The organism is Microbacterium sp. JC 701 (assembly GCF_021026215.1).
GTDB classification, from domain to species: Bacteria; Actinomycetota; Actinomycetes; order Actinomycetales; family Microbacteriaceae; genus Microbacterium; species Microbacterium algihabitans.
Genome location: NZ_JAJNCV010000004.1, coordinates 129,927 through 187,311, shown reverse-complemented (window position 1 = coordinate 187,311; position 57,385 = coordinate 129,927). Strand labels below are relative to the sequence as shown.

Here is a 57,385-nt window from a genome sequence, read left to right as displayed (position 1 = left end):
GGGGTTCTCGATGATGGGGCTGCCGTACTACATCCAAGACTTCGGCAAGGGAGTCGTGCTGCTGGTCGCCCTGCTGTTCAGCTTCACGTTCCGCCGTCGCAAGACCACCATCGTCGCCGGGAGCACCACCGCATCATGACCCTCGTCACCGATCAGCTGACCAGCGGCACCGTCGCCGCCTACCTCGCCGCCCGCCCGCACCTCGCGGGGCCGGTCGATCCGGCATCCATCGTCTCGGTCGACGAGGTCGGCGACGGCAACCTGAACCTCGTCTTCATCGTGAAGGATGCCGCCGGCAACGGCGTGGTCGTCAAGCAGTCGCTACCGCACGTGCGCGTCGACCCGACCTGGCCGCTCACCCGCGAGCGCGCGGCCCGCGAAGCCGTCGTGCTCGGCGCGCACGAGCGCATCGACCCCGCGCACGTGCCCGGGTTCTACGGCTTCGACGCCGAGAACCTCGCCCTCTCGATCGAAGACCTCAGCGACCACTCCGTGTGGCGCGGAGAGCTCAATGCCGGTCGCCTGCACCCCTATGCCGCGGCGCACCTCGGCGAGTACGTGGGCGCCGTCGGCTTCGCCACCAGCGTCTTCGGCACGCCGGGGCCCGAGCGACGTCGTCGCATCGCCGAGGCGACCAACCCCGAGCTCAGCGAGATCACCGAAGACCTCGTCTTCACCGAGCCCTACGTCGACCACGAGCACAACGGCTGGCTCGACGCGAACGCCGACGACGTGCGCGCGCTGCGCGCCGATCGCGCGTTCGTGCGCGAGATGGGCCTGGCCAAGCAGCGCTTCCAGGAGAGCACGCAGAGCCTCATGCACGGCGACCTGCATACCGGGTCGGTGTTCGTGCGGGCCGAGGGAGAGTCGGTGCGCGCGTTCGACTCCGAGTTCGGCACCTACGGCCCGACCGGCTTCGACCTCGGCGCGGTGTGGGCGAACCTCGTGATCGCCGCCGCCCGCGCGCACGTGCTCGGCCGCACCGCCGACGCCGAGACCCTGCTGCGTCTGCCCGTGCCGCTGATCGAGGCGTTCGAGGCGGAGTTCCGCCGCCGCTGGCCCGACCGGGTTGACCCGCGCGTGTACGGCGACGAGGTGCTCGAGCACACGCTCGCGCAGGTGCGGTCGGATGCCGCGGTGTACGGCGCCGCGAAGGCCGTGCGCCGCATCGTGGGATTCTCGAAGGTCGCCGACATCCTCACCCTGCCCGCGCCCGAGCAGGCGGAGGCCGCCCGCCTCGTGCTGCGCGCCGCGCGCCGACTCGGCACCGCGCGGTTGGACGACAGCGACCCGCGCACCCTCACCGCGCTGACGGTCGAGCTGCTGGGCTGAGGCGGGCTCAGCGCGTGGCGACGGCGAAGCGCAGCAGCCACTCCGCGATCTCGAGGTGGCGGCGGGCCGCGGCGACATCGACGCCCCAGGCGTACATGCCGTGGCTCGCGACGATGAGCGCGGGCACCTCGGGCACCTCGGCCGTCGCGGGCACGTAGACCTCGTCGAAGCGGGCGGCCTCGACCCGCATGTCCTGGTCGTTCGCGATCACCGGGACCGTGACGGCCTCGTCGTGCGCGAGGTGGCCGATGCCCTTGAGCATCTCCATGTCGCGGATCTCGACGCCCTCGGGCCAGCGGTGACCGGCGACCACGGCGTCGAACGCGTGCACGTGGAAGACCGCGCCCGCACCCGTGCGCGCGGCGATGTGGGCGTGCAGGCCCGCTTCGGCCGACGGCGGCCGGGTGTCGTCCGGGTCGAGCGCGTCGCCGGCCTCGTCGATGAGCACGACGTCGCGATCGGTGAGCTCCGACTTGTCGAGGCCCGAGGCGGTGACGGCGAGCACGAGCGGGTCGCGCTCGACGACGACCGAGAGGTTGCCCGAGGTGCCGCGCATCCAGCCGTACCCCGAGAAGCGCGAGGCCTCGGCCGCGAGGGCGGCTCCGGCCGCGCGCACCCGGTCGGGGTGGGGGAGCGTCATCGCGCGACCTCGAGCTCGTCGAACGAGGCGACCGTCTCGGTGCCGAAGGCGGATCCGGCCCAGGGCTCGCCGGCGCGGTCGAGGGCGACGACCTGCCACCCGGCGGCGCGCGCGGCGGTGACCTCGTCGGGGTGGTCGGTGAGGAAGATCGCCCGCTCGGGGGCGACGCCCAGGGCAGCGGAGATGCGCTCGTACGAGGCCGCTTCTTTCTTGGGTCCGGCGCTGACAGTGTCGAAGAAGTCCTCGACCAGCACCGTCAGATCGCCCTGGGGCGCGTGGCGGAACCACGGCACCTGCGAGGCGATCGAGCCCGACGAGTACACGGCCAGGCGCACACCTTCTTCGTGCCAGGCGCGCAGGCGCGGGGGCACGTCGTCGAAGAACTGCGAGTGGATCTCGCCGGCGGCGAAGCCCTCGGCCCAGATGATGCCCTGCAGCGTCTTGAGCGGGGTGGATTTGACGTCGGATGCCATGAGTCCGCGCAGCGCTTCTGCGATCTCGGCGTCGGTGGCGTCGGCATCCAGCCCCGTCTCGACGATCGCGTCGGCCCGCGCCGCGCGCACGGTGTCGTCGTCGCGGCCCAGCACCTCGTCGAGGCGGGGGCGCGCGTAGTCGTAGAGGTCGCCGAGGATGAAGCCGGCAGCACTGGTGGTGCCCTCGATGTCGAGCACGACGACGTCGGCGGAGATGCGGGTCATTCGGGGGCCTCTTCGGTGGGGGTGATCGGAACGGGGTGGAAGGCGATCGTGTCGGGCTGCACGGTCGCGGCGACGGGTGCGGGCTCGTCGAGGGCGCGGCGGCGCACGACCGCCGGAGTCGGCGCGGGCGCGTCGGCGTCGACGGTGAAGTGGTCGCCGACGCGAGCCGGTTCGAAGGTGCCGCGGCTGGTGGCGATGCGGGTGACAAGGCGCGGGGGAGTGACGTCGAACGCGGGGTACCAGGCGTCGATCACGAGAGGGCTCGCCGTGCGCTGACCGAGCACCTCGAGCACCTCGCGCGGATCGCGGTCTTCGATGACGATGTCGGCGCCGGTCGGAGCACCGGGATCGGGTGCCTCGACCATCGCGAAGTAGGGGACGCCGAACGCTGCCGCCGCGGCGGCGTGGGCGAGGGTGCCGACCTTGTTGACCACCGAGCCGTCGAGGGCGACGCGGTCGGCGGCGGTGACGACCGCGTCGATCGGACCCGAGCCGACACCCCGCGGAGAGGCGAGGGCGGCCGCGGCCATGCCGTCGGTGATGAGCGTCACCTTCTGGTCCAGCTCGCGCAGCGAGTGCGCCGTCAATCGGGCGCCCTGGAGATAGGGACGGGTCTCGGTGGCGATCCACTCGATCTCGCGTCCCGCCTCACGGGCGGCGGCGACGAGTCCGAACAGGTAGGCGTCGGCCCAGCAATGGGTGAGGATGCGCGGCGACTCCGGCAGCAGCGACAGCGTCGCGCGGCCCAGGCGCAGGCTCGCCTCGCGGTAGTCGCGGTCGACGGCGGCGGCGGTGTCGACGGTGGCGGCGACCAGGGCGGCGGTGTCGTCGGCATCGCGCCCCGCGGCGAGGATGCGGGCCACGGCGTCGCGCGGGTGGGCGTTGGTCGGTCGCGCCGTCGCGAGCGCCCGACCCGCGCGGCCGAGGGCGGTGCGGGCCTCGCCCACCGGCAGCTCGCGCGCCTGCAGGGCGGCCAGGGCCATGCCCGCGGTCGCGGCGTACAGCGGACCCGAGCTCTGGGTCACCATGTCGCGGATCGCGGTGGCGACCTCGTCGGGCGTCGCGGCATTGACCCACTCCACCCGGGAGGGGAAGACGCGCCGATCGAGGATGCGGACGACCCCCGCGGCCTCGTCGAGGACGACGGAATGTTCGAGGGTGGCAGACATCGCCGCCATCCTCCCACGGGGCGGTGCGGCGCATGCGGTGCATGACGCCGTGCGACGGCCGCCGGGCCGAGCCGCCGCGTCGCTCGCGCCCCTCCGCGCGCGCGTGCGAGAATGACACCGGCGTGCTCGGACCGACCTTTCCCCGCACGGCGCCTCATGAAGCTGGTGAGCGCCGCCGGGTTCGAAGGGCCACCGAGCCCCAGGACAGCGTCCGCCGCACCTTTCCTCCGAGGAGCAGAGATGTCCGCTACCCCCACCGCCACGCCCACATCGAACGTGGCCTCCGCGACGGCGACCGAGCGGGTGCAGCAGCACCGCCGGTACCTCATGTGCCGCCCCTCGCACTTCACGGTGAGCTACAGCATCAACCCGTGGATGGAGCCCTCGCGGCCCACCGACACCGACCTCGCGGTGAAGCAGTGGCAGGCGCTCTACGACACCTACGTCGCGCTCGGCCACGAGATCGAGCTCATCGACCCGCTCGAGGGCCTGCCCGACATGGTCTACACGGCCAACGGCGGCTTCGTGATCGACGGCATCGCGTACGGCCCGAAGTTCCGCTTCCGCGAGCGCGCCGCCGAGGCGCCCGCGTTCATCGACTGGTTCGCGGCGAACGGCTTCGAGGTCGCCGAGCCCGTCGAGGTCAACGAGGGCGAGGGCGACTTCCTGCTCGTGGGCGACACGATCCTCGCCGGCACGGGCTTCCGCTCGACCGGTGACAGCCACCGCGAGGTCGGCGAGGTGTTCTCGCGCGAGGTCGTGTCGCTGACGCTGACCGACCCGCGGTTCTACCACCTCGACACCGCGATCTCGGTGCTCGACCCCGTCGAAGGCCCCGGTGGAGTGGAGAAGGCCAACATCGCGTACCTCCCCACCGCGTTCGACGAGAAGAGCCAGGCGATCCTGCGCGAGCGCTACCCCGATGCCATCCGGGTGTCGGATGCCGATGGCGCGGTCTTCGGCCTCAACTCGGCCAGCGACGGCAAGAACGTCATCATCTCGCCGCGCGCCGTCGGCTTCGAGGCGCAGCTGCGCGAGCGCGGCTACACCCCCGTCATGGTCGACCTCTCCGAGCTGCTGCTCGGCGGCGGCGGCATCAAGTGCTGCACGCTCGAACTGCGAGGCGGATCGCGATGAGCACCACCGTCGACGACCTCGGCGCACGTCTCATCGCCGAAGAGGGCGCGCACCTCGCCCACAACTACCACCCGCTGCCGGTCGTCGTCTCGCGCGCCGAGGGCGTGTGGGTCACCGACGTCGAGGGCAAGCGCTACCTCGACCTGCTCTCGGCCTACTCCGCGCTGAACTTCGGACACGGTCACCCCGCGATCCTGGCCGCCGCGCGCGAGCAGCTCGAACGCCTCACGCTCACCAGCCGCGCGTACCACAACGACCGTCTCGGTCCCTTCGCCACGGCGCTCGCGCAGCTCTGCGGCAAAGACACCGTGCTGCCGATGAACACCGGTGCCGAGGCCGTCGAGACCGGCATCAAGGTCGCGCGCGCCTGGGGCTACCGCACCAAGGGCATCACCCCCGATGCCGCGACGATCATCGTCGCGAACGGCAACTTCCACGGCCGCACCACCACGATCGTCGGCTTCAGCGACGACCCCACGGCGCACGACGACTTCGGTCCGTACGCGCCGGGCTTCGTGCACGTGCCATACGGAGACGCGGATGCCATCGCCGCGGCGATCGACGAGAACACCGCCGCGGTGCTGATCGAGCCCATCCAGGGCGAAGCGGGCGTCGTGATCCCGCCCGAGGGGTTCCTGCAGCGCGTGCGTGAGATCTGCACCGAGAACAACGTGCTGTTCATCGCCGACGAGATCCAGTCGGGTCTCGGACGCGTGGGCGAGACCTTCGCGTGCGACCGCGAGGGCGTCGTGCCCGACGTGTACCTGCTCGGCAAGGCGCTCGGCGGCGGCATCCTGCCCGTGTCGGCCGTCGTCGCGAACGACGACGTGCTCGGCGTCATCCACGCGGGCGAGCACGGCTCGACCTTCGGCGGAAACCCGCTGGCCGCGGCCGTGGGTCTGCGGGTCGTCGAGATGCTGGCATCCGGAGAGTTCCAGACCCGCGCGAAGGCGCTGGGCGCCCACCTCGAGGCGTCTCTGCAGACGCTCATCGGCCACGGTGTCACCGCTGTGCGCATCGCAGGCCTGTGGGCCGGGGTCGACATCGACCCGTCGTACGGCACCGGGCGCGAGGTCGCCGAGAAGCTGCTGGCCCGCGGCGTGCTCGTGAAGGACACGCACGGTCAGACGATCCGCATCGCTCCGCCGCTGACGATCCGTGCGACCGAGCTCGACTGGGCTGTCGAGCAGATCCGGCACGTGCTCGCGGCCTGAGCGCGCTTTCCCCGCGTGAGGGGTCGTTTCCTGTCGCCTCCGGACGCCGCACGCGACCGAAGATGACCCCTCACGCGACCGGGGGCCGGGTCAGGCCACCGACACCGTGCGCTGGTCCCAGCCGGTCGCGCCGTCGGGAGCGGGCGCGGCCGTGTCGGAGGTCTGGGTTTCGCCGGTGGCCGACACCGCGCGGCACCGGATGACGTGCGAGCCGCTCGCGGCGTTCCACGGCAGGCTCCACTGCACCCACGTGTCGGCCGAGATCGCGGTCGCCAGCGTCGCCTTCTGCCAGGGGCCGTCGTCGACCTGCACCTCGACGCCCGAGACGCCGACGTGGGTCTGCCAGGCGACACCGGCGATGACGGTCTCGCCCGCCGCGACCTGCGCGCCCGAGCGCGGCACGTCGATGCGCGACTGCAGCTTCACGGGTCCCCGCTCCGACCAGCCGCGCGAGGTCCAATACCCCTCGGCGCGGTCGAAGCGGGTGACCTCGAGCTCGCTCACCCATTTCGTCGCCGACACGTAGCCGTACAGGCCCGGCACCACGAGGCGCACCGGGAAGCCGTGCTCGATCGGCAGCGGTTCGCCGTTCATGCCGATCGCGAGCAACGCGTCGCGGTCGTCGGTGAGGGCTTCGAGAGGGCTGGATGCCGTGAACCCGTCGACCGATCGCGAGAGCACCATGTCGGCCTCGGCCGTCGGCTTCGCTCGCGCGAGGATGTCGCGGATCGGAACGCCGAGCCAGCGCGCGGTGCCGATGAGCGACCCGCCCACCTCGTTGGAGACGCACACGAGGGTCGCGACGGTCTCCTTCTGCGGGAGGGCGATCAGGTCGTCCCACCGCAGCACGACCTCCTGTTCGACGAGGCCGTGCACGCGCAGGGCCCAGGTGGCGGGGTCGACCTGGGGCACGATCAGCGCGGTGTCGATGCGGTAGAAGTCGGCTGAGGGCGTGACGACGGGTGCGAGCCCGTCGATCCCGAGGTCGGCCGCGGCGGGGACGGTCGTCGTCGTGGCGGGCGACGGCAGGCGCAGCGCGGCCCGCACCGCGCTGACGGCCCGGGCGCCCCCGCTCAACGCGAACGACCCGGCGGTGGCCATCACTCCGGCCAGCACCGCTACGCCGGAGAGGGCGAGAACGCCGCGGCGGGTGACGCCGTCGTCGTCACCGGATGCCGCAGACGCGCGCCCGCGACGCAGCCGGGCGATCAGCACACCGGCCACCAGGGCGGCGGCCGCCCCGGCGATCAGCGACGGCACGGGGGAGAGGGTGCCGGCATCCGCCCGCGTGAACGACACGATCGCCCCGACGACGCCGACGGCGACGAGCGCGACCCGACCCCACGGGGCCTTGCGCCGCTCGAGGACGCCCGCGGCGCCGGCGACGACGAGCAGCAGCACCGCGATGCCCACCAGCAGGGCGGCCTTGTCGCCCGTGCCGAAGAGGTCGATGGCCAGGTCTTTCGCCCACGCGGGGGCGAGGTCGATCATGCCGCCGCCGATGACGGCGAACGGGCTCGCGGTGGGCGCGACGATCGCCGCGGCGAGCTCTCCGAGGCCGGCGCCGAGCACGGTGGCCGCGATCGACGCGACGATCGCGGGCAGGTCGCGGCGGCGGGAAGATGCGGGGGTCACGCACGGAGCCTATGGAGCGCCGGACGCGATGGCTCCGGGCGCGCGGGATTCACAGCCAACCGGAATCACCCCGGGTGAGGGGGCTGGGTCTCGCGGGTGAATAGGCCTGCCGTTCGTTGACTCGCCCCACAGCGGGTTCTTACCGTTTTGGGAGCGCTCTCACGGGCGCCCCGCGAGCCCGACTCGCGGACCGCCACCCCCGATCGATGAGGACGAGGATGACCGTTACACCCAGACCCCTATGGAGCCGCGGATTCGCCGTGGCCGCCCTGACGGGCTTCGTCGCGACAGGGCTCGCGCCCACCGCGGCGCAGGCCGACGACGACACCGTCGACACGCTGTACTCCTTCGAGGACGGCACCTCCGACCACGTCCAGTGGGGCGCCGCCGGTGCGGGAGTGGAGCGCCTGGCCGACTCCGGCCTCGCCTCGTTCTCGAGCGCACCGAACGCCGCTGTGCTGTCGTACGGCTTCGATCTCGGGCTCGACCCGCACTACGGCGGGATCGGCTTCGAGTACACCGGCTCCCGCCCCGCGCAGGACTGGAGCGCCTCCGACGGCGTGCAGTTCTGGTTGCACAGCGACGGCAGCGGCTCGTCGATCCAGGTCGAGATCGTCGACGCGACCTCGGCGACAGCCACCGTCGGCGACCGTTGGGACACCGTCGTCCCGCTCGGCAGCGCGGGATGGCACCTGGTGCGCATCCCGTTCTCGCAGTTCTCGTATGCGACCGACCACCAGGACGCCGGAGCGCCGAACGACGGCACCCTCGACCTCTCGTTCGTGCGCGGTCTGCTGTTCCCCGCGAACAGCGGAGCGGCCACGGTCAAGCTCGACGAGATCGGTCTCTACACCGGCGCTTCCGACCCGACCGACCCGACCGACCCGACCGACCCCGACGAGGGCGGCACCGCGCCGACCGGACGGGTGATCGAGGACTTCGAGTCCGACCTGCGCCGCGGCGACCCCTCGGCCGTGCCCGCCCTCGGATGGTTCACGGCGCAGGGTGCGGGCAACGTCCCCACCTTCGACCGGGTGGCGGACGCCGAGCGCCCCTCCGCCGCCGCCGACAACGACGTGCTCGACGTGGGCTTCGACACCCGGTCGTGGGCGGTTCTCGTCGACGCCTTCACCCCCGACGGACAGACGTGGGTGCCGCAGGACTGGAGCGCCTTCACCGGCGTCGGGTTCTGGATGAAAGGCACCGGTTCGGGGGCGCCCCTGTTCTTCGACCTGATCGACAACCGCAACCCCGACTCGACCGTCGACGACGCCGAGCGTTTCTCGACCCGGTTCGTCGACGACGTGGCGGGCTGGCGGTTCATCGAACTGCCGTTCGCTGACTTCACCCGCAAGAACATCGGCAACGGCGCCCCCGACGACGGGCTCACCCTGACCGACGTGCACGGCTTCGGCATCGGCGTCGAGCAGTCGTCGCCGGTCGTCGCCCCCGACCTCCGTTTCGACGACGTCACTCTCTTCGGCACGGCCGACCCGAACCGACCGATCGCGGTGAACCCGGCGCGCGCCGTCTTCACGGTCGAGGAGGGCGCCGACGCGCAGGTCGGCGTGCGACTCTCGCGCACGAGCGACACCGATGTGACGGTGAGCTGGCGCACCGAGGCCGCGACCGAGCGCACCTCGACCGAGGACCTGCCCGCCGCCCCCGACCGCGACTACGTGTCGGGGTCGGGCAACGTGACCATCCCCGCGGGCTCGCGGGAGGCGACGATCACGGTCCCCACGATCGACGACGGCAAGGACGAGGTCGACGAGACCTTCCTCGTGCGCTTCTCGGATGCCGTGAACGCGCAGCTCGGCACGGTTCCGGTGGCCCGCGTCAGCATCACCGACAACGACGCCCCCGTCGACGGGTTGATCGACGACTTCGAGAACGGCACCACCGGCCTGGACGGTCTCGGCGAAGCGGGACTCGCGACGCGCGAGATCGCGGCATCCGCCCCCGACGCCTACCCGGGTCAGGACTCCTTCGAGAACGTCCTCGACGTGACCGGCGCGGGCGGCTACGCCCACCGGTTCGCCCAGCCCCAGGACTGGAGCGCGAAGAACGGACTGGGCTTCTGGTACGACGGTCGCGGTGACGGCAGCCGGGTGACGGTGGGCCTCGACGACGGTGCCGGAGCGGGCGCCGCCGCGCAGGGCTCCCCCGAGGACTGGGTGCTGCAGTGGTCGGACGAGTTCGACGGCGCGGCCGGGACTCCCGCCGACCCCCGTTACTGGACCTATGAGACCGGCGGATGGGGCTGGGGCAACGACGAGCTGCAGTACTACACCGACTCGACCGAGAACGCCGCCCACGACGGGAACGGCAACATGGTCATCACGACCAGGGCCGTCGACGACGCGGCCGCATCGGGCCTGTCGTGCTGGTACGGACCGTGCAAGTACACGTCGGCGCGACTGATCACCGAGGACAAGTACACCTTCCAGCACGGCCGCGTCGAGGTCCGCGCCAAGATGCCCGACGGCGAGGCGGGGATCTGGCCCGCGATCTGGTCTCTCGGCGACGACTTCCGCGAGGTCGGATGGCCCCAGACGGGCGAGATCGACATCATGGAGTACGTCGGCAAGCTTCCCACCGAGATCTTCGGCACCATCCACGGCCCGGGCTACTCCGGTGGTCAGTCGTTCGGCGGTACCCACGACTTCGGCACCGACCTCAGCAACCAGTGGCTGACGTTCTCGGTCGAGTGGGAACAAGGGCAGATCCGCTGGTACGTGCAGCGCGACGGCGGCGAGCGGATCCTCTTCCACACCGCGACGCCCCAGGACGTCGCCCCGAACGAGTGGGTGTACGAGCACCCGTTCTTCCTCCTCATGAACATGGCGGTCGGGGGCAACTTCGGCGGGGCACTGTCGAGCGACCTCACCTTCCCGCAGGAGCTCGCGGTGGACTACATCCGCGTGTACCAGGCTCCCGATGCCGCTGAGCGTTTCGAGACGACGTTCGTCGACGACCAGGCGGGGTGGCGCTGGGTCGAGCTGCCCTTCGCCGGCTTCTCCCGTGCGGGCGAGCAACCCGAGGGGGCGGCCGACGACGGTCTTGGTCTGACGGCGGTGACGGGGTACCAGGTCGAGGTCGCGGGCACGGCATCCACCGGTCCCGTGTCGATCGACCGCGTGCGTCTGTTGAACGCCATCTCGGCGACGGGCGGCTCGGGCACGACGACGGCCGCCGAAACGACCACGCCGACCGCCGTCCGGGCGAGCACCGTCACGACCTCCGCGGCAGCGGTGGGGACGGCAGCGCCCGCGGCCCTTGCTTCGACGGGGGCGGAGAGCCCGCTCGGTGGCCTGGCCGTCGCTGCGGCCCTGCTCGGGGTCGGGGTCTTCGCCGGGCACCGCGTCAGACGGCGCCGCCTCGGCTGAGGGTCACCGTCAGAGCCGACTCCGGAGCGCCGCGGCATCCGGAGTCGGCTCTTGCGCGCGCGTCAGGTCCAGGCGTCGGCGACGCCCGCGAGGGGGAGGGAGGCGTCCCAGACGCGATCGGCCTCGGCGAGATCGCGCAGCGGCCGGTACAGGGGGTGGGTCCCCGGGGCGCCGCCCAGGTTGCCGAGGCCGGTGGGGCCATAGAGCACGTCGCTGCGCGGTGAGGCGGTCGTCGCCGCGGCCAGGGCGGGGAGCGCGGCGGTCTCGACCGTGCCGAGCAGCAGTCCACGCGCCGAGAGCCAGCGCACCACGCGCACCCCGACGGTGTCTTCGTCGCGTCCGAGCTCGGGGCGGGCGGCGAGCAGGTTGGTCGGGGCGACGCCGGGGTGCGAGACGACGCTGCGCACGCCCCATCCCTCGCGCCTCGACCGCTCGTCGAGCGCGCGGGCGAACAGTCCGAGCGCGATCTTCGAGCGGCCGTAGGCGCGCGCACCGTCGTACGAGCGCTCGCTGTCGAGGTCGTCGAAGGAGAGGCGACCCGTGCGCGCCGCGACGCTCACCTGCGACACGATGCGCGCGTTCCCGGCCCGCAGCAACGGCCAGAGGTGCCCGACGAGAGCGACGTGAGCGAGGTGGTTCGTGCCGAACTGCAGCTCGTGGCCGTCGGCCGTGACCTGGCGCGAGGGCGGGGTCATCACCCCGGCGTTGTTGATCAGCAGGTGCACCGGCGCCCCCTCTGCCCGAAGGGCCTCACCGAAGGCGGAGACGGATGCCAGTGACGACAGGTCGAGATCGTGCACCGCGACCCGCGCGGAGGGGGTCTTCTCGCGCAGCCGCGCGACGACGCCCTCGCCTTTGGCGCGGTTGCGCACGGGCAGCACGAGCTCGGCGCCGGCGTCGACGAGGCGCTCCGCCATCACCACGCCCATGCCGTCGCTTCCGCCGGTGAGCACGACGCGACGGCCGGTGAGGTCGGGGAGGGTGATGTCGATGTCGCTGCGGGCCATGTCGGTCTCCTTGGTCGGTGTGTCCCCAGCGTCGCGCGATCGACGCCGCAGAGACAGGGCCTGGCGATCCGAGGCTGCCCGGGGCACGGCATCCGCTCAAAGGGGGATCGACGCGTCCTGGCACCGCCCGGGAGCGCCGGGTAGACAGGAGGCCGAGGGGGACACCGTGATCGATCGAGTCGCACTGGCGCATTTCCTGCGCACCCGCCGTGAGGCGCTGCAGCCCGAAGACGTGGGGCTGCCGCGCGGAGTGCGTCGGCGCACCCGGGGCCTGCGCCGCGAGGAGGCGGCCGCGCTCAGCCACATGTCGGTCGACTACTACGCCCGGCTCGAGCGCGAGCGCGGACCACAGCCGTCGGAGCAGATGCTGGCCTCCATCGCCCAGGGCCTGCACCTCTCGCGCGCCGAACGCGACCACCTGTTCCGCCTCGCGGGGCACGTGCCCGCCGATCGCGGCACCGGAGGTGAGCACATCAGTCCCGGGCTGCTGCGCGTGCTCGACCGCCTCGACGACACCCCGGCAGAGGTCGTCACCGAACTCGGCGAGACGCTGCGGCAGTCCCGCCTGGGCGTGGCGCTGACCGGCGACGCCTCCCTGCGCCGCGGCGCGCACCGCGGCCTCGGCTACCGATGGTTCGCCGACCCGGCCTCGCGCGCGGTGTACGACCCGCGCGACCACGCGTTTCTCAGCCGGCTGTTCGCCGCGGGGCTCCGCGAGCTCGTCGGGCGTCGCGGGCCGCAGTCGCACGCGGCCGACCTCGCCGACGACCTGCGCGGGCGCAGTGCCGAGTTCCGCGACCTCTGGGACCGGCACGAGGTGGGCCTGCGCCCCGTCGAGACCAAGCGTTTCGTGCACCCGAGCGTGGGCACGATCGAGGTGCACTGCCAGACCCTCGTCGACCCCGAGACGGCGCATTCGCTGCTCGTCTACACCGCGGCCCCGGGCACCGAGAGCGCCGAGAAGCTGCGGCTGCTGGCGGTGCTCGGGCCGTCGGTGCCGGCGTGAGGGGCGGCTCGGGCGCGGTGGGGCGCTGAGACGGCATCCCGCTGACGAGTCGGCTGCAGCTCGACACCGTTTCGTCAGCGAGATGCAGCCTCGGCGCCCTCGCCGTTTCACGTCCCCGCGGGCCGGGCGCGAACACACCGGACGAACGCGGCACGTGTCAAGCATCTAGGTGCCGCACCGTGGCTCGGCGGATGCTCGGGAGGTGACCGACGGTTCCCCCCTCCCGTTCCCCCTGCTCTTCTCCTCCGACTCTCTCGACGACGCCGCGCTCGACGGCGTCCGCGAGGTGCTGCGCGCGGCGGATGCCACTTACGCGCTCGGCCGCGACATCACGGCGACGATGGAATGGGCGAGCGGAGTCCGCCTGCCGTCGACGCTCGCCGCCCGGTGGGAGCTGCTCGCCTCGGTCGCGGCGCGCGATGTGGCGGCCGCCCGCGTGCTCGAGCCGCACCTCGACGCGCTGTCGATCCTCGACGAAGCGGCATCCGCCGGTTTCGAGATCGCCGTGGATCCGGATGCCACGTGGGGGGTCTTCGCCGCGGAAGGCGCGGGCATGCGCCTCGAGGCCCGGAACGACGGCGGCACGTGGACGTTGCACGGCACGAAGCCGTGGTGCTCGCTGGCCGCCCACCTCTCGCACGCCCTCGTCACGGCCTGGGTCGACGACGACCGCCGACAGCTCTTCGCCGTCGACCTGCGCGACCCCGCGGTCACCGCGCGGCCCGGGCCCTGGCATGCCCGCGGGCTCGCGCAGGTCGTCAGTGCGCCGATCGACGTCGACGGCGCCGTCGCGCTGCCCGTCGGCGACCCCGGGTGGTACCTGCGGCGCCCCGGCTTCGCGCACGGCGGCGTCGGCGTCGCCGCGTGCTGGTGGGGCGGGGCCGTTCCGCTGCGCACGGCGCTGCGCGACGCCGCGCGGTCGGAGAGGGCGGATCAGGTGGCGGCGATGCACCTCGGCCGCGCCGACGTCGCGCTGTGGGCGGCGCGGGCCGCCCTCGTCGAGACGGCGGACGTCTTCGCGGCGGGAGACGCGGCCGGCCAGGGCTTGCGCGCAGCCCGCGCGCGCACCGTCGTGGCCGACGCGGTCGAGACGGTGATCGCGAGCTCCGCGCACGCCCTGGGCCCGCTGCCGCTGACCGCCGACGAGTCCCACGCGCGGCGCGTGGCCGACCTGCAGGTGTACGTGCGGCAGCATCACGCGGAGCGCGACCTCGCCCGCATCGGGGCCGACGTCGCGGCGGGAGACGGCGCATGGTGAGCTTCGACCACCGCGACCCGGGCACCGACGAGTCGGTCTGGGCGGCCGCGCTCGCCGCCCGCGACCTGGTGACGCTCGACCTCGACGTCGACCGGGTGATCGTCGTGGCCGCGCACCCCGACGACGAGAGCCTCGGAGCCGCCGGTCTGCTCGCGAGCGCGACGGCCCGCGGCATCCGCGTCGAGATCGTGATCGTGACCGACGGCGAGGGCTCGCACCCCGACTCGCCGACCCACAGCCCCGCCACCCTCGCTCTCGTGCGCAGGCGCGAGGTCGCCGTGGCGGTCGAGGCGGTGGGGGTCGCGGGCGTGCCGCGGTTCCTCGGCCTGCCCGACGGGGGCACCGACGCGCACCGCGACGACATCGCCGCGGCGCTGCACGAGGTGCTCGACCGCGCCGGCGACGACCGCGTGCTGGTGCTGTCGCCCTGGCGCGGAGACGGCCACCGCGACCACCGGGTCGTGGGCGAGATCGTCGAAGAGGTCTGCGCGCAGCGGGGCGTGCGTTCGCGCGCGTTCCCGATCTGGCTGTGGCACTGGGGGAGTCCCGACGACGTGCCCTGGGCCCGCGCGGAGCGCCTGGCCCTCGACGACGCGGCCCGGGATGCCAAGGCCCGCGCCCTGCGCGCGCACGAGAGCCAGCTGTCGGCCCTGTCGGCCGCGCCCGGCGACGAACCGATGATCCACGCGCGCATGCACGCCCACTTCACCCGCGACGAAGAGGTCTTCTTCGCCCCGGAACCCGCCGCCGCGAGCGTCGGCCCCGAGTACTTCGACGGCATGTACGCCCGCCACGACGACCCCTGGGGCTTCGACTCGCGCTGGTACGAGCAGCGCAAGCGGGCGGTGCTGCTCGCGGCCCTGCCCCGGCGGCGGTACCGCGCCGTGTTCGAGGCGGGGTGCTCGACCGGCGCGCTGACGGGGGAGCTCGCCGACCGCGGTGACCGGGTGCTGGCCGTCGACCTGTCGCCGGCGGCTCTGGAGCGGGCAGCGCGCCGACTCGAGGGGCGGGCGAACGTCGAGCTGCGCGTCGCCTCGCTCCCCGCCGACTGGCCCGACGGGGTGTTCGACCTCGTCGTCCTGTCGGAGGTGGCCTACTACTGGAACGACGCCGACCTCGCGGCCGGACTGACCGCGGCGGCGTCGGCGCTCGAGCCCCAGGGCCATCTGGTCGCCTGCCACTGGCGGCATCCGGTCGCCGAGTACCCGCGCTCCGGTGACAGCGTGCACGCCGCGCTCGCCGCGGTGCCGACCCTCGTGCGCCTCGTGCGACACGAGGAAGACGACTTCGTGCTCGAGGTCTACGGCCGCTCCGGGGCCCGGTCGGTGGCCGTCGAGGCGGGACTCGTGCCGTGAGGGCCGTGGTGGTCGCGATCCCCGCGCACGACGAGGAGGCGCTGATCGGGCGGTGTCTCGCGACGGTCACCCGCGCCGTCGCCCATGCCCGCGAGCGTGAGCCCGATCTCGACGCGCGGATCGTCGTCGTGCTCGACGCGTGCACCGACACCACCGCGATGCAGGTGCGCCGGTGGCCGGTCGAGGCGGTCGAGATCTCGTCGCGAGTGGTCGGTACGGCCCGCCGCGTCGGAGTGGCCCACGGTCTCGCCGCGCTCGACGCGGATCCCGAACGCACGTGGATCGCGATGACGGATGCCGACTCCACGGTGCCCCGCGAGTGGCTCACCCATCAGCTCGACCTCATGGACGCCGGTATCGACGTCGTGCTGGGTACGGTGCGCCCCGACTTCGCCGACCTCAGCGATCGCCACGCGGCGTACTGGCGTGCCACCCACCCGCGCGGTCGCCCGGCGGGGAACGTCCACGGCGCGAACCTCGGCATCCGGGCCCGCACGTACCTCGAGGTCGGCGGCATCCGGGATCTCGCCCTGCACGAGGACGTCGCCCTCGTCGACGCCGCACGGGCGACCGGCGCGCGGGTGCGGGCGAGCGACGAGCACGAGGTCGAGACCTCGGGGCGCTTCACCGGACGCACGCCCGCCGGATATGCCGCGTTCCTGCGCCGCGTGCACGCGTGGATCGACGCGCCCCCGCTCGCCGCCGAGGGCGCCTAGGGCTGCGCGCCGGGCTCGTCAACCACCTCACGCCCGTCGGCGCCGCACGCGCAGACTGGCTGTTCCCCCGCAACGAAAGGCACGACCATGAAGGCACTGACCTGGCAGGGCAAGCGCAACGTGAGCGTCGAGGAGGTCCCCGACCCGCAGATCCTCGAACCGACGGACGCGATCGTGAAGATCACCTCGACGGCGATCTGCGGCTCCGACCTGCACCTGTACGAACTGTTCGGGCCCTTCATCGATAAGGGCGACGTTCTCGGACACGAGCCGATGGGCGTCGTGGTCGAGGTCGGCTCGGCCGTAACGAACCTCGCCGTCGGCGACCGCATCGTCGTGCCCTTCAACATCTCGTGCGGGCACTGCTTCATGTGCCGCCGCGGCCTGCAGTCGCAGTGCGAGACGACGCAGGTGCGCGAGTACGGCAGCGGCGCCGCCCTGTTCGGCTACACCAAGCTCTACGGCCAGGTGCCGGGCGGCCAGGCCGAGTACCTGCGCGTGCCGCTCGCCGACTACAACCACATCCGCGTCGGCGACGACCTGCCCGACGACCGCTACCTCTTCCTCAGCGACATCGTGCCCACCGCCTGGCAGGGCGTGCAGTACGCCAACGTGCCCGAGGGCGGAACGCTCGCCGTGATGGGCCTCGGCCCGGTCGGCCAATTCGCGGCCCGCATCGGTGTGCACCTCGGCTACCGCGTGCTCGCGATCGAGCCCGAAGCCGAGCGTCGCGCCATGGCCGAGCGGCACGGCGTGCTCACGTACGACCTCACCGACACGGTGGTCGACGAGCTCCTCGACCTCTCGGAGGGTCGTGGGGCGGATGCCGTGGTCGACGCCGTCGGCATGGAGGCGCACGGAAACGGCGGGATCAAGTTGGCGCAGAGCGCCGTGGGCCTTCTGCCCGACCCGATCGCGCAGAAGCTCATGGACAAGGCCGGACTCGACCGCCTCGCCGCCGTCTACGCCTCGATCGACCTCGTGCGCCGCGGCGGCACCGTCTCGCTGAGCGGCGTCTACGCGGGTGAAGCCGACGTGCTGCCCATGAAGACGATGTTCGACAAGCAGCTGAACCTGCGCATGGGCCAGTGCAACGTCAAGCGCTGGATCGACGACCTGCTGCCCCTCGTCGAAGACCCCGCCGATCCGCTCGGGGTCATGGACCTGGTCACGCACCACGCCCCGCTGGAAGATGCGCCCGGCCTGTACGAGACGTTCCAGAAGAAGGAAGACGGCTGCATCAAGGTCGTGCTGCGCCCCGGCGCCTGACGGGTGCCGCCCCGGCGGGCGGCGCCGTCGTGCGGAGTCCAGCGGCGACACGCCGGGGGTCGGGCGGCCGGCCCCGGTGTGTCGGCCGCGGCGTCCGCACGACGGAGCCTGGGGCGCGAGTTCCCGGCTCCGCTTGCGCGACGGGCGCGCGAGAGCGCGGGTGGGAAACGTATCCGCAACACGTCGCTGGGTAAGGTCGACGCATGGGTGACCTGTTCGACGGTTACGGCTCCACGCTGGCGCCGCGCAAGACCGCATCCGGCATCCCGGCGTTCGACGAGATGTTCGGCGTTCCGGCGAGTCCCGGAGAAGCCGCCCCCTCGCGCGAGGCGTACCGGGAGCTGTACCAAGCGCTCGCACAGATGACGCAGGAAGAACTGCGCGGGCGCACCGAATCGCTCGCGAGTTCGTACCTCGCGCAGGGCGTGACGTTCGACTTCGCGGGCGAGGAACGACCGTTCCCGTTGGATGCCGTGCCCCGGGTCATCGCGTACGACGAGTGGTCGCGCATCGAGGCCGGTGTCAAGCAGCGCGTGCGCGCGCTCGAGGCGTTCCTCGACGACGCCTACGGCAACCAGCACTGCGTGCGCGACGGCATCCTGCCCGCGGGCCTCATCTCGTCGTCGCAGTACTTCTACCGCCAGGCCGCCGGCATCCGCAGCGCCAACGGCGTGCGCATCCAGGTGTCGGGCATCGACCTCATCCGCGACGAGCACGGCGAGATGCGCGTGCTCGAAGACAACGTGCGCGTGCCCTCGGGCGTCTCGTACGTCATCTCGAACCGCCGCGTCATGGCGCAGACGCTCCCCGAGCTGTTCGTCTCGATGCGCGTGCGCCCCGTCGGCGACTACCCCAACAAGTTGCTTGCCGCCCTGCGCGCCTCGGCCCCGCCCGGGATCGACGACCCGAACATCGTCGTGCTCACGCCGGGTGTCTACAACTCCGCGTACTTCGAGCACACGTTGCTCGCGCGCCTGATGGGCGTCGAGCTCGTCGAGGGACGCGACCTGCTCTGCGTCGGCGGCAAGGTGTTCATGCGCACCACCCGCGGCCCGCAGCGCGTCGACGTGATCTACCGCCGCGTCGACGACGACTTCCTCGACCCGCTGCAGTTCCGCGCCGACTCGATGCTCGGGGCTCCCGGCCTCATGCTCGCCGCGCGCCTGGGCAACGTCACCATCGCCAACGCGGTGGGCAACGGCGTCGCCGACGACAAGCTGCTCTACACGTACGTGCCCGATCTGATTCGGTACTACCTCGCCGAGGAGCCGATCCTGAAGAACGTCGACACCTGGCGGCTCGAAGATCCGGGCGCCCTCGAAGAGGTGCTCGACCGCCTGCCCGAACTCGTCGTGAAGCCGGTCGACGGCTCGGGCGGCAAGGGGCTCGTGGTGGGTCCCGACGCCTCTCCCGCCGAACTCGACGCCCTGCGCAAGCGGCTCAAGGCCGACCCCCGCGGCTGGATCGCTCAGCCCGTGGTCATGCTCTCGACCATCCCGACGCTCGTCGAAGACGGGATGCGCCCGCGTCACGCCGACCTGCGTCCCTTCGCGGTCAACGACGGCGACGACATCTGGGTGCTGCCCGGCGGTCTGACCCGCGTGGCGCTTCCGGAGGGTCAGCTCGTGGTCAACTCCAGCCAGGGCGGCGGCTCGAAGGACACGTGGATCGTCGGCGGCTCGGCCCCCTCGCACGTCGAGTACGGCCAGGGCAACGGCGTCTCGGGACTCGTCGCCGACCAGGCCGCGGTCACCGAGGCGATCCCGATCATCTACGACGGGCAGCCGACGCCCGCCACGGCACCGCGCGACCTGCACCCCGACCGCGACCAGCAGGAGCAGCAGCAGCAGGCGGATGCCGGCGTGCAGCACGGTCCGCAGGCCGAGCAGCAGCAGCAGGCGCGCGAGCAGGGCGAGGAGGTTCCGGGATGCTGAGCCGTATCGCAGAGAGCCTGTTCTGGATCGGGCGCTACATCGAGCGCAGCGACGGAACCGCCCGCATCCTCGACGTGCACCTGCAGCTTCTGCTGGAGGACCCGTGGATCGACGAGGACACCGCGTGCCGATCGCTTCTCAGCGTGATGGGCTCTGCCCTGCCCGAGAACGTCGAAGCCGTGCGCCGCGACGACGTGCTCGCCCGTCTCGCCGTCGACCGCATGAACCCCTCGAGCATCGCCTACTCGCTCACCGCCGCGCGTGAGAACGCCCGCCGCGCGCGCGAGATCGTGTCGACGGAGTTGTGGGAGATCCTCAACACCACGAACGCGCGGATGCCGCGACGCCTGCAGACCGACAAGGTGCACGAGTTCTTCCAGTGGACCCGTGAGCGCGCGGCGCTCGCGATCGGCATCGTCGACTCCTCGACCAACCGCGACGAGGCCTGGCAGTTCTTCACGCTCGGTCGCAGCATCGAGCGCACCGACATGACCGCGCGTCTGCTCGCGACACGCTCGCTGACCGAGGTATCGGGGCCGTCGTGGACCACGATCCTCCGCTCGTGCGGGGCGTACGAGGCGTACCTCCGCACCTACCGCGGCATGCCAAGTGCCCGCAACGCCGCGGAGTTCCTGCTGCTCGACCGCCTCTTCCCGCGCTCGATCATCTACTCGATCCAGCGGGCCGAAGACTGCATGAGCGCGATCGACCCGCGCGCCGACCGCGTCGGTCACTCCAACACGGTGCTGCGCGCCCTCGGGCAGATCCGCAACGATCTGGAGTACCGCCCGATCAGCGACATCCTCGCCGAGCTCCCCGAGCACATGCAGCGCGTGCAGACGGTCACGCGCGAGGCGTCGGAGGCGATCCGTTCGCGCTTCTTCCCGACGCAGGCTGAACCGTCGTGGATCGGAGAAATCTCGTGAAACGCCTGCGCATCGAGCACCAGACCGGGTTCGTCTACCCCGGCGACGTCGTCGCGTCGTACAACGAGGCGCGCATGCTGCCGCACTCCACCGACAGTCAGTTCGTGCTGAGCTCGTCGCTCGACATCGAGCCCTCGACCTCGGTGAACCAGTACGTCGACTACTTCGGCACGCGCGTCGCGGCGTTCGACGTGCTGTCGCCGCACTCGTCGCTGACAATCACGGCGCGCTCGCTCATCGAGGTGCGCCCGCGGCCGATCGAGCACGCCGACATCACCTGGGAGCAACTGGCCGCCGAGGCGGGGCGGTCGATCTCGACCGTCGAGCAGTTGACGCAGACGAGGCGCACGGCGCCCCACCCCGAGGTGGCCGAGCTCGCCCGCTCGATCGCGGCGCAGCACGATCGCCCGGGTCCCGCGGCCCACGCGATCGCCGAGGCGATCGGCGACGCGATCGACTACATGCAGGGCGTCACCGGCGTGACCTCCACGGCCATCGACGCGTGGGAGGCCCGCAAGGGCGTGTGCCAGGACATCGCGCACATCGCGATCGGCGCTCTGCGCGAGGTCGGCATCCCGGCGCGCTACGTCTCGGGTTACCTGCACCCGAAGCCCTCCGCCGAGGTGGGCGAAGCCGTCACGGGTGAGTCGCACGCCTGGGTGGAGTGGTTCGCGGGCGACTGGCAGGGCTTCGACCCCACGAACAACATCGAGATCGGCGACCGCCACGTGCTCGTCGGTCGCGGGCGCGACTACAACGACGTGCCGCCGCTGCGCGGCGTCTATGCCGGCCCCGGCAAGAGCAACCTCAAGGTGAGGGTCACGATCACGCGCGAGACCTGAGCTCCAGGCCCCTGAAATATACGCCAGACGTATACATGAGGGTGTTGGGGGTGCTCATGGGCTCAGATGTGGACATCGTCCGGTCTGTCGCCGCTTCTCCGCTGCGAACGGTCCGGTTGAAGGACGTTCCCCCGTTCGTGCAGAACATGTGGCGGGCGGTCGAAAGTCTCACCGATCGTGGCGCATTGCTGCGCCTGGGACACGGCATCTACACGGCGCCGCCCGACGGTGAAGACGGGCGTCTCTGGCGGCCGTCGCTCGAGTCGACCGCGCTCGCCATCGCCTCGGCCCGCGCCGGTGAACGATCCGCGGCTCTCATGGGCGTCAGCGCGGCACGCCACTGGGGCGTCCTGCCTCGAGCGATCGGCGTGGCGACGGTCGCCGTGGACCGGGGGAAGCGCGCTGTCGTCGAGCTGGATCAGGGGGGAGCGGTCCAACTCGTTCCGCGTCCTCTCGATCTGCTCGATCTCGTTCTCGAGCGCATGAGCCTCGGGCAAGGGCTGGTGGCGACGAAGGCGCAGACCTTGTTCGATCTCGTCTCGCGCAGGCCCGTCGACGGGCTCGCGAAGGAGATCGGACAGGCGATAGAGAACCTCATGGTCGTGGTGGAAGTCGAGGACTACGCAGACGTGTTGGCGCGTGCCGTGCGGCCGAATACGGCCGCACGTGCCGCCCTGGAACGCTTGCGGCACGTGCATGGCTGAGCGGCGCTCGGCGCCCGCGGGGATGGAGTCGACCCCGGGCATCCTGGACGAAGCGGAGCGGCTCGCGGTACAAGCGGTTTTCGGTGTCGATGCAGTGCGTCGAGCATCAGCTTCGTCGAGTTCCCGACACCCACGGAGTGGGAACGGTCGCTGGGGCATCAGTGCGTCGTCACGGTCGCCCCGCACGAGGCTGCGGCTGTCGTTGCTGCCGCCGTGGAAGACGCGGCCCGTGCCCTCGAGGCTCGATCCGAGACCAGAGCTCTAGGCCCCGGCGGCGCGGGTGAGCCTGCTCTGCACGTCGCGGTGCAGGTCGACGAGCGTTCGCGTCTGCCCCTGGTCGTGCAGGCGCGCCCACTCGTCGAGGGTGGTGCGCATCTCGAGCCCCGCGATGCCCAGCGCCGTGCGCACGTCGAGCTCGACGAGCCCGATCCGCTCGGCGAGCTCGGGAACGAAGCGGTCGGCCGAGGTGACCTCGCGACGCACCGCGGCGCCGAGGAGAGACGGCTCGTGAGCGATGAGTCGGCGCACCCGCAGGTAGCGCTCGCGCGCCTGTGCGTCGGCGTCGAGCAGCTCCAGCTCGCGGGCGAAGACCTCGCGGAGCGCTGATAGGAGCGCGCGGATGTCGTCGCCGACGTCGGCGACTCCGGCCAGGGCGTCGGCGAAGCGCCCGTCGTCGATGAACACCGCGTCTTCCTTCGTGCCCGCGAGGCGGAAGAAGGTGCGCGGCGAGACCCCGGCGCGCGCGGCGATCTCATCGACCGTGGTGCCGTGCACCCCTTTGGCTTCGAAGAGGTCGAGGGCCGCGGCGCAGATCTCGATCGACGTCTCTCGGCGTCGTCGGTCGCGAAGTGCCTCGACGGGTGCATCCGGGACGGTCATATCGGCTACAGTAGTCGATGTCGTGTTGGCAGTGACTGCCAATATGGCCCCGCCTGCTTAGATTGGTCGCCCATGGTCTCCACCGGAACACTCCCCACCGCCGCCCCGTCGTCGCGCCCCGCCGCGCGCCCCGGGGCGGTCATCGCCCTGCTCGTCGTCGCCGCGTTCGTCGTCATCCTCAACGAGACGATCATGGGCGTCGCTCTGCCCGAGCTCATGCGCGAGCTCGACATCGCCGCCGCCACCGCTCAGTGGCTCACCACCGCGTTCCTGCTCACGATGGCCGTCGTCATCCCCACCACGGGCTTCCTCATCCAGCGCTTCCCGCTGCGCGGATTGTTCTTCGCCGCGATGGGGCTGTTCACCCTCGGCACGCTCATCGCCGCGGTCGCCCCGGGCTTCGGGGTGCTGCTGCTCGGGCGCATCGTGCAGGCCTCGGGCACCGCGATCATGATCCCGCTGCTGTTCACCACCGTGCTCAACGTCGTGCCGGCGAACCGCCGCGGACGCATGATGGGACTCATCTCGATCGTCATCTCGGTGGCGCCTGCCGTCGGCCCGACCGTGTCGGGCTTGATCCTGTCGGTCTTCCCGTGGCGCGCGATGTTCATCGTGATGATCCCGATCGCCCTGATCGCGATCGCCCTCGGCGCGCGCTGGGTGCAGAACCTCACCGAGACGCGTCGCGTGACCCTCGACGTCGTGTCGGTCGTGCTGTCGGCCCTCGCCTTCGGCGGCCTGATCTTCGGGCTCTCGAGCATCGGCGAGGCCGCCGGCGGTCACGCGCTCGTCCCCGTGTGGATCCCCCTCGTCGTCGGAGCCGTGGCCCTCGCCGCCTTCGTCGTGCGGCAGCTGCGCCTCGGCTCGACCGATCGCGTGCTGCTGAACCTCGGGGTGTTCCGGCACTCGAGCTTCACCGTCGCGGTGATCCTCGTGGTCGTGGCGATGACGACGCTCTTCGGCGTGCTCATCCTGCTGCCGCTCTACCTGCAGAACGTGCTCGGTCTCGGCACCCTGCCCACCGGGCTCATGCTGCTGCCGGGTGGTCTGCTGATGGGTCTCATGGCGCCCCTCGTCGGCAACCTCTTCGACCGCTTCGGGGCGCGCCCGTTGGTGCTCCCGGGCGCCGTCGTCGCCAGCGTCGCCCTGTGGGGCTTCGCCACGCTGTCGTCGACCACGCCGATCGGGTTCGTCATCGCCGTGCACTGCGTGTTGAGCCTGGGTCTGGCGTTCATGTTCACACCCCTCATGACCTCGGCCCTCGGTTCGTTGCCGCCGGCGCTGTACCCGCACGGCTCCGCGATCGTGTCGACCGTGCAGCAGCTCGCGGGGGCCATCGGCACCGCGGTGTTCGTGACGTTGATGACGGTCGGTGCCGCGGGAGCGGTGGCGAACGAGGGAGTGTCGATGGTGGATGCCACGGCCTCCGGCATCCACACCGCCTTCTTCGTCGCGGCGTGCCTCTCGCTCGCGGTGATCGTGCTCGCGGCGTTCGTGCGGACCCCGAAGCAGGTCGACGGCGTCGAGAGGGTGCCGGCGCACTGACGCCCGCCGGTGGGTGCCGCGATGCGGTGCCCGCCGGGTGGTCGTGGGGCAGAAGGGCTTGAATCGATTCAGGAATCGACCCGGATCACGGCGTTCCGCCGCTCGTCGACGCCCGCGCGATGAGCTGCGGAGAGAAGACCGTCTGGCGCGTCGGGCGGTCGGGGTCGAGAGCCTCGTCGAGCAGGATCCTCATGGCGGTACCGCCGATGAGGGCGCTCGGCTGACGGACGGACGTCAGGGGCACGGCGGCCGCCGCGGCGAACGAGATGTCGTCGAAACCCACCACCGCGATCTCGTGCGGCACGAGCATGCGGCCGTCGACGACCAGGCTCTGCAGCAGGCCGAGGGCGAGCAGGTCGTTCGCGGCGAACACCGCGTCGGGGCGATCGCGACGCTCTCGGGCGAGCAGCCGACGCCCCGCCGACACGCCCTCCTCCACCGTCATCGCGTGGGTGGGGACCACTTCGAGCGTGGCGGTGTGCTCGCTGTTGTCGACCGCGCTGCGCGCACCGGCGAGGCGGTCGGTCACCTGGCGGATGTCGAACCCTCCGCCGACGAAGGCGATGCGCCGGCGCCCGCGCTCGAGCAGGTGCTCGGCGGCGAGACGTCCGCCGGCGACGCTGTCGACCGACACCGATGAGACCGACCCGTCGCCCGAGAACCTGTCGATCAGCACCGAGGGGATGCCGCGGGCCCGAAGGCGCTTCAATCTCGCGGTGACGTCGCCGAACGGGGCGATCAGCAGACCGCGCACCATCTGCTGCTCGAACAGGTCGATGTACAGCGACTCACGCGCGGCGTCCTCATCGCTGTTGCCGTGCAGGAGCGCGAGTCCCCGGCTGGTGGCCTCGTTCTCGGCCCCGGCGACGACGTCGGCGAAGAACGGATTGCGTCCGTCGAGGGCGACGAAACCGACCGTCGTGCTGATGCCGGCGCGCAACTGGCGGGCGGCGTCGTTGCGCACGTATCCGAGGGTTTCGATGGCGGAGTTCACACGCTCCACGGATGCCGCCGACACGGCATCCGGTCTGTTCAGCACGTTCGACACCGTGCCCACCGAGACTCCGGCGAGGGTCGCGACGTCGCGGATGCTCACCGTCACAGCGGCTCCTCCCGTCACGATCCGGTCTCGACACGATCCTGACTTGACCGCGTCGTCGGCATCACCCTACAGTGACTGGCATCCGATCTGAAACGATTCAGATTACGCCGGGCAACCGGCTCCACCCTCAACGAGGAGGCAGCATGGCTGACGCGATGGCCGCGACACCCGCCACGCCCGATCACGCCCTCGAACTCCGGCGCGTGATGAAGTCGTTCGGCCCGGTGGTCGCCCTCCGGTCGGGGAGCCTCGTGCTCGATCGCGGTTCGATCCACGCCCTGATCGGCGAGAACGGCGCGGGCAAGTCCACGCTCGTCAAGATCATCGCGGGCCTGTACCGCCGCGACGACGGCGACTTCCTTCTCGACGGCGAGAGCGTCGACTTCGCCAGCACGGCGCAGTCCAAGGCCGCCGGCATCGCCGTCATCTACCAGGAGCCCACGCTCTTCCCCGATTTGTCGGTGACCGAGAACATCTTCATGGGGCGCCAGCCCATCGGTCGCCTCGGACGCATCGACCGTGCGGCCATGCGCGAAGAGGCGACGCAGATCTTCCAGCGTCTCGGCGTCGCGCTCGACCCCGACCGGGTGACCGAGGGCCTGTCGATCGCCGACCAGCAGATCATCGAGATCGCCAAGGCCATCTCGCTCGACGCGCGCGTGTTGATCATGGACGAGCCGACGGCGGCCCTCAGTGGCGTCGAGGTCGAGCGGCTGTTCGCGGTGGCGCGCAGCCTGCGCGACGAGGGCCGCGCACTGCTGTTCATCTCGCACCGCTTCGACGAGGTCTTCGCCCTGTGCGACACCGTCACCGTCATGCGCGACGGGGCGTACGTCCACACCACGCCGCTGGCGGACACGACCGTCGACGACCTCGTGCGCCAGATGGTCGGCCGTGATGTCACCGAGCTCTTCCCCAAGCTCCCCTCCACTCCCGGAGACGTGGTGCTCGAAGTCGACGGGCTCACGCGCAAGGGCGTGTTCCGCGACGTGTCGTTCTCGCTCCGCGCGGGCGAGATCGTCGGCCTCGCCGGCCTCGTCGGGGCGGGACGCAGCGAGGTCGCCCGAGCGATCTTCGGCGTCGACTCCTACGAAACGGGCACCGTCCGGCTGAACGGGGCCGTGCTGCCGAAGGGCGACGTGCGTCGCGCCACCGCGCGCGGCCTCGCTCTGGTCCCGGAGGACCGACGCAAGCAGGGACTCGTGCTCGACGAGGGCGTCTCGCGCAACATCACCCTCGCCATCCGGGCCAAGCTGTCGCGCTGGGGCCTGCTGCGCGCGGCCGACGAGAACCGCGCCGCCCGCGAATGGGCGAGTCGCCTCGAGGTCAAGACCGCGGCGCTCGACGCCACGACCGGCACCCTCAGCGGCGGCAATCAGCAGAAGGTCGTCATCGGCAAGTGGCTCGCCACCGAGCCCAAGGTGCTGATCGTCGACGAGCCCACCCGCGGGATCGACGTGGGGACCAAGTCCGAGGTGCACCGCCTTCTCTCCGAACTCGCGCAGCAGGGCCTCGCGATCCTCATGATCTCGAGCGAGCTGCCCGAGGTGCTCGGCATGGCCGACCGGGTGCTCGTCATGCGCGAAGGACGCCTCACCGGTGAATTCGCGCGAGCGGATGCCACTCCCGAGGCCGTCATGTACGCCGCGACCGCCGAAGCGGGGGCCTCCCTGTGATCGCGTCGCGTCAGCTGCTCACCCCGTCCACCCCTGAAGCGGAGGGCCTCCGATGAGCACCGCCACCCCTGTCCGCCCGGGCACCAGTCCCGCCGCGAAGCTCGTCTCGCACGTCGCCACGGCGCGCGAGAGCGGCATCGTGCTCGCTCTGGTGCTGATCATCGTCGTCGCGACGCTCAACAACCCGACGTTCCTGTTCTCGTCCGACGGCTTCCGCGACCTGCTGCTCACCCCGTCGCTGCTGCTGCTGGTCGCCGTGGGACAGGCGATCGTCATCATCACGCGCAACGTCGACCTCTCGGTCGGTTCGGTCGTCGGGCTGACGGCCTACCTGACCGGTCGGCTGTTCATCGACGTGCCGGGTCTTCCCCTCGTCGTCGTCTTCATCGCCGGCATCGTGGTCGGCGGCATCCTGGGCTTCGTCAACGGTGCCCTCGTCGCCTACGCCAAGGTGCCCGCCCTCGTCATCACGCTGGGCACGATGTACATCTACCGCGGGATCAACGTCGCGTGGGCCGGCAGCAACCGCGTCAACGCCTCCGACCTGCCCGGCAGCTTCCGCGACCTCGGCACGGGCCAGGTGCTCGGCATCCCGCTGCTGACGATCCTCGCCGTCGTCGTGCTCGTCGCCGCCGCCTGGTATCTGCGCAACCTCCGCAGCGGACGCGAGCTGTATGCGATCGGTTCCGACCCGGCCGCCGCCCACCTCTACGGCCTCAAGGTCAACCGCCGCATCATCGGAGCCTTCGTCACCAGCGGGGCCCTGGCGGGCCTGGCCGGTGTGCTCTACGCCGCGCGCTATGGCACCGTCGCCTCGAACGCCGGGTTCGGCTGGGAACTGCAGGCGATCGGCGCGGCCGTCATCGGCGGCGTCGCCATCTCGGGCGGCGTGGGCACGGTCTGGGGCGCGGCCATCGGCGCTTACCTGCTGCTGACCATCAACCGCGCCCTGCCGATCCTCGGCATCGATGACTTCTGGCAGCGGGCGGTGGTCGGCGCGCTGATCCTCGGCGCCATCGTGCTCGACCGCGTGCTGGCCGTCCGCCAGTCGCGCAAGCTCACCGCAGAGAGGGAGACGGGTCGATGACCTCCACCACCGTCGACGAACGCGCCCGGACCTACCGCGCGCACGCCCGACCGTTCTGGCGCCGTGCCGTGCTCACGCGCGAGGCCGCGATCATCGGCATCCTGCTGCTGGTGATCGTCGTGTCGCTGGCGACCGTCCGCAACTTCGACAGCCCCCTGACGGTCACCTATCTGCTGCGCGACATCGCACCGATCCTGTTGATCGCGCTGCCGATGACCCTCATCATCATCACCGAGGAGATCGACCTCTCGGTCGCGAGCATCGTCGGCCTGTCGAGCGTCACCGTCGGCGTTCTCACCCAGGCGGGGTGGCCGTTCGAACTCGCGGGCCTCGCGGCGATCATCGTCGGCGTCGTCGCGGGGGCCGTCAACGGATTCCTCGTCACCGTCGTCGGCCTGCCCTCGCTCGCCGTCACCATCGGCACGCTCGCACTATTCCGCGGAATCGCGGTGGGGCTGCTCGGGACCGAGGCCGTCACGGAGTTCCCCGAAACCTGGACCGACCTGGCCAAGGCCAACATCCCCGGCACGCCGCTGCCGCTCATCATGATCCCGTTCGCGGGGCTGGCGATCGTGTTCGCGGTGCTGCTGCACCTCACGCCCTTCGGTCGCTCGCTGTACGCGATCGGCCTGAACAAAGAGGCGGCGCAGTTCTCGGGCATCGACGTCGGCCGCACCAAGTTCGTGCTCTTCGTGATGAGCGGAGCCGTATCGGGCTTCGCCGGCGTGTACTTCACCCTGCTCTACAGCAACGCCCGCGGTGAGAACGCGATGGGCATGGAACTGCAGGTGATCGCCGCCGTGCTGCTGGGCGGAGTGTCGATCTTCGGTGGCCGCGGCGCCCTGCACGGCGTCATCGCCGGTGTGCTGCTCATCGGCACCCTGGGCAGCGCGCTCCGCCTCGCCGGCGTGACGAGCGACATCATCAACGTCATCACCGGACTGCTGCTCGTGCTCTCGGTGGTGTCCGCCAGCCTCCTCGCCGCGTTGCAGGCCCGACGGGCCGCCGCGATCGGCCGCAGGAGGGGCGCGCGCTCCGCCACCCCGACGTCGACCGACTGACCCGCACCCCACTCGCACCACCATCTGTCCCCTGAAAGGAAACAACGATGTTCGCATTCACACGCAAGACCCGCGTCGGCACCGCAGCCGCCGCCCTGGCCCTGGCGGTCACGCTCGTCGCCACCGGCTGCTCCGGCGGCAGCGCCGGAGGAAGCGCCGGCGGTGACGGCGGTGGCGACGGCGGCAACCTCGCCATCACCTTCCTGCCCAAGAACCTGGGCAACCCCTACTTCGAGACCTCGAACAAGGGCGGCGAAGAGGCCATCACCGAGTTCGGCGGCACCTTCGAGCAGGTCGGCCCGAGCGAGGCGACCCCGACGTCGCAGGTGCAGTACATCCAGACCGCGGCCCAGCAGGGCGTGGGCGGCCTGGTCATCTCGGCCAACGACCCGTCGGCCATCTGCGACGCGCTCGACGAGGCGCGCAGCGCCGGCGTCAAGGTCGTCACCTTCGACTCCGACACCGACGCCAAGTGCCGCGACCTCTTCATCAACCAGGCCACCGCCGAGGGCATCGCCAAGGCGCAGGTCGACCTGATCTCGGAGCAGATCGGCGACTCCGGTCAGGTCGCGATCCTCTCCGCCGCGGCCAACGCCACGAACCAGAACGCCTGGATCGAGCTCATGAAGAGCGACCTCGCCGCGAACCACCCGAACATCGAGCTCGTCGACGTCGTGTACGGCGATGACGACGACCAGACGTCGTTCGACCGCACCGCGGCGCTGCTGCAGACCTACCCGAACCTCAAGGGCATCGTGTCGCCGACCACGGTCGGCATCGCCGCCGCCGGTCGCTACCTGTCGACCTCGGAGTTCAAGGGCAAGGTCGCCCTCACGGGCCTCGGCACGCCGAACCAGCTGCGGGAGTACGTTCAGGACGGCACGATCACCTCGTTCGCGCTGTGGAACCCGGCCGACCTCGGCTACCTGAGCGCCTACGCCACCAAGGCCCTCATCGACGGCACCATCACCGGCAAGGAAGGCGACTCGTTCGAGGCCGGCAAGCTCGGCACCTTCACGGTCGGGGCGGACGCCACCGTGCTGCTCGGCGACCCGTTCGTCTTCACCAAGGAGAACATCGGCGACTTCGACTTCTGATCGATCGCCACGCAGGGGCCCCGGCCGTCATCGAGACGGTCGGGGCCTCTGCGCGTCACCGGTTGCGCCGCACGCAGGCCGATCCTGCCCCGGTCGCGTCGCGCGTACCGGAGGGCGACCCCGCGACGGTCGCGTCAGCCGCTCGAGGCCCGCACCACGAGCTCGGGGCGGAAGCGCACCTGCCGCTCGGCCGGGTCGAGTTCGCCGTCGAGCTGGCGCAGCAGCAGGTCGACGGCCGTGGCGCCGAGCTCTTCGGCCGGCTGGCGGACCGAGGTCAGGGGCACGACCGTGGCCGCGGCGAAGTCGATGTCGTCGTAGCCGACGAGCGCGATGTCGTCGGGAACGCGGATGCCGCCGAGCATCGTCAGCGCCTGCAACAGGCCGACGGCGAGCAGGTCGTTGGCGGCGAAGACCGCGTCGGGGCGGTCGTCGCGCTCGCGCAGCGCTTCGCCGGCGGCGCGGCCGGCCAGCACCGTCATGGCATCGGTCTCGATGACCTCGAGGCTGGCCCCGTCGACCTCGGCGACGGCGCGGCGTGCACCCTCGAGGCGATCGGCCACCTGGCGGGTGGTCAAGGGACCGGCGACCACGGCGATGCGGCTGCGCCCCTGCGCCAGCAGGTGGGCGACGGCCAGGTGGCCGCCCTCGACGTCGTCGACCGACACCGTGCACGCGGCATCCGACTCGGTCTGCTCATCCACCAGCACGAGCGGAACGCCAGCGCTCGCGAGGTGCTGCACGACGTCTCCCTCGGGAACGGCCGGGGTGAGCAGGACGCCGGCGACGCGTTGCTCGCGGAACTGGTCGAGGTAGAGGCGCTCGTGGTCGGCGTCGGCACCGCTGGAGCCGAGCAGCACGACGTAGCCGTCTTCGGCGGCGCGGGCCTCGGCGCCGCGGGCGACGGCGGCGAAGAACGGGTTGCCGACGTCGAGCACGATGAGGGCGATGCTGCGGCTGCGTCCGGCGCGCAGCTGGCGTGCGGCGTCGTTGCGCACGTAGCCGAGCGCGTCGATCGCGGCGCGCACTCGTTCGGCGGCGGCGGGAGAGACCGTCTCGCGGCCGTTGAGCACGTTCGAGACGGTGCCCACCGAGACGCCGGCGTGGGCTGCGACGTCTTTGATCTTGACCGCCATCGACGACCGTGCCTTTCCCGCGAGCTCTGGTCGACGATATCGCAGGCGCCCGGCGTCACGTCCGGCGTGGTCGCCAGGTGTTGCGCCGGCGACCAGGCGGTTCTATAGTGCAATGAAACGATTCATTCCCGAGAAAGACAAGCTCCACCCGATGACCGCCCACCCCACCCGCGTCTGCTTCGAACTTCGCGTGCGGCCCGAGCTCGTCGACGACTACGTCGCCCGCCACACCCCGGTGCGCGCCGAGATGCTCGCCGAGATCGCCGCCGCCGGTCGCCGCAACTACTCGCTGTTCCTCGGCGAGGAGGGGCGCCTGATCGGCTACTACGAGACCGACGACGACGCCGCCGCCCAGGCCTATCTCGCCGCCTCGCCCATCGCCGCCGCGTGGGAGGCGGAGATGGCCCCCTACTTCGTCGGCCTCGCCGGTCGTCCCGACCAGGCAGCCACACCGCTCACCGAGGTCTTCCACCTCGCCGACCAGCTCGCAGACGCGGGAAGGACCCTGTCATGACCACCCTGAGCCCCCAGATCCTCGACGCCCTCGCGGCGCAGGCCATCGAACTGCCCTCGTGGGCGTTCGGAAACTCCGGCACCCGCTTCCGCGTCTTCCCCACCGCGGGCACCCCGCGCGACCCCTTCGAGAAGATCGCGGATGCCGCGGAGGTCAACCGCCTGACCGCGCTCGCCCCCACCGTCGCCCTGCACATCCCGTGGGACCTCGTCGACGACTACTCGGCACTGCGCCGTCACGCCGAAGACCTGGGCGTGAAGCTGGGCACCGTCAACTCGAACACCTTCCAGGACGAGGACTACAAGTTCGGCGCCCTCACCCACCACGACGAGCGCATCCGGCGCAAGGCGATCGACCACCACCTCGAGTGCATCGACGTGATGGATGCCACGGGCTCGCGCGACCTGAAGATCTGGCTCGCCGAGGGCTCGAACTACCCCGGCCAGAACGACATGCGCGGCCGCCAGGACCGCCTGCAGGACTCGCTGCAGCAGATCTACGCACGCCTCGGCGACGACCAGCGCCTCGTGCTGGAGTACAAGTTCTTCGAGCCGTCGTTCTACCACACCGATGTTCCCGACTGGGGGACCTCGTACGCGCAGGTGGCCTCGCTGGGAGAGAAGGCGATGGTGTGCCTCGACACCGGCCACCACGCGCCCGGCACCAACATCGAGTTCATCGTCATGCAGCTGCTGCGCCTCGGGAAGCTCGGCTCGTTCGACTTCAACTCGCGCTTCTACGCCGACGACGACCTCATCGTGGGCGCGGCCGACCCGTTCCAGCTGTTCCGCATCCTCGTCGAGGTCATCCGCGGCGGGGGCCTGAACAACCCCGACGTGGCGTTCATGCTCGACCAGTGCCACAACATCGAGGACAAGATTCCGGGCCAGATCCGCTCGGTGCTGAACGTGCAGGAGATGACCGCGCGTGCCCTGCTGCTCGATCGCGACGCCCTCACCGCGGCGCAGGACGCGAACGACGTGCTCGGTGCGAACGCCGTGATGATGGACGCCTTCTACACCGACGTGCGTCCGGCCCTCGCGGAGTGGCGCGAGTCGCGGGGCCTTCCCGCCGACCCGATGGCCGCGTTCGCGGCATCCGGATACCTGCCCCGCATCGCCGACGAGCGCGTCGGCGGCACCCAGGCCGGCTGGGGCGCCTGAGCCCTCACCCTTTCGTCGCACGGATGCGCGCGACGACCCGATCGCCGGGGCGGCGGACCCTGAATCACCGTCGCCCCGGTTCCCTTTACCGTCGCTCTCACCCGTGAGGAACGTCATGACCAGCTCCACCGCCGCCGACCTCGTCGCGCGCAGCAACCGCCTCGGCTCCGACCCGAAGGTCACCAACTACGCCGGCGGCAATACCTCCGCCAAGGGCACTGACATCGACCCCGTCACCGGTCAGCCGGTCGAGTTGCTGTGGGTCAAGGGCTCGGGTGGCGACCTGGGCACCCTCACCGAGAAGGGCCTGGCGGTGCTGCGCCTCGACCGCATGCGGGCGCTGGTCGACGTGTACCCCGGCATCGAGCGCGAAGACGAGATGGTCGCGGCCTTCGACTACTGCCTGCACGGCAAGGGCGGGGCCGCCCCCTCGATCGACACCGCGATGCACGGTCTCGTCGACGCCGCGCACGTCGACCACCTGCACCCCGACGCCGGCATCGCGATCGCCACCGCCGCCGACGGCGAGAAGCTCACGACAGAGATCTTCGGTGACAAGGTGGTGTGGGTGCCGTGGCGCCGCCCCGGCTTCCAGCTGGGCCTCGACATCGCCGCGATCAAAGAGCGGAACCCGCAGGCGATCGGCACGATCCTCGGCGGTCACGGCATCACCGCCTGGGGCGACACCTCGGAGGAGGCGGAACGCAACAGCCTCTGGATCATCGACACCGCGCAGGCCTACATCGACGAGCACGGCGCGGCCGAGCCCTTCGGCGGCGTGCGCGCGGGCTTCGCGGCCCTGCCCGAGGCCGAGCGTCACGCGAAGGCGGCGGCGCTGGCCCCCACCATCCGCGGGCTCGCCTCGACCGACAAGCCGATGGTCGGTCACTACACCGACTCCGCCGCGGTGCTCGACTTCTTGGCATCCGAGAAGGCCCCCGCCCTCGCCGCCCTCGGCACCAGCTGCCCCGACCACTTCCTGCGCACCAAGGTCAAGCCGCTGATCCTCGACCTGCCCGCCGACGCCTCGATCGACGACGCGATCGCGCGCCTGCAGGAGTTGCACCTCGCCTATCGCGAGGACTACCAGGCGTACTACGACGCGCATGCTTCGACAGGCTCAGCAACCGAGGAAGCGAGCCCCGCGATCCGCGGCGCAGACCCGCTCATCGTGTTGATCCCGGGCGTGGGCATGTTCTCGTACGGCGCCAACAAGCAGACGGCGCGCGTGGCGGGCGAGTTCTACGTCAACGCCATCAATGTGATGCGCGGAGCCGAGGCCCTCTCGACATACTCTCCGATCTCGGATGCCGAGAAGTTCCGCATCGAGTACTGGGCGCTCGAAGAGGCCAAGCTGCAGCGGATGCCCCGGCCCAAGACCCACCAGGCCCGCATCGCGTTCGTCACGGGCGCGGCATCCGGGATCGGCAAGGCCATCGCGACCCGCCTCACCGCGGAGGGCGCGTGCGTCGTCGTCGCCGACCTCGACCTCGAGAAGGCGCAGGCCGCCGCGGCCGAACTGGGCGGCACCGACGTCGCGATCGGGGTGGCGGCGAACGTCGCGGATGCCGAGGCCGTGCAGGCCGCGATCGATGCGACAGTGCTGGCGTTCGGCGGCATCGACCTCGTCGTCAACAACGCGGGGCTGTCGCTGTCGAAGCCGCTGCTGGAGACCACCGAGAAGGACTGGGACCTGCAGCACGACGTCATGGCGAAGGGCTCGTTCCTCGTCGCGAAGGCGGCGGCGAAGGCTCTCATCGCGCAGAAGATGGGTGGCGACGTCATCTACATCTCGTCGAAGAACTCGGTGTTCGCCGGCCCCAACAACATCGCCTACTCGGCGACCAAGGCCGACCAGGCCCACCAGGTGCGCCTACTGGCGGTCGAGCTGGGCGAGCACGGCGTGCGCGTGAACGGCATCAACCCCGACGGCGTCGTGCGCGGCTCGGGCATCTTCGCCGCGGGCTGGGGCGCCAACCGCGCCGCCACCTACGGCGTCGACGAGAAGGACCTCGGGCAGTTCTACGCCAACCGCACGATCCTCAAGCGCGAGGTCGTGCCCGAGAACGTCGCCGATGCGGTGTACGTGCTCACCGGTCCCGAGCTCTCGCGCACGACGGGCCTGCACATCCCCGTCGACTCGGGCGTCGCTGCGGCGTTCCTGCGATGAGCGACGCCGGGTCGGATGCTGCGGGGTTGCAGCCGTCGCCCGCGGCCGGGGTCGGCGCTTCGCGGCCGGTCCGCGCCGTCGCGGCCGTCGACCTCGGCGCGACCAGCGGCCGCGTGATGATCGGCCGCGTCGGCGAGGGAGTGCTCGAGCTCGAGCAGGTCGCGCGCTTCGCGAACGGACCCGTCGAGCGCGCGGACGGCTGGCACTGGGACGTCGAGGCCCTGTGGACTCACGTGCGCGCGGGCCTGGCCGAGGCGCTGCGCCGCGAACCGGCGATCGAGAGTGTCGGCATCGATTCGTGGGCGGTCGACTACGGTCTGCTGCGCGACGGCGAGCTCATGGCGGAGCCGTTCAACTACCGCGACGAGCGCACCGCGCGCGGGGTGGATGCCGTGCACGCGATCGTTCCGTTCGAGGAGCTGTACCGCCGCAACGGCCTGCAGTTCCTGCCCTTCAACACGGTGTACCAGTACGCCGCCGACGCGCAGCTCGCCGCGGCCGAGGCGAGCCTGCTGATCCCCGACCTCTTCGCTGAGCGCCTCACCGGTCGCCGCGTCGCCGAGCGCACCAACGCCTCGACGACGGGCCTGCTCGACGTGCACACGGGGGAGTGGGACACCGAGCTCGCCGCGACGTTGGGCATCTCGGCATCCGTGCTGCCCCCGCTCGTCGACCCCGGCGAGACCGTGGGCCGCGCCACCGACCTCGGCGGACTGCCTGTCGTCGCCGTCGGCTCGCACGACACCGCCTCGGCCGTGGTCGCGGTGCCGATGTCGTCGGCCAACGCGGCCTACATCTCGTGCGGGACGTGGGGTCTGGTGGGTCTGGAGCTCGAGGCGCCGATCGTGACGGATGCCGCCCGCGCGGCCAACTTCACCAACGAGGGCGGCGTCGACGGGCGCATCCGCTTCCTCCGCAACGTCACCGGTCTCTGGCTGCTGAGCGAGACGGTGCGGGCGTGGTCGGAGGCCGACGGCGCCCCCGTCGGCCTCGGTCGGCTGCTGGCGGCGGCGGGCTCGGTCTCGGTGCCGGCGCGGCTGTTCGACGCCGACGACCCCTCGCTCGCGGCTCCCGGCGACATGCCGACGCGCATCGCGGCGCTGCTCGGGCGCGACGCCCCTGGTCGCTCGGAACGCCCGATGTTCGCGCGCATCATCGTCGAGAGCATCGCGCAGGCGTTCGCCACCACCCTCCGCGCGGCGGCGGCCCTCGCGGACCGCGAGATCGACGTCGTTCACCTTGTCGGCGGCGGAGCGCTCAACACCCTGCTGTGCCAGGCGACGGCCGACCGCTCGGGGGTTCCCGTGCTGGCGGGTCCCGTCGAGGCGACGGCGCTGGGCAACGTGCTCGTGCAGGCGCGGGCGCTCGGCGCTTTCGATGCGGATGCCTCGCTCGCCGACCTGCGGGCGCGCGTGGCCGCGGCCTTTCCTCCGCGGCGCTACGAACCGCGTTTCTGAAACCCCTTCCCGCCCCGTCGGAGCGGGCGTACGATGTGGTCAGACCACATGAAAGAGAGATCCCCCATGGTTCAGCGTCAGCTGCCGAAGGTCGGCGAGCTCCTCGAGCTCATGCAGTTCAAGAAGCCCGAGCTCGACGCGCGCAAGCGCCGCCTCGACGCCGCCCTCACGATCGCGGACCTCCGCACGATCGCCAAGCGCCGCACGCCCAAGGCCGCGTTCGACTACACCGACGGCGCCGCCGAGGGCGAGCTGTCGCTCGACCGCGCCCGCCGCGCCTTCGAGGACGTCGAGTTCCACCCCGACATCCTGCGCCCCGCCGCCGACGTCGACACCTCGTGCCAGATCCTCGGCGGTCCCTCCGCCCTCCCCTTCGGCATCGCGCCCACCGGCTTCACGCGTCTCATGCAGACCGAGGGCGAGACGGCCGGAGCCTCCGCGGCCGCCGCCGCCGGCATCCCCTTCACGCTCTCGACCCTCGGCACCACCTCGATCGAGGGGGTGAAGGCCGCCAACCCCGTCGGTCGCAACTGGTTCCAGCTCTATGTGATGAAAGACCGCTCAATCTCGTACGGCCTCGTCGAGCGCGCGGCGAAGGCGGGCTTCGACACCCTGCAGTTCACCGTCGACACCCCCATCGCCGGCGCCCGCCTGCGTGACAAGCGCAACGGCTTCTCGATCCCGCCGCAGCTGACGGTCGGCACCATCGTCAACGCGATCCCGCGCCCCTGGTGGTGGATCGACTTCCTCACCACCCCCAAGCTCGAGTTCGCCTCGCTCAGCACCACCGGCGGCACGGTCGGCGAGCTGCTGAACGCCGCGATGGACCCCACGATCAGCTACGACGACCTCGACGTGATCCGCGGAATGTGGCCCGGCAAGATCGTCGTCAAGGGCGTACAGAACGTGACGGATGCCGCGCGCCTGGTCGACCTCGGCGTCGACGGCATCGTGCTGTCCAACCACGGCGGCCGCCAGCTCGACCGCGCGCCCATCCCCTTCCACCTGCTGCCGAAGGTCGTGCGCGAGGTCGGCAAGGACGCCACGGTCATGGTCGACACCGGCATCATGAACGGCGCCGACATCGTGGCATCCATCGCCCTCGGCGCGAAGTTCACCCTGATCGGCCGCGCCTACCTGTACGGCCTCATGGCCGGTGGGCGTCAGGGCGTCGACCGCACGATCGCGATCCTGCGCAGCGAGATCGAGCGCACGATGACGCTGCTGGGCGTCTCGTCGCTCGATGAGCTCGAGCCCCGCCACGTGACGCAGCTGACGCGACTGGTGCCCGTGGCCGACCAGGCGGTCGACGCGCGGGTGTGACGGCGGGTGCGGAACCTCGGCGATCCGCGCATCCTCGGCTCGATGGGGGCGCGTGCGGCTGAGGTTGAGCGGATCGCGGAGCCGGCGTGCCGGCGCAAGCGCCGGGCGGCGGCGGCAGAACCTCAGCGATCCGCGCATCCTCCGCCCGGTGGGGGCGCGTGCGGGTGAGGTTGTGCAGATCGCGGAAGGTGTGCGGGGATGGCCGGGGTTCGACTGTCGCGGAGCCCGTCAGCCCGCGTCGCCCCGAGCGCGCCGCCGCGCGAATCGCGGAGCGTGCGCGGCGCGCCACCTCGAGTCAGGTCAGCGCGGCGGAGCCAGCAGCCCGCCGAGCGCGCCCAGCGATCGGGCGAGCGGCAGCGACGGGTCGAGCAGCCACTGCACCTGCAGGCCGTCGGAGGCGGCGATGAGGAGGGCGGCGACCTGGTCGGGGTCGCAGTCGGCGCGCACCAGGCCGTCGGCCTGCTCCTGGCGCAGTCGCGCGGCGAGGTCTTCGCGCAGGCGTGCGAAGCGGGCCGTGAAGTACTCGCGCGCGGTGGCGCTGTCTTCCTTCAACGACGTCGCGACGAGGGTCGTGTAGAGCTCGACCAGCCCCGGTACTGCGGTGTTGTGCTCCGCGGCATCCGTCAACGACGACAGCGCCGTGGCGTCGGGCGCGGGCGGGCGTTGCCGGTTGGCGTGGTCGTACACGGCCACGAGCAGCTGCTCGCGCGAGTCGAAGTAGTGCAGGAGCGCCGCGTGCGAGACGCCCAGCGCCCGCGCGATGCTGCGCAGCGATGCGCCGTCGGCGCCGCGCTCGGCGAAGACGTCGATCGCGCGGTTGAGGATCTCCTGCCGGCGGGCGACGCCTTTCGAGTACGCCCCGGAGCGGCCGAGGCGATCGTCGTCGAGGGCGTCGTCGCCGGGGGAGTCGTCGCCGAGGGTCACCGGGTCAGTCTAAGCGCCGGGTGAGAGAGAAAGCATCCACTGGTCGGTTTTCTGGTAGCGTTCCCACCGAGCCGCTCGCGCGGCGATCTCGACGACGAGCAAGGAAGGTCCGATGTCGCTCCCCACCCCCTCCGTTCAGCTGTACACGCTGGCCGATCAGTTCAGTGCCGACCCGCAGGGGTCGCTCGACCGCCTCGCGGCCATCGGCCTGCGCAACGTCGAGGCGTTCGACTTCGTGCGCCGCCCCGCCGAGATCCGCGCCGCGCTCGACGCGAGCGGTCTGGCCTCGCCCACCGGGCACGCACCCCTGCTGTCCGATGAGCTGTGGACGCCCGACGGGTCGATCCCCACCCCCGCCCCCGAGGCGGTCTTCGCGGCCGCGGCCGAGATCGGCATCAGCACGGTGATCGATCCCTTCGTCGCCGCCGATCGCTGGCTGACCGCCGACGGCGTGGCCGACATCGCCGAGCGCATGAACGCCGCGGCCGACCTCGCCGCCACCTACGGACTGCAGGTGGGTTACCACAACCACGCGCAGGAGTTCCTCGCCGACGTCGACGGTCGCAGCGCGTTCGAGCACTTCGTCGCCCAGACCGACGAGCGCGTCGCCCTCGAGCTCGACCTGTTCTGGGCGCTCACCGGCGGCCAGGACGTGCCCGCTCTCGTGAGCCGCCTGGGCTCGCGCCTGCTGGCCGTGCACGTGAAGGACGGCATCGTGCCGGCCGAGAACCCCTTCGCCCCCGGCGCCGACCTCGGCGTCACGCGCACCCTCGACCAGCGCCACCCCGGCGACGGCCAGGTGCCCCTCGTCGAGGCCATGCGGGCTGCCGAATCGGTGCGCTGGGCCGTCATCGAGTACGACCGCGCCCCCGGCGACGTGTTCGACGATGTCGCCGCCAGCTACGCCTTCCTGCTCGAGAACGGCCTCGCCGCGTGAGCGCCCCCGTCGGCGTCGGCATCATCGGCGCGGGTGTCATCAGCGACACCTACCTCGAGAACCTCACCTCGTTCCCCGACGTCGACGTCCTCATCGTCGGCGACCTCATCGCCGAGCGTGCGCGGGCCCAGGCCGCGCAGTACCGCGTGCCCGCGTGGGGCACGGCCGACGACGTTCTCGCCCACCCCGACGTGCAGGTCGTCGTCAACCTCACGATCCCCGCCGTGCACGTCGAGGTGTCGTCGAAGGCGATCGCCGCCGGCAAGCACGTATGGACCGAGAAGCCCCTCGGCCTCGATCGCGAGGGCACCGCGGAGCTCCTCCGGCAGGCGGATGCCGCGGGCCTGCGCATCGGCTCGGCGCCCGACACGCTGCTGGGCCCCGGCTTCCAGTCGGCCAAGCGCGCGATCCTCGACGGCGCGATCGGCCGGCCCCTGTTCGCGCAGGCGTCGTTCCAGACGCAGGGGCCCGACCTCTGGCATCCGGGACCGCAGTTCCTCTTCGCCCGGGGCGCCGGTCCGCTGCTGGACATGGGGCCGTACTACGTCTCGGCGCTGGTCAGCCTCTTCGGCCCGGTCGACCGGGTCGCCGCCGTCGGCACGCGGCCGCGCGTGCAGCGGAGCATCCGCACGGGGCCGGCGGCGGGCGAGGTCTTCGACGTCGATGTTCCCACCACTGTTCAGCTGATCGCCTCGTTCGAGGGGGGAGAACAGGCGCAGGGCCTGTTCAGCTTCGACTCCGCGCTCGAACGAGCCGGCGTGCTCGAGGTGCACGGAACCGAGGGGTCGATGTTCCTTCCCGATCCGAACCACTTCGTCGGCGAGATCTCGCGCGTGGAGCCCCTCGGCGTGCTCCTCGACGACTTCCGTCCCGAGCAGGAGCGCCTCGAGGTGCCGCTGCAGGGCGCGGAGGTCGGCCGCGGACTCGGTCTGCTCGACATGGTGCGCGCGATCGCCGAAGGGCGTCCGCACGTGGCCTCGGGCGAGCTCGGGCATCACGTGCTCGACGTGCTCCTGTCGGCCGAGGAATCGGCCGCCGGTGCGGGCTTCGTGACGGTCGAGAGCACGCTGGGCGCTCCGGTGCCCGTGCTGCCGGCCGACTTCGACCCGTTCGCGCGCACGCTCTGAGGCGGAGCCCCGGCGGTCAGCGGCAGAAGGGGCGGCCGAAGCCGAGGAACACCCCGCCGACGGGGACGGATGCCGACGACTCGGCCGACCAGGCTTGCCCGGCGGTCGTGCGCACGGTGACTCGATCGGTGCGGAACAGCGAGTACGAGCCGTCGTTGGGGACGCGGGCGGCCCGCGCCCACGGCGGGATGCCCGACGCGACGACGCGGCCGTTCACGAGCAGGTCGAAGCCGCGCGGCTCCCAGCCGTCGTACGCCCAGGTGACGACGGCGCCGCCGTCGTTGACGCACCCCAGTCGCGTGGGCGGCGAGACGGTGGCGGCGACGATGCTCCCGGGCGCCGCGGTGACGTCGGCCAGCGCCGCCCACGCGGGGGTCGCGCCGAGAGCCGCGGTCACCGCGAGGGAAGAGGCCAGACCGAACGCTCGGCCGATCCGCACGCGGGCGGGGGCCCGTCGTCGCTGTGCGCGCAGGCTCCGACGCGTCACCGGAAGGCTGCGGTGCGGCTCGTCGGGGTCGGCAGGCGGCCGGGGGTCGTCGTCGTCGCCGCGACGCAGGGCGAGCAGGAGGCACAGGGCGACCCCGACCGTCACGGCACCGAGCGGCACGACGTCGGCGGTCTTCACCCACACCACGGGCAGCCCGACCCACGGCACCCTCAGCACCCCGACGCCGCGGACGGCGTCGGGGTGCAGGGGTGACGAGTCGGCCGACGGGTTGGCGTCGCCCTTGGTGATCAGTGCCCCGTCGACGTCGATCACGGCGATGCGGTGCAGCCGCAGCCGGTCGGACCAGTCGGGATCGTCGGCCAGCACGACCCGGCCCGGCAGCAGGGCGTCGGGCGGCATCGGGCGCGACACCACGACGTCGCCCACCTCGATCGCCGGCGTCATCGACGCCGTCATCACGGTGGTGGGCAGCCACCCGAGCGCGACGGGCGCCGCGGCCCAGAACCCCAGGGCCAGGGCGAGCGTCACCACCGCTCGGGCCGCCGCCACCGCCGCGACGAGCAGCACGCGACTCGCGGGCACCGACTCAGCTGTTCTGGGCTTCCCAGACGAGCGCGGTCGAGGCGGTGCCCCCCTGGACACTGTTCGGCGCGTCGTCGGCGAGCGTCCACGAGATGCGGAAGGTGCGCGACTCCGCCTCCGCTCCCGTCGGGCTCCAGGTCGCGGCCCCGGTGGCGAACGAGGAGTGCGCTCCGGTGAAGCCCGCGAGGCTGCCGTCGAACACCGTGCTCTGCGCGGTGAAGCCCGTGCAGGTGCCGTAGCCCCCACCGGTGCCCTGCTCGATGGTGAGAGCGAGGTGGTCGGCGAGGCCGGCGGTGCCGGTCACCTCGTCGGCGTAGAGGCGCACCTGCGAGGCGAGGGTGCCGGTCGAGGTGACCGCGATGCACGTCGTGCCCCCGTCGCCGGGCTTGGCGTTGGGCGCGGTGAAGAGCGTGCGTCCCGCGGCGTCGTCGGCGAGCTGCACGGTGCCGGCGCGCCAGCTGTTCTGCTCGTTCGAGGTGGTGTCGGAAAAGGCGGCGTACGAACTCGTCGACACCAGAACGCCCGCCGCGACGACGGCCGCGGGTAGGGCGATCGCGGTGGCGATGCGAGAGGAACGGCGTGTGAACTTCGGCATGATGGATCTCCCCACGAGATCAAGAGCGGATAGGTCACCTGCACAGTAGGAAAACCCCTCCTCGTGGAGGAGAAGCGGGTGGAGGCTTGACAAGTCGCCACCCGCCGTGGTTTCCATTCGAGCGAATGGACCCCTACGCAGCCGTCTCCTTCTCGGGCTCGCGCCGCCGTGCGCCCGCGCCGAGCGTCAGGGTCGAGGCCAGGCCCAGCGTGAGGAATGCCGCCGCCGTGAACGCCGCCGCGCGCGTGCCGTCGCTGAAGGCGGCACGTGCGTCGATCGCGAGGTCCTGCGTCTGCGGCGAGGCCGCGAGGCCGCCGATCGCCGCACCGGCACTGTCGACCACCTGCGAGACGACCTGGTCGCTCTGCGCCGTGGGCACGCCGCGGTCGTCGAGGCGCGCGATCAGCGCCCCCGCGGTGGTCGAGAACAGCACGGTGCCCAGCACCGCCACCCCGAGAGCCGCGCCCAGCTGACGCGAGGTCGACTGGGTGCCCGAGGCCTGCCCGCTCGCGGCCGGGGGCACGTCGGCCAGCACCACGCCGGTCAGCTGCGCCGTGGCGAGGCCGACGCCGACGCCGTAGACGAAGAGGAAGGGGATGAGGGGTCCCCACGTGGCATCCGGAGAGATGGTGAAGGCGACCCCGGCCACGCCGATGATCTCGGCGAGCAGGCCGCCGCGCACGATCCAGACGGGGGCGACCTTGCTGCTGAGCGCCCCGGCGATGCCGCTCGCGACGAACGAGCCGATCGCGAGCGAGAGCAGCAACAGGCCGGTCTGCAGGGCGTCGAAGCCGACGACGAACTGCAGCCACAGGGGCAGGGCGAGGATGATGCCGAACTCGCCGAGCGAGACGACGGCCGCGGCGATGTTGCCGTTGCGGAACGACGTGATGCGGAACAGGCCGAAGGCCAGCAGGGTCGAACGCCCCGCGCGTTGGCGCCGCAGGCCCCACGCGATGAAGGCGATGAGCGCGACGAGCGCCACGGCGAAGGCGATCGGCACGGGGGAGAGCGAGAGCGGCCACGTCCAGTCGCCGATCGCGGGCGCGGTGTCGACGGTCCACCATCCGTAGGTGCGGCCCTCGATGAGGCCGAACACGAGCGGGGCCATCGTCAGCACCGACAGCAGGGCGCCGACGCCGTCGATCGCCTCGACGCGGTCGCTGCGCGATTCTGCGACGGTCAGGGCGACGCCGATCACGATGATCACCCCGAGGGGGATGTTGATGCCGAAGGCCCAGCGCCACGAGAACGCCGTGGTCAGCCATCCGCCGAGCAGGGGGCCGACCGCGGCCATGCCGCCGATGGTGGATCCCCAGACGGCGAAGGCGATGCCGCGCTCGCGTCCGCGGAAGGTGGCGTTGATGATCGAGAGGGTCGTCGGCAGGATCATCGCTCCGCCGATTCCCTGTACCAGGCGCGAGGCGATGAGCAGTCCGCCGGTGGGCGCGAGGGCCGCTGCGATCGAGGCGAGGGCGAAGATGCCCACGCCGATCAGCATGAGCCGGCGTCTGCCGAAACGGTCGGCGAGCGAGCCGAAGACGAGCAGGAACGAGGCGAACACGAGGGTGTAGGCCTCTTGTACCCACTGCACCTCGGTCGAGGAGATCGTGAGCTCTTCGACGATCGAGGGCACGGCGACGTTGACGATCGTGGAGTCCACGATGATCAGCGAGACGGCGATGCTGATGAAGACGAGCCCCGCCCAGCGGCGCCGATCCATGCTGTCGTTCATATCGCTAGCTTATCTAGCGATATCGGACGAGGGAAGGGCTTGCACGCGCGACGACCAGGCGGATGCCGAGGGGTGCGGCATCCGTTCGATCGAGGTCGGGCCCCGGCTCAGGCGCTGTGGCGCGGGCGCGGGGTCGCGCGCGGACCGCGCTCGCCGGGCGGGAGCGGGATCGGCGTCGTGCCGGCGATCTCGTCGCTGAAGTCCTCGGGCTCGGGCGCTATCGTCTGGATCGGCCGGGTCTCGTCGACCGTGAGCAGGAACCGCTTCGTCTCGTGGCGGTGCACGCGCCCCGACGCGAGCGTCCAGCTCACTCCGATCGCGCAGGCGATCACAGCGACGACCGCGGCGAGCCCGATCGCGACGCGGGGCCCGAACTGCGCGGCGACGGTGCCGACGATCGGGGCGCCCACGGGCGTTCCGCCCAACAGGATCGCCATGTACAGCGCGAGCACGCGGCCGCGCAGCACGGGGTCGGTCGTGGTCTGCACGTAGCCGTTCGCGGTGGTCAGCGTCGTCACCACGCAGAACCCGGTGAGCACCAGGGTGGCGGCATAGGCCTCGTAGCTCGGGGCGAAGACCGAGAGGGCGGATGCCACGGCGAAGCCGCCGGCGCCGACGATCACCACGCGCATGCGGGCGCGCTCGCGACGCGCGGCGAGCAGGGCTCCGGCGAGCGAGCCGATCGCGACGAACGAGCTGAGCAGGCCGAACCCGTCGGCGCCGCGGCCGAATTCGAGGGCCATCGTCGAGGCGAAGATCGGGAAATTCATGCCGAACGCACCGAGCAGGAACACCATCACGAAGATCACGACGAGATCAGGCCGTCTCCCGACGTATCGGAAGCCGTCGGCCAGGCGCGCCGGTCCGCCGCGGCGGTGGCGGGCGACGAGCTCGTGCGGCCGCATGATCAGCAGGGCGCCGAGCATGGCGAGGAAGGTGACCGCGTTGACGAGGAACACCCACCCGGTGCCGACGATCACGATCATGACGCCCGCGACGGCCGGCCCGATCAGGCGGGCCATGTTGAACGACGCGGCGTTGAGGGCGACGGCGTTCGAGGCGTTCTCCTGTGACACCAGGTCGGAGACGAACGCCTGTCGGGCGGGGTTGTCGAAGGCGGTGACCACGCCGAGGGCGAGAGCGAAGCCGAACATCAGCGGCAGAGTCATCACGCCGGTCAGCAGCAGCACGCCGAGCGTGACGGCCAGCAGCAGCAGGGCGCTCTGGGTGCACATGATGAGCTTGCGCCGGTCGAACCGGTCGGCGACCCACCCGGTCACGCTCACCAGCAGCAGGGGAGGGGCGAACTGCAGCGCCATCGTGACGCCCATCGCGGCGGCGTCGTTGTCGGTCAGCTGCGTCAGCACGACCCAGTTCTGGGCGGTGGCCTGCATCCAGGCACCGACGTTGGAGACGAGGGCTCCGATGAACCAGACGCGGTAGTTGAAGATCGACAGCGACCGGAACATCGACGTGCTCATCTGTCGGCCACCTTCCTCATGATCACCGTGGCGCGGGCCAGCGCGTCGCGTTCTTCCGGGCTCAGCTCGGCGAGGGCCTCCTCGAGGAAGGCGTCGCGCCGGCGCACGGTCTCGTCGACGATGCGACGGCCGAAGTCGGTGAGGTCGATCGTCACGCGGCGGCGATCGGCCTCGTCGGGGATGCGCGTGATGTATCCCGCCTCCTCGAGGAGCGACACCGTGCGGTTCATCGACGGCGCCGTGACGCGCTCACGCTCGGCCAGTTGGCCGAGCGTGTGCGCGCCGTGCACGGTCAGTGCAGCGAGGACGGCGAACTGTCCATCGCTCATGGAGTCGACCGCCCGCTGCGCTCGCAGGCGTCGAGCGAGGCGGAAGGTCGCCATGCGCAGCTCGGAAGCCGCGGCGCTGAAGTCATGACTCAGGTCGGGAAGGGGGGATTCGTCGACGCGATCATTCATGTCCGTGATGGTTAGGTTAGCTCATTAGCCTTGCTAACGGAATAGTCCTCGTCCGTGCAATCCGGTCCCAGCCCTAGACTCCCCCCATGCCAGAGTTCGACGACGCCTACGGCATCCGCATCGTCTACGACGTGTACGAGGCGGTCGAGCCCCGCGCGGTCGTGCAGCTGCTGCACGGGGTGGGCGAGCACGCCGGCCGCTACACCGCCCTCATCGAGGCCCTCGTCGAAGCGGGCTACACCGTCTACGCCGACGACCACCGCGGCCACGGCCGCACGGGGCTGGGGCAGTGGCGAGGCGATCACGCCAAGCTCGGTCGGCTCGGACCCGGCGGTCTCGGCGCCGCCCGCGACGCGGTGTGGACCCTCTCGCAGCGCATCCGCGAGCAGCACCCCGACCTGCCTCTCGTGCTGCTCGGGCATTCGTGGGGCTCGTTCCTCGCGCAGATGCTGCTGGATCGGCATCCGGATGCCTATGACGCGGTCGTGTTGAGCGGTTCGGCCCTGCGCTGGCCGGGGTCGTTGAACGCGGGCGACCTCAACGCCCCGTGGAAGCACCTCGGCGGCTCCGGGATGCAGTGGCTCTCCAGCGACGAACAGGTGGGGAAGGACTTCGTCGCCGATCCGCTGACCACATCGACGCCGTTGGCGCGGCTGTTCGGCCCCCTCGAGACGCTGAAGCTGCTGGGGCGCCCGCGGCGCGACCTCGGCCGCGACGTGCCGATGCTGCTGATGGTGGGGCGCGACGACACCGTGGGTGGCCCGCGCAGCGTGCATCGCCTCGCCGACGCCTACCGGCAACGGTCGGGCCTGACCGACGTGACGACCCTGGTGTACCCGGGGGCGCGGCACGAGATCTTCGCCGAGCGCGAGCAGGCCGCGGTGCGCGCCGACCTGCTGGCCTGGCTCGACGAGCGGATCGCGTCGCGCGTCTAATTCGTCGTGTCGGTCGCGGCCCCTGTTTGAACATGCTAAATAACAAGAACAATCACAAGTTCACACGTCGTGATCTAAGCGTTACCGTCGCGAATTGACCTCATCGCGTTGACCCGCGAAGCTGAATGCGCCGAAAGCGGGATAAACCGCCTCGATCGGGCCGCATGGTCCCTCATCGCCGAGGAAAGCGCACATCGACGTGACGACTCTAGACACACCAAAACTCACACAAACAAACAAAAGCTCACGTCGGACCAGCCGACCCGAGCGACTCGGCAACGGGATGTTCGCCGTGCTGCTGGTGGTGCCGGGCATGGCGCTCATGGCGGTTGTCGTCGCGTACCCCCTCGTCTCGGCGCTGGTCACCGCGTTCTTCAAACAGAGCCTCGTGCTCCCCGGGCGCGAGTTCGTCGGCTTCCAGAACATCGCCGACGTGCTGCAGGACGACTTCCTCCGCCTGCTCGGGCAGACGCTCGTCTTCACCCTGGGCACGACCATCGCCCCCTTCGTGATCGGCTTCGCCCTCGCACTCGCCCTCAACACGCAGATCCGCGGATCGAAGGTGTTCCGCGGCCTGATGCTCATCCCGTGGCTCGTGCCCGGCGTCGTGGTGTCGTTCCTGTGGATGTGGATCTTCAACGCCAACTACGGCGTGATGAACGCGATCCTCGAGCCGCTCGGCGTCTCGCCCCAGGCCTGGCTCGCGCAGCCCGGAACCGCGATGTTCGCGGTGATCGTCGCGAAGACCTGGCAGTCCTTCCCCTGGATGATGGTCATGCTCCTCGCCGGTCTGCAGACCGTGCCGCGCGAGCTGCACGAGGCCGCCGAGATGGACGGCGCCGGAACGGTCCGCCGCTTCTTCTCGATCACCGTCCCGCAGATCGGCGGGATCATCGGCCTGGTGCTGCTGCTGGAGTTCATCTGGAACTTCCAGCACTTCGACATCATCTACGTGCTCACCGGCGGCGGCCCCGCCGGCTCCACCGAGACCTTCGCGACCTCGGTGTACGAGACCGCCTTCCACGGCTTCGACCTCGGCCGCGCCGGAGCGCTCGGCCTGTTGTGGCTCGTCCTGCTGATGGCGCTCGTCGTCGTCTACGTCCGATTCTCCGAGAGGAGTGAGAAGCGATGACCAGCACCGCCCTCCCCACCGTCGCCCCCAGCCCCGAGGCTCCGCCGGTCGTCGTCGACGCTCCCGCACGCCGCCGCCGGCGCCCGAGCTCGGGCCTGCGCTCCGACCGCCCCGGCGTCCGCGCCGCATCGTGGGCCGCGCTGATCGTGTGCGGCGGGTTCGCCCTGCTGCCGGTCTACTGGCTGCTCGCGACCTCGCTCACGCCTCGGGACCAGGTGTTCTCGTACCCGCCGAAGCTGTTCCCCACCGAGATCACCTTCGACGCCTACATCTCGCTGACGTCCAACCCGCAGCTGTTCACCTACCTGCAGAACAGCGTCATCGTCTCGGTCGTCACGGCCCTGCTCTCGGTGATCGTGTCGGCCTACATGGGCTACTCGTTCTCGAAGTTCCGCTACCGCGGTCGTCGGCAGCTGATGTACTTCGTACTGGCCTCGCAGATGTTCCCGCAGGCCCTGCTGCTGGTCACCCTGTACAGCGTGTTCAGCGCCTACGGCTTGCTCAACACCTACACCGCGCTCGTGCTGTCGTTCACGACCTTCACGCTGCCGCTGTGCGTCTGGATGCTGAAGGGCTTCTTCGACACCATCCCCGACGAGCTCATCGAGGCCGCCCGCGTCGACGGTGCCTCGCGGCTGCGCACCATCCACTCGATCGTGCTGCCGCTGGCCGCCCCCGGGCTCGTCGCGGCCGGACTGTTCGCCTTCGTCCGCGGCTGGAACGACTTCATCTTCGCCCTGACCCTCGCCGGCCCCGACAAGCAGACGCTCCCGCCCGGACTCGTCAACACCTACGTCGGCGAGGCGGCCACCGCCTGGCCCGAACTCATGGCGGCATCCCTCGTGGTGTCGCTCCCGGTGGCCGTCGCGTTCATGCTGCTGCAGCGCTACCTGGTCAGCGGCATGACGGCCGGCGCCGTCAAAGGCTGATCCCCGCTCTTTCTCTCACCGCTCGCCCGTCAAGGAGGACACCCATGTCTGCTTCGTCCCTTCCCAACCCGCTCATCACGCGCCGACGCGCGCTGCAGTTCCTCGGCATCGGCGCCGCGGCGGCAGCTCTCGCCGGTTGCGCCCCCACGGCCACCGGCGGACCCGCCGCGGGGGCCGCCGGCTTGAACGGAGCCGACCCGACCGACTTCTCGTTCGCGTCGTGGTCGCTCACCGAGGAGTCGGCCAAGCCCGCGCTCGAGGCCACCCTGGCGTCGTACGAGAAGACCAAGGGCATCGCCGTCAAGCGCACCGCGTTCCCGTACAACGAGTACATCAACCAGCTCATGCTGCAGGTGACGGGCGGGCAGTTCACCGGCGCCGCGCACGTCGACGTCGCCTGGCTCGGCAGCCTCGCGGCCACCGGCAAGCTGCAGGACGTGTCGTCGCTGGCATCCGGTCGGGGATACACCTCGTCGGCCCTCGAGGCGGCAACGTTCAACGGCGTGCAGTACGCCCTGCCGTGGACGATCGGCGCGATCGGCCTCATCGCCAACTCCGAGACCCTCGGCAAGGCGGGCCTCTCGGCCGACGCGTTCCCGACGACGGTCGACGAGTTCGAGAAGGCCCTCGTCTCGCTGAAGGGGCTCGGCGGGGGACTCATCCCCTACGCCGCGTCGACCAAGGCCGCGCAGCTGAAGGACATCCTCATCTGGATGCAGACCTTCGGCAGCCCGCTCGTCGACGGCGACACCATCACGATCGGCGACGACGCCAGCGTCGAGGCCGTCACCTGGTACAAGGGCCTCTACGACCAGGGCCTCATCGCCGCCGACGTCGACCGCTTCGACGCCCGCAGCCTGTTCGCCCAGGGCCGCGCCGCGATGTACGACGACGCCCCTGTGGGCCGCGGAGCGGTGACCAAGGAGTCGCCGGACGCGAACCTCGCCGCCAAGCTCGCCCCGGTGTCGCGGCCGGTGCTGAAGAAAGGCGACACCCCGCGCGCCCTCGTCTGGGGTGGCGCGATCGCCGTGGTCAACGGCACCGGCGCCGCCACCGCGGGCGACTTCGCCCAGTACGCCACGAGCGACCTCGACGCGATCCTCGCCGACTACGCGATGCGCGGTCTGCCGCCCGCGACGACCGAGGCGCTGTCGTCGTCGGAGGTCGCCTCCGACACCTTCGGCGCACAGTTCAGCGAGCGCATCACCGCCACCGCGAGCGCGAACCCCCTGTGGAAGTTCACCGCGTACTCGCAGATCGAGTCGGCCATCGCCGACCGCGTGCAGGCCGTGCTGATCGGTTCGGCCTCGCCGAAGGACGCCATGAAGCAGGCCGGCGAGAGCGCTCAGAAGCTGGTCGGCTGACGCGCGGCGGCGCTCCCACCCGGGGGTGCCGCCCCGCTCGCCCTGCACGCAAGCCGGACGCCCCCCGCGTCCACGGAAGGACACACGCAGCATGCGTTCCCATACGGCCGAATACGACCTGGTCGTCGTCGGAGGCGGACTCGCCGGAGTCGCCGCGGCCATCGCCGCGGCCCGTCTCGATCGGCGCGTCGCCCTCATCAACAACCGCCCGGTGCTCGGCGGCAACTCCTCGTCGGAGGTGCGCGTCTGGGTGTGCGGGGCGACCGCCCACGGCAACCAGCGCTGGGCCCGCGAGAACGGCATCATCGGTGAGCTCTACCTCGAGAACCAGTACCGCAATCCCGACGGCAATCCCATCCACTGGGACGACGTGGTGCTGGATGCCGTGCGCGCCGAACCGAACATCTCGCTGTTCCTCAACACCGACGTGCGCGATGTCGGGGCATCCGGCCCCGAGGGGGAGCGCCGCATCGAGAGCGTGACCGGGTGGACGATGGGCGCCGAGACCGAGACGACCTTCGTCGCGCCGGTCTTCCTCGACGGAACGGGCGACGGACTCGTGGGCCACCTCGCGGGGGCCCGCGCCCGCCTGGGGAAAGAGGCGCGCGAGGAGTTCGACGAGGACTGGGCGCCCGTCGAGGCCGAGCGCACGTTCCTCGGCTCGACCCTGCTGTTCTACACGAAAGACGTCGGACACCCGGTGCGCTTCGTCGCGCCCGACTCGGCGAAGTCGATCCTCGACACCCCGATCCCGTCGTCGCGCATCATCCGCAGCGGTGACAGCGGCGCCCACTACTGGTGGGTCGAGTGGGGCGGCGAGCTCGACATCGTGCACGACAACGAGCGCATCCGCGACGAGCTGCGCTCGGTGATCCTCGGCATCTGGGACCACATCAAGAACTCGGGCGAGTTCGACGCCGACACCCTCGACCTCGAGTGGATCGGCAACGTGCCCGGCAAGCGCGAGTACCGGCGCCTCGTCGGCGACTACACGCTGCACCAGCGCGACGTGATCGAACAGACGCGCTTCGACGACGGCGTGGCCTTCGGTGGCTGGTCGATCGACCTGCACCCGAAGGAGGGCATGTACGCGACCGGCGCCGGCGCCGTGCAGCGCTTCTCGAACGGCGTCTTCGAGATCCCGTTCCGCTCGCTGTACTCCGCCGACGTCGAGAACCTGCTGATGGCCGGCCGTGACGTGTCGGCCACTCACATCGCCTTCGGCGCGGCGCGGGTCATGGCCACGTGCGCGGCGATGGGCGAGGCGGCCGGCACGGCGGCATCCCTTGCCCTCTCGCACGGCACCACGCCGCGTGGGCTCTACGAGCGGCATCGCGATGAGCTGCGCCAGCTGCTGCTGCGGCAGGACGCCCCGCTCATCGGCGTCGCCGATACCGACCCGTCCGACCTCGCTCTCCGCGCCGCGGTCTCGGCCTCCGGCGTGCGCGCGAACCTCGGGCCCGGCGAGGCGGGTGCGGTCGAGCCCTATCCCCTCGCGTACGACGTGGGCATCGTGCTCCCCGTGCACCCGCGTCTCGACGGCATCGAGCTGCGCGTCGCAGCCGAGGCCGACACCGAGCTCGAGGTCGAGGTGTTCTCGACGGGTCTGCCGCAGAACGTCGTGCCCGAGCACCTCGAGCACCGCGTCACGGTCCCCCTCGCCGCCGGCCCCGCCTCCTGGGTGCACGTCCCGGTGCAGTGGGAGCCCGACGCCCCCGCGAACGCCGTCGTGGTGGTGCGCGCGCGGGAGGGCGTGACGCTGTTCACGACCGACGAGCTGCCTCCCGGCATCCTCACCCTCGTCCACACCTCCGACGCCGACGACCAGAACGTGCAGGTCAGCCTCGACGAACTGCTCGTGCAGTGGCCGACCAAACCGCTGCGCGGCCGGTCGATCGTGTTCCGCTCGGCGAGCGGGTCGCAGGCTCTTGCGGCCGACCGCGCCGTCGGCGGGTACCACCGGCCGTTCGGCGGGCCGAACCTCTGGGCGTCCGAGCCCCTCACGCAGGGCCCGGCCTGGCTCCGCCTCGACTGGACCGATGCGGTGACCTCGCGCGAGATCGTGCTGGTCTTCGACGACGACCCCGACGTCGAGCTCAACACTCTGCACCACCATCGCGACCCCCACCTGGTGATGCCCTCGCTCGTGCGGGCGTACCGCGTCGAGGTGAAGACGGCGGATGCCGCGGACTGGCAGGTGATCGCGCAGGTGGACGACAACCGTCGTCGTCGGCGCGCGCACCCCGTGCCCGCCGGGCTCGGCGGCATCCGTTCCGCCCGTCTCGTCGTGAAGGCGACCAACGGCGCCGCCGAGGCGCGGGTCGTCGCCTTCCGTGTTCAGGAGTGACATGGCGCGCGATACCGTAGCCCCCAGAACAGAACGCCTCGCGGCGCGCGCCGCCCGGTCCTCGACGAGGAGCACCGCCATGCCCGACACCTCCTCCGTCGCGCGTCGGTCGTCGCCGCTCACGCGGCGCGAGCGCACCGGCATCGTCGCGCTCGCCGTGCCGAACCTCGAAGAGCCCTACTTCGCCGAGCTGACGACCCTGCTGGCGCGGGGGGCCGAGGCGCGGGGGCTGTCGATCCTCATCCAGCAGACCGAGGGCGACCATCAGCGCGAGATCGACGTCGCCAACGGCGTCGGGCTCCCGGCCACCGACGGCCTCATCCACATCCCCCGTTCGCTCACGGTCGGCGACCTCACCCGCCGCACCGACCCCGGGCCCCTGGTGCTGCTGGGCGAGCACATCGCGGCGAGTCCGTTCACGCACGTGTCGATCGACAACCGCCGCACCGCCGATTTGGCCACCACCCATCTCGCCGAGGCCGGGTGTCGCCGCGTCGCGTTCCTCGGCCCCCGACTCTCGCGACCCTCGGATGCCGCCGACCAGCGTTTCACCGGCTATCGCGACGCCGTCGCGCGGCTCGGTCTCGCCGACGAACCGGAGCTCATCGTCTCAGTCGACGCCTTCACCTCCGAGGAGGGGGCGGCGGCGTTGCGCCGTCTGCACGCGACGGGGACGCGCTTCGACGGAGTGGTCTGCTCGAACGACTCGGTCGCGTTCGGCGTGCTGGCCGCGCTGCACGAGAGCGGACTCGCCGTTCCCGCCGACGTCGCGGTGATCGGCATCGACAACGTGCACGCGGCGCGGTTCTCGGTGCCTGCGCTGTCGTCGGTCGCCCCCGACGACGAGGGCATCGTCGAGGCGGCCTTCACCGAGCTCGAACGACAGATGTCGGCGCGGCCCGGCGCCGACGTGCCGGTGCGGCACATCGTCGTCGATGCCGCGGTGGTCGCCCGCGCGAGCACGGCGCGGTGAGCATCCGCTCCGCCGCCCGCAGCCCGCACGGCGGCGGGCGGTGCTCAGTCGTCGTCGCCGGCGGCGATCCAGAGCTCGGCGACGTGTGCGCGCAAGGTCTCTTCGGTTTCGGGATCGAGGCCCTCGTCCATCACGACGAGGTCGACCTCGTTGAGGTCGACGATCGTGGTGAGACCGACCGCCCCCCACTTGGTGTGATCGGCGAGCACGACGGCGCGGGCACCCGCGGCCACGAGGGCGCGATTGGTCTCGGCCTCGAGCAGGTTCGAGGTCGTCAGCCCCGCGGTCAGGTCGATGCCGCGCACGCCGAGGAACACGACGTCGCAGTGCAGGTGCTCGAGCGACGCCACGGCCACCGGACCCACGAGGGCGTCCGCCGGGGTGCGCACCCCGCCGGTGAGCACCACCGTCTGGGTGTACGGCTCGTCGGCGCGGTCGGGCCGGGCGAAGACCTCGGCGACCGGCAGCGAGTTGGTCACGATCGTCAGGTCGTCGACGCCGCGCAGTTCGCGGGCCAGCGCCCACGTGCTCGACCCTCCGCCGAGGCCGACCGACATGCCCGGCTCGACGAGCGTGGCGGCGCGACGCGCGATCGCGCGCTTCCCGTCACCGTTGCGACGCGACTGCGCGGCGAGGGTGCGCGGCGAGTCGTCGGCGCGAGCCACTCGTGCCCCGCCGCGCACCTTGTCGACGTAGCCGTCGGAGGCGAGCACGTCGAGGTCGCGGCGGATCGTCATCTCGCTCACGCCCAGGGTCGCGGCCAGATCCGGAACCGCGGCGGCGCCCAGTCGGCGCACCTCGGTCAGCAGGCGGGATCGGCGTTCGGCGGCGAGCACGATCGTTCCTCTCGGTCGGGCCTCCAGTCTTCCACGGCGGGTGCGCGGTGAACGGCGTCATCGCCGACCGCTCGGGCGACGGCGACTACGGCTTCGAACTTCCGGCCCTGCGCGCGGTGCCGCCGGTGCCGCCGCCGCCCGGCTTCGCCGAGCGGTGGGCCGGGTGGTTCGCCGAGGCGATGACCGTCGATCCCGGGCCCCGGGTGGTCTCGATCGAGCAGCGCGACGATCGCGAGGTCACGCTGGTCGAGCACACGGTATCGGGCGGTCTGCGCGTGCGCGGCTGGTTCGCCTCGGCCGTCGGCGGCATTGCGCCCCGGGTCGGCGTCGTCCACGGTCACGGGTACGGCGGGCGCGACGGGCCCGACTTCGATCGCGTGCCCGACGACGCCGCGGTGTTCTTCCCCGTGGCGCGGGGCCAGGGAGTGCTCAACGCCGGTCTCGGCGCCCCCACCCCCGCCGACGGACACGTGCTGCACGGCATCCACTCGATCGAGGACTACGTGCTGGGGCGGTGCGCGGCCGATCTGTGGCACGCCGGATCCGCGCTGCGGGCCCTCGCGGGTGACGTCCCGCTGTACCTCGTCGGCGAGAGCTTCGGCGGGGGAGTGGGCGCCCTCGCCCTGCCGTGGGACGACCGGATCGTCGGCGCCACGCTCGTCGTGCCGAGCTTCGGGCAGTACGACCTGCGCCTGCGCATGCCGTGCGAGGGCAGCGGCGAGCGCGTGCGCGCCCACGTCGCCCGCCACCCCCGCGCCCGCGAGGTGCTGCGCTTCTTCGACGCCTCGACCGCGGCCACCTTCGCGCGCGTTCCGGTGCGCGTCGAAGCCGCCCTGCGCGATCGGCACGTGCCGCCCGCCGGGCAGTTCGCCGTCGCGAACGCGATCGATCAGGCGCCGGATGCCGCGCTCGACCTCGAGGTGCTCGCCTACGGCCATCGCGAATACCCCGACCTCCCCCTCGTCCTCGAGCGCGCGTTCTCTGCGACGCGCGCCCACATCGCCCGGGTGCTCGCGCACCCCTCGACCGCTCTGGAGACCCCGTGGCCCACTTCGACCTTCCGCTGAGTGCGCTGGAGACCTTCCGCCCCGACCGGGACGAACCCGCCGACTTCGACGCCTTCTGGGTCGACACGCTCGCCGAGGCGCGCGGGCTGGCGTGGGAGCCTCGGTTCACCCCCGTCGACCCGGTCGACAGCGGGGTGACCGGTGTCGACGTCGACGACGTGGGATTCGCCGGCTTCGGCGGGCATCCGATCCGCGCGTGGCTGGTGCGCCCGCGCGGGCTCGACGGGCCGTTGCCGTGCGTCGTGCAGTACATCGGCTACAACTCCGGGCGCGGCCTGGCGCATCAGCACACCCTGCTGCCGGCGGCGGGCTTCGCCGTGCTCGTCATGGACACCCGCGGGCAGGGCAGCGGCGCGCTGCCCGGGGCCACCCCCGATCCGGTCGGGTCGGCTCCGCATACGGCGGGACGCCTGACCGACGGCATCGACGACCCCGCCCACGCGTACTACCGACGGGTCTTCTGCGACGCGGTGCTCGCGATCGACGCCGCGCGCGCCCACCCGGCGATCGACGGTGCGCGCGTGAGCGTGTGGGGCGGAAGCCAGGGCGGCGGTATCGCGCTCGCCGCGGCGGCGCTGAGCGAGGGACTGCGGTTCGCCGCGATCGACTTCCCGTTCCTCAGCGGCATCCGCCGTGCCGTCTCGATCACCGACGCCGCGCCCTACAGCGAGCTCGTCACCTACCTGCAGACCCGGCGCGGTGACGAGGAGCAGGTGTTCCGCACGCTGTCGTACCTCGACGGCGTGAACTTCGCCGCCCGCGCCCGGGTCCCGGCGCTGTTCTCGGTGGGGCTGATGGATGCCGTGTGCCCGCCCTCCACGGTGTTCGCGGCCTACAACCACTACGCGGGCGAGAAGGGCATCCGCGTCTACCCGTACAACGGCCACGAGGGCGGCGGTCCCGTGCACCAGCGCGAGGTGCTGCGCGCCCTCGCCGCCCGCGGCTGACTCCCGCCCGAACGGAACGGGGCCGGACGCCCCCCGGCATCCGGCCCCTCGTCATCGCTCCGGCTCGTCGCCCCCGATGACCCGCGCTCAGCGTGTGCTGAACGCCGCGTCGAACGCCGCCCCCGAGGGC

The 57,385-nt window shown here is 71.4% G+C and carries 50 protein-coding genes (2 of these 50 only partly in view); 34 read left to right on the top strand and 16 right to left on the bottom strand.

The features are described from left to right. Nucleotides 1–139, top strand: partial view of an ABC transporter permease gene (locus tag LPW41_RS15095; RefSeq protein ID WP_230705298.1) — the 3' end only. It extends 914 nt beyond the left edge of the window; only the last 139 of its 1,053 coding nucleotides appear in the window; its start codon lies beyond the left edge, outside the window; its stop codon occupies nt 137–139. Continuing rightward, entirely contained in the window at nt 136–1,332 is a 1,197-nt protein-coding gene (gene mtnK / locus LPW41_RS15090) for an S-methyl-5-thioribose kinase (protein ID WP_230705297.1), read from the top strand. The genes LPW41_RS15095 and mtnK overlap by 4 nt, the downstream gene beginning before the upstream one ends. A 7-nt stretch (nt 1,333–1,339) precedes the next feature. Here the strand turns inward: mtnK and mtnB are convergent, their stop codons facing one another. Genes mtnB through LPW41_RS15075 form a run of 3 tightly spaced genes read right to left on the bottom strand, consistent with a single transcriptional unit; the run spans nt 1,340 to nt 3,839 of the window. Continuing rightward, the gene (mtnB, locus tag LPW41_RS15085; RefSeq protein ID WP_230705296.1) at nt 1,340–1,972 is read right to left on the bottom strand and encodes a methylthioribulose 1-phosphate dehydratase; all 633 of its coding nucleotides are present in this window, start codon (nt 1,970–1,972) and stop codon (nt 1,340–1,342) included. Next, a complete protein-coding gene (mtnC, locus tag LPW41_RS15080; protein WP_230705295.1) occupies nt 1,969–2,670 on the bottom strand; it encodes an acireductone synthase in 702 nt (233 codons plus the stop codon). The genes mtnB and mtnC overlap by 4 nt, the downstream gene beginning before the upstream one ends. Further along, nucleotides 2,667–3,839 (bottom strand): hypothetical protein, encoded by a 1,173-nt coding sequence (locus LPW41_RS15075; protein ID WP_230705294.1) that lies wholly within the window; start codon nt 3,837–3,839, stop codon nt 2,667–2,669. Before LPW41_RS15075 ends, mtnC begins: the two co-directional genes overlap by 4 nt. 240 nt (nt 3,840–4,079) lie before the next feature. Here LPW41_RS15075 and ddaH point away from each other — a divergent pair, with 240 nt between their 5' ends. Continuing rightward, nucleotides 4,080–4,976, top strand: coding sequence for a dimethylargininase (ddaH, locus tag LPW41_RS15070; RefSeq protein WP_144834493.1), 897 nt, complete (start codon nt 4,080–4,082; stop codon nt 4,974–4,976). After that, a complete protein-coding gene (gene rocD / locus LPW41_RS15065; protein WP_144834494.1) occupies nt 4,973–6,190 on the top strand; it encodes an ornithine--oxo-acid transaminase in 1,218 nt (405 codons plus the stop codon). The genes ddaH and rocD overlap by 4 nt, the downstream gene beginning before the upstream one ends. 90 nt (nt 6,191–6,280) lie before the next feature. Here rocD and LPW41_RS15060 read toward each other — a convergent pair whose 3' ends face one another. Further along, entirely contained in the window at nt 6,281–7,825 is a 1,545-nt protein-coding gene (locus LPW41_RS15060; protein ID WP_230705293.1) for a molybdopterin-dependent oxidoreductase, read from the bottom strand. A gap of 218 nt (nt 7,826–8,043) precedes the next feature. Here LPW41_RS15060 and LPW41_RS15055 point away from each other — a divergent pair, with 218 nt between their 5' ends. Next, nucleotides 8,044–11,214, top strand: coding sequence for a carbohydrate binding domain-containing protein (locus tag LPW41_RS15055; RefSeq protein WP_230705292.1), 3,171 nt, complete (start codon nt 8,044–8,046; stop codon nt 11,212–11,214). A 62-nt stretch (nt 11,215–11,276) separates the two neighbouring features. Here LPW41_RS15055 and LPW41_RS15050 read toward each other — a convergent pair whose 3' ends face one another. Next, nucleotides 11,277–12,221: an SDR family oxidoreductase gene (locus LPW41_RS15050; protein WP_144834499.1), complete on the bottom strand. Its 945-nt coding sequence runs from the start codon at nt 12,219–12,221 to the stop codon at nt 11,277–11,279. Nucleotides 12,222–12,387: 166 nt separating this feature from the next. Between LPW41_RS15050 and LPW41_RS15045 the strand changes: the two genes are divergently transcribed. The 9 genes from LPW41_RS15045 to LPW41_RS15005 all read left to right on the top strand — a co-directional run bounded on the left by LPW41_RS15045 (nt 12,388) and on the right by LPW41_RS15005 (nt 22,231). Then, nucleotides 12,388–13,227, top strand: coding sequence for a helix-turn-helix transcriptional regulator (locus LPW41_RS15045; RefSeq protein ID WP_230705291.1), 840 nt, complete (start codon nt 12,388–12,390; stop codon nt 13,225–13,227). 202 nt (nt 13,228–13,429) lie between these two features. Continuing rightward, nucleotides 13,430–14,485, top strand: a complete 1,056-nt coding sequence (locus LPW41_RS15040; RefSeq protein ID WP_230705290.1) for an acyl-CoA dehydrogenase — start codon at nt 13,430–13,432, stop codon at nt 14,483–14,485. After that, on the top strand, nt 14,479–15,840 hold the full coding sequence (locus LPW41_RS15035; protein ID WP_154097658.1) for a PIG-L family deacetylase: 1,362 nt from the start codon (nt 14,479–14,481) through the stop codon (nt 15,838–15,840). Before LPW41_RS15040 ends, LPW41_RS15035 begins: the two co-directional genes overlap by 7 nt. Next, nucleotides 15,837–16,556 (top strand): glycosyltransferase family 2 protein, encoded by a 720-nt coding sequence (locus LPW41_RS15030; protein ID WP_230705289.1) that lies wholly within the window; start codon nt 15,837–15,839, stop codon nt 16,554–16,556. Before LPW41_RS15035 ends, LPW41_RS15030 begins: the two co-directional genes overlap by 4 nt. A gap of 87 nt (nt 16,557–16,643) precedes the next feature. Next, a complete protein-coding gene (locus LPW41_RS15025) occupies nt 16,644–17,825 on the top strand; it encodes a zinc-dependent alcohol dehydrogenase (RefSeq protein ID WP_230705288.1) in 1,182 nt (393 codons plus the stop codon). A gap of 203 nt (nt 17,826–18,028) precedes the next feature. Beyond that, nucleotides 18,029–19,759, top strand: coding sequence for a circularly permuted type 2 ATP-grasp protein (locus LPW41_RS15020; RefSeq protein WP_144834505.1), 1,731 nt, complete (start codon nt 18,029–18,031; stop codon nt 19,757–19,759). Beyond that, nucleotides 19,753–20,685 carry an alpha-E domain-containing protein gene (locus tag LPW41_RS15015; RefSeq protein WP_144834506.1) on the top strand — a complete coding sequence of 311 codons (933 nt, stop codon included), beginning with the start codon at nt 19,753–19,755 and terminating at the stop codon, nt 20,683–20,685. The genes LPW41_RS15020 and LPW41_RS15015 overlap by 7 nt, the downstream gene beginning before the upstream one ends. Then, nucleotides 20,682–21,527 carry a transglutaminase family protein gene (locus LPW41_RS15010; protein ID WP_144834507.1) on the top strand — a complete coding sequence of 282 codons (846 nt, stop codon included), beginning with the start codon at nt 20,682–20,684 and terminating at the stop codon, nt 21,525–21,527. Before LPW41_RS15015 ends, LPW41_RS15010 begins: the two co-directional genes overlap by 4 nt. Before the next feature lie 68 nt (nt 21,528–21,595). Then, nucleotides 21,596–22,231, top strand: a complete 636-nt coding sequence (locus LPW41_RS15005) for a hypothetical protein (RefSeq protein WP_230705287.1) — start codon at nt 21,596–21,598, stop codon at nt 22,229–22,231. A gap of 261 nt (nt 22,232–22,492) precedes the next feature. On the opposite strand, the gene LPW41_RS15000 is transcribed toward LPW41_RS15005, so the two are convergent. Further along, entirely contained in the window at nt 22,493–23,110 is a 618-nt protein-coding gene (locus tag LPW41_RS15000; protein WP_144834509.1) for a TetR/AcrR family transcriptional regulator, read from the bottom strand. Nucleotides 23,111–23,182: 72 nt separating this feature from the next. On the opposite strand from LPW41_RS15000, the gene LPW41_RS14995 reads away from it, so the two are divergent. Further along, nucleotides 23,183–24,655: an MDR family MFS transporter gene (locus tag LPW41_RS14995; RefSeq protein WP_230705286.1), complete on the top strand. Its 1,473-nt coding sequence runs from the start codon at nt 23,183–23,185 to the stop codon at nt 24,653–24,655. A gap of 85 nt (nt 24,656–24,740) precedes the next feature. On the opposite strand, the gene LPW41_RS14990 is transcribed toward LPW41_RS14995, so the two are convergent. Continuing rightward, complete coding sequence (locus LPW41_RS14990; RefSeq protein ID WP_154097653.1) at nt 24,741–25,757, bottom strand: LacI family DNA-binding transcriptional regulator; 1,017 nt, start codon at nt 25,755–25,757, stop codon at nt 24,741–24,743. A gap of 143 nt (nt 25,758–25,900) precedes the next feature. Between LPW41_RS14990 and LPW41_RS14985 the strand changes: the two genes are divergently transcribed. The 4 genes from LPW41_RS14985 to rhaS are packed head-to-tail and all read left to right on the top strand — an operon-like array spanning nt 25,901 to nt 30,678. Continuing rightward, nucleotides 25,901–27,433 (top strand): sugar ABC transporter ATP-binding protein, encoded by a 1,533-nt coding sequence (locus LPW41_RS14985; protein ID WP_230705285.1) that lies wholly within the window; start codon nt 25,901–25,903, stop codon nt 27,431–27,433. 52 nt (nt 27,434–27,485) lie between these two features. After that, nucleotides 27,486–28,520, top strand: a complete 1,035-nt coding sequence (locus tag LPW41_RS14980) for an ABC transporter permease (RefSeq protein ID WP_230705284.1) — start codon at nt 27,486–27,488, stop codon at nt 28,518–28,520. Beyond that, nucleotides 28,517–29,581: an ABC transporter permease gene (locus LPW41_RS14975; RefSeq protein ID WP_230705283.1), complete on the top strand. Its 1,065-nt coding sequence runs from the start codon at nt 28,517–28,519 to the stop codon at nt 29,579–29,581. Before LPW41_RS14980 ends, LPW41_RS14975 begins: the two co-directional genes overlap by 4 nt. A gap of 47 nt (nt 29,582–29,628) precedes the next feature. Beyond that, a complete protein-coding gene (gene rhaS / locus LPW41_RS14970) occupies nt 29,629–30,678 on the top strand; it encodes a rhamnose ABC transporter substrate-binding protein (protein WP_144834518.1) in 1,050 nt (349 codons plus the stop codon). 134 nt (nt 30,679–30,812) lie between these two features. Here rhaS and LPW41_RS14965 read toward each other — a convergent pair whose 3' ends face one another. Further along, the gene (locus LPW41_RS14965) at nt 30,813–31,811 is read right to left on the bottom strand and encodes a LacI family DNA-binding transcriptional regulator (protein ID WP_144834519.1); all 999 of its coding nucleotides are present in this window, start codon (nt 31,809–31,811) and stop codon (nt 30,813–30,815) included. 112 nt (nt 31,812–31,923) lie between these two features. On the opposite strand from LPW41_RS14965, the gene LPW41_RS14960 reads away from it, so the two are divergent. The 5 genes from LPW41_RS14960 to LPW41_RS14940 all read left to right on the top strand — a co-directional run bounded on the left by LPW41_RS14960 (nt 31,924) and on the right by LPW41_RS14940 (nt 38,438). Continuing rightward, entirely contained in the window at nt 31,924–32,325 is a 402-nt protein-coding gene (locus LPW41_RS14960) for an L-rhamnose mutarotase (protein ID WP_230705282.1), read from the top strand. Then, nucleotides 32,322–33,488, top strand: coding sequence for an L-rhamnose isomerase (gene rhaI, locus LPW41_RS14955; protein ID WP_144834522.1), 1,167 nt, complete (start codon nt 32,322–32,324; stop codon nt 33,486–33,488). The genes LPW41_RS14960 and rhaI overlap by 4 nt, the downstream gene beginning before the upstream one ends. A gap of 115 nt (nt 33,489–33,603) precedes the next feature. After that, on the top strand, nt 33,604–35,658 hold the full coding sequence (locus LPW41_RS14950; RefSeq protein ID WP_144834524.1) for a bifunctional aldolase/short-chain dehydrogenase: 2,055 nt from the start codon (nt 33,604–33,606) through the stop codon (nt 35,656–35,658). Further along, nucleotides 35,655–37,115, top strand: coding sequence for a rhamnulokinase family protein (locus LPW41_RS14945; protein WP_230705281.1), 1,461 nt, complete (start codon nt 35,655–35,657; stop codon nt 37,113–37,115). The genes LPW41_RS14950 and LPW41_RS14945 overlap by 4 nt, the downstream gene beginning before the upstream one ends. 66 nt (nt 37,116–37,181) lie before the next feature. Further along, on the top strand, nt 37,182–38,438 hold the full coding sequence (locus LPW41_RS14940; RefSeq protein ID WP_144834527.1) for an alpha-hydroxy acid oxidase: 1,257 nt from the start codon (nt 37,182–37,184) through the stop codon (nt 38,436–38,438). A gap of 300 nt (nt 38,439–38,738) precedes the next feature. Here LPW41_RS14940 and LPW41_RS14935 read toward each other — a convergent pair whose 3' ends face one another. Next, nucleotides 38,739–39,362, bottom strand: coding sequence for a TetR/AcrR family transcriptional regulator (locus LPW41_RS14935; protein ID WP_144834529.1), 624 nt, complete (start codon nt 39,360–39,362; stop codon nt 38,739–38,741). Between the two features lie 112 nt (nt 39,363–39,474). Here LPW41_RS14935 and LPW41_RS14930 point away from each other — a divergent pair, with 112 nt between their 5' ends. After that, on the top strand, nt 39,475–40,299 hold the full coding sequence (locus LPW41_RS14930) for a sugar phosphate isomerase/epimerase (protein ID WP_230705280.1): 825 nt from the start codon (nt 39,475–39,477) through the stop codon (nt 40,297–40,299). Next, nucleotides 40,296–41,426, top strand: coding sequence for a Gfo/Idh/MocA family protein (locus LPW41_RS14925; RefSeq protein WP_144834533.1), 1,131 nt, complete (start codon nt 40,296–40,298; stop codon nt 41,424–41,426). Before LPW41_RS14930 ends, LPW41_RS14925 begins: the two co-directional genes overlap by 4 nt. Nucleotides 41,427–41,442: 16 nt before the next feature. On the opposite strand, the gene LPW41_RS14920 is transcribed toward LPW41_RS14925, so the two are convergent. The 5 genes from LPW41_RS14920 to LPW41_RS14900 all read right to left on the bottom strand — a co-directional run bounded on the left by LPW41_RS14920 (nt 41,443) and on the right by LPW41_RS14900 (nt 46,725). Continuing rightward, on the bottom strand, nt 41,443–42,456 hold the full coding sequence (locus LPW41_RS14920) for a S24/S26 family peptidase (protein ID WP_230705279.1): 1,014 nt from the start codon (nt 42,454–42,456) through the stop codon (nt 41,443–41,445). Between the two features lie 4 nt (nt 42,457–42,460). Beyond that, nucleotides 42,461–43,051: a TasA family protein gene (locus LPW41_RS14915; protein WP_144834537.1), complete on the bottom strand. Its 591-nt coding sequence runs from the start codon at nt 43,049–43,051 to the stop codon at nt 42,461–42,463. 133 nt (nt 43,052–43,184) lie between these two features. Next, a complete protein-coding gene (locus tag LPW41_RS14910; protein ID WP_230705278.1) occupies nt 43,185–44,786 on the bottom strand; it encodes a DHA2 family efflux MFS transporter permease subunit in 1,602 nt (533 codons plus the stop codon). 107 nt (nt 44,787–44,893) lie between these two features. Continuing rightward, nucleotides 44,894–46,267 carry an MFS transporter gene (locus LPW41_RS14905; RefSeq protein ID WP_230705277.1) on the bottom strand — a complete coding sequence of 458 codons (1,374 nt, stop codon included), beginning with the start codon at nt 46,265–46,267 and terminating at the stop codon, nt 44,894–44,896. Continuing rightward, complete coding sequence (locus LPW41_RS14900) at nt 46,264–46,725, bottom strand: MarR family winged helix-turn-helix transcriptional regulator (RefSeq protein WP_230705276.1); 462 nt, start codon at nt 46,723–46,725, stop codon at nt 46,264–46,266. Before LPW41_RS14900 ends, LPW41_RS14905 begins: the two co-directional genes overlap by 4 nt. Before the next feature lie 86 nt (nt 46,726–46,811). Between LPW41_RS14900 and LPW41_RS14895 the strand changes: the two genes are divergently transcribed. From LPW41_RS14895 to LPW41_RS14870, 6 genes are all read left to right on the top strand, one after another. Further along, on the top strand, nt 46,812–47,660 hold the full coding sequence (locus LPW41_RS14895; protein ID WP_230705275.1) for an alpha/beta fold hydrolase: 849 nt from the start codon (nt 46,812–46,814) through the stop codon (nt 47,658–47,660). 283 nt (nt 47,661–47,943) lie between these two features. Continuing rightward, nucleotides 47,944–48,792 (top strand): carbohydrate ABC transporter permease, encoded by an 849-nt coding sequence (locus tag LPW41_RS14890; RefSeq protein ID WP_144834545.1) that lies wholly within the window; start codon nt 47,944–47,946, stop codon nt 48,790–48,792. Next, nucleotides 48,789–49,721, top strand: coding sequence for a carbohydrate ABC transporter permease (locus LPW41_RS14885; protein WP_144834546.1), 933 nt, complete (start codon nt 48,789–48,791; stop codon nt 49,719–49,721). Before LPW41_RS14890 ends, LPW41_RS14885 begins: the two co-directional genes overlap by 4 nt. A 44-nt stretch (nt 49,722–49,765) precedes the next feature. Next, complete coding sequence (locus LPW41_RS14880) at nt 49,766–51,085, top strand: extracellular solute-binding protein (protein ID WP_144834548.1); 1,320 nt, start codon at nt 49,766–49,768, stop codon at nt 51,083–51,085. A 91-nt stretch (nt 51,086–51,176) separates the two neighbouring features. Beyond that, nucleotides 51,177–53,432 (top strand): FAD-dependent oxidoreductase, encoded by a 2,256-nt coding sequence (locus LPW41_RS14875; RefSeq protein ID WP_230705274.1) that lies wholly within the window; start codon nt 51,177–51,179, stop codon nt 53,430–53,432. Between the two features lie 79 nt (nt 53,433–53,511). Beyond that, nucleotides 53,512–54,405, top strand: a complete 894-nt coding sequence (locus tag LPW41_RS14870) for a LacI family DNA-binding transcriptional regulator (protein ID WP_144834551.1) — start codon at nt 53,512–53,514, stop codon at nt 54,403–54,405. Between the two features lie 44 nt (nt 54,406–54,449). Here LPW41_RS14870 and LPW41_RS14865 read toward each other — a convergent pair whose 3' ends face one another. After that, complete coding sequence (locus LPW41_RS14865; protein ID WP_154097639.1) at nt 54,450–55,241, bottom strand: DeoR/GlpR family DNA-binding transcription regulator; 792 nt, start codon at nt 55,239–55,241, stop codon at nt 54,450–54,452. Nucleotides 55,242–55,288: 47 nt separating this feature from the next. On the opposite strand from LPW41_RS14865, the gene LPW41_RS14860 reads away from it, so the two are divergent. After that, nucleotides 55,289–56,308: an acetylxylan esterase gene (locus LPW41_RS14860; protein ID WP_230705273.1), complete on the top strand. Its 1,020-nt coding sequence runs from the start codon at nt 55,289–55,291 to the stop codon at nt 56,306–56,308. Beyond that, nucleotides 56,284–57,255: an acetylxylan esterase gene (locus LPW41_RS14855; protein ID WP_230705272.1), complete on the top strand. Its 972-nt coding sequence runs from the start codon at nt 56,284–56,286 to the stop codon at nt 57,253–57,255. Before LPW41_RS14860 ends, LPW41_RS14855 begins: the two co-directional genes overlap by 25 nt. An 87-nt stretch (nt 57,256–57,342) precedes the next feature. Here LPW41_RS14855 and LPW41_RS14850 read toward each other — a convergent pair whose 3' ends face one another. Next, nucleotides 57,343–57,385 carry the end of a sugar phosphate isomerase/epimerase gene (locus LPW41_RS14850; RefSeq protein WP_154097637.1) on the bottom strand. The gene runs 962 nt beyond the window's last position, so the window shows 43 of its 1,005 coding nt (coding positions 963–1,005); its start codon lies off the right edge, out of view; the stop codon is at nt 57,343–57,345.

Excerpts from the sequence above, each read along its gene's own strand:
- mtnB (WP_230705296.1), bottom strand. The coding sequence starts at position 1,972 with ATGACGCTCCCCCACCCCGACCGGGTGCGCGCGGCCGGAGCCGCCCTC.
- LPW41_RS14975 (WP_230705283.1), top strand. The coding sequence starts at position 28,517 with ATGACCTCCACCACCGTCGACGAACGCGCCCGGACCTACCGCGCGCAC.
- LPW41_RS15000 (WP_144834509.1), bottom strand. The coding sequence starts at position 23,110 with ATGACCGTCCCGGATGCACCCGTCGAGGCACTTCGCGACCGACGACGC.
- LPW41_RS15035 (WP_154097658.1), top strand. The coding sequence starts at position 14,479 with ATGGTGAGCTTCGACCACCGCGACCCGGGCACCGACGAGTCGGTCTGG.
- LPW41_RS15050 (WP_144834499.1), bottom strand. The coding sequence starts at position 12,221 with ATGGCCCGCAGCGACATCGACATCACCCTCCCCGACCTCACCGGCCGT.
- ddaH (WP_144834493.1), top strand. The coding sequence starts at position 4,080 with ATGTCCGCTACCCCCACCGCCACGCCCACATCGAACGTGGCCTCCGCG.
- rocD (WP_144834494.1), top strand. The coding sequence starts at position 4,973 with ATGAGCACCACCGTCGACGACCTCGGCGCACGTCTCATCGCCGAAGAG.
- LPW41_RS14885 (WP_144834546.1), top strand. The coding sequence starts at position 48,789 with ATGACCAGCACCGCCCTCCCCACCGTCGCCCCCAGCCCCGAGGCTCCG.
- rhaS (WP_144834518.1), top strand. The coding sequence starts at position 29,629 with ATGTTCGCATTCACACGCAAGACCCGCGTCGGCACCGCAGCCGCCGCC.
- mtnK (WP_230705297.1), top strand. The coding sequence starts at position 136 with ATGACCCTCGTCACCGATCAGCTGACCAGCGGCACCGTCGCCGCCTAC.
- LPW41_RS14930 (WP_230705280.1), top strand. The coding sequence starts at position 39,475 with ATGTCGCTCCCCACCCCCTCCGTTCAGCTGTACACGCTGGCCGATCAG.
- LPW41_RS14940 (WP_144834527.1), top strand. The coding sequence starts at position 37,182 with ATGGTTCAGCGTCAGCTGCCGAAGGTCGGCGAGCTCCTCGAGCTCATG.
- LPW41_RS14880 (WP_144834548.1), top strand. The coding sequence starts at position 49,766 with ATGTCTGCTTCGTCCCTTCCCAACCCGCTCATCACGCGCCGACGCGCG.
- LPW41_RS15025 (WP_230705288.1), top strand. The coding sequence starts at position 16,644 with ATGAAGGCACTGACCTGGCAGGGCAAGCGCAACGTGAGCGTCGAGGAG.
- LPW41_RS15020 (WP_144834505.1), top strand. The coding sequence starts at position 18,029 with ATGGGTGACCTGTTCGACGGTTACGGCTCCACGCTGGCGCCGCGCAAG.
- LPW41_RS14900 (WP_230705276.1), bottom strand. The coding sequence starts at position 46,725 with ATGAATGATCGCGTCGACGAATCCCCCCTTCCCGACCTGAGTCATGAC.
- rhaI (WP_144834522.1), top strand. The coding sequence starts at position 32,322 with ATGACCACCCTGAGCCCCCAGATCCTCGACGCCCTCGCGGCGCAGGCC.
- LPW41_RS14950 (WP_144834524.1), top strand. The coding sequence starts at position 33,604 with ATGACCAGCTCCACCGCCGCCGACCTCGTCGCGCGCAGCAACCGCCTC.
- LPW41_RS14980 (WP_230705284.1), top strand. The coding sequence starts at position 27,486 with ATGAGCACCGCCACCCCTGTCCGCCCGGGCACCAGTCCCGCCGCGAAG.
- LPW41_RS14995 (WP_230705286.1), top strand. The coding sequence starts at position 23,183 with ATGGTCTCCACCGGAACACTCCCCACCGCCGCCCCGTCGTCGCGCCCC.
- LPW41_RS14875 (WP_230705274.1), top strand. The coding sequence starts at position 51,177 with ATGCGTTCCCATACGGCCGAATACGACCTGGTCGTCGTCGGAGGCGGA.
- LPW41_RS14985 (WP_230705285.1), top strand. The coding sequence starts at position 25,901 with ATGGCTGACGCGATGGCCGCGACACCCGCCACGCCCGATCACGCCCTC.
- LPW41_RS14905 (WP_230705277.1), bottom strand. The coding sequence starts at position 46,267 with ATGAGCACGTCGATGTTCCGGTCGCTGTCGATCTTCAACTACCGCGTC.
- LPW41_RS15075 (WP_230705294.1), bottom strand. The coding sequence starts at position 3,839 with ATGTCTGCCACCCTCGAACATTCCGTCGTCCTCGACGAGGCCGCGGGG.
- LPW41_RS14945 (WP_230705281.1), top strand. The coding sequence starts at position 35,655 with ATGAGCGACGCCGGGTCGGATGCTGCGGGGTTGCAGCCGTCGCCCGCG.
- LPW41_RS14965 (WP_144834519.1), bottom strand. The coding sequence starts at position 31,811 with ATGGCGGTCAAGATCAAAGACGTCGCAGCCCACGCCGGCGTCTCGGTG.
- LPW41_RS14915 (WP_144834537.1), bottom strand. The coding sequence starts at position 43,051 with ATGCCGAAGTTCACACGCCGTTCCTCTCGCATCGCCACCGCGATCGCC.
- LPW41_RS14870 (WP_144834551.1), top strand. The coding sequence starts at position 53,512 with ATGCCCGACACCTCCTCCGTCGCGCGTCGGTCGTCGCCGCTCACGCGG.
- mtnC (WP_230705295.1), bottom strand. The coding sequence starts at position 2,670 with ATGACCCGCATCTCCGCCGACGTCGTCGTGCTCGACATCGAGGGCACC.
- LPW41_RS14890 (WP_144834545.1), top strand. The coding sequence starts at position 47,944 with ATGTTCGCCGTGCTGCTGGTGGTGCCGGGCATGGCGCTCATGGCGGTT.
- LPW41_RS15015 (WP_144834506.1), top strand. The coding sequence starts at position 19,753 with ATGCTGAGCCGTATCGCAGAGAGCCTGTTCTGGATCGGGCGCTACATC.
- LPW41_RS14960 (WP_230705282.1), top strand. The coding sequence starts at position 31,924 with ATGAAACGATTCATTCCCGAGAAAGACAAGCTCCACCCGATGACCGCC.
- LPW41_RS14895 (WP_230705275.1), top strand. The coding sequence starts at position 46,812 with ATGCCAGAGTTCGACGACGCCTACGGCATCCGCATCGTCTACGACGTG.
- LPW41_RS14910 (WP_230705278.1), bottom strand. The coding sequence starts at position 44,786 with ATGAACGACAGCATGGATCGGCGCCGCTGGGCGGGGCTCGTCTTCATC.
- LPW41_RS15055 (WP_230705292.1), top strand. The coding sequence starts at position 8,044 with ATGACCGTTACACCCAGACCCCTATGGAGCCGCGGATTCGCCGTGGCC.